At 56.9% G+C, this 48,625-nt stretch carries 51 protein-coding genes, 4 tRNA genes and 1 riboswitch (1 of these 56 only partly in view); of the genes, 25 read left to right on the top strand and 30 right to left on the bottom strand.

Annotation, left to right across the window (positions count from 1 at the left end):
• Window positions 1–545: 545 nt before the first annotated feature.
• The 14 genes from DQG13_RS11190 (at window position 546) to DQG13_RS11120 (ending at window position 14,646) form a co-directional block, all read left to right on the top strand.
• Complete coding sequence (locus DQG13_RS11190; protein WP_181592704.1) at window positions 546–1,424, top strand: transposase; 879 nt, start codon at window positions 546–548, stop codon at window positions 1,422–1,424.
• An 817-nt stretch (window positions 1,425–2,241) separates the two neighbouring features.
• A riboswitch (TPP riboswitch) is annotated at window positions 2,242–2,342 on the top strand.
• A gap of 174 nt (window positions 2,343–2,516) precedes the next feature.
• Window positions 2,517–3,149, top strand: coding sequence for a thiamine phosphate synthase (locus DQG13_RS11180; RefSeq protein WP_181592703.1), 633 nt, complete (start codon window positions 2,517–2,519; stop codon window positions 3,147–3,149).
• On the top strand, window positions 3,146–3,349 hold the full coding sequence (thiS, locus tag DQG13_RS11175; protein ID WP_113019832.1) for a sulfur carrier protein ThiS: 204 nt from the start codon (window positions 3,146–3,148) through the stop codon (window positions 3,347–3,349). The genes DQG13_RS11180 and thiS overlap by 4 nt, the downstream gene beginning before the upstream one ends.
• A gap of 37 nt (window positions 3,350–3,386) precedes the next feature.
• Window positions 3,387–4,157, top strand: a complete 771-nt coding sequence (locus tag DQG13_RS11170) for a thiazole synthase (protein WP_113019831.1) — start codon at window positions 3,387–3,389, stop codon at window positions 4,155–4,157.
• Between the two features lie 39 nt (window positions 4,158–4,196).
• Complete coding sequence (thiH, locus tag DQG13_RS11165) at window positions 4,197–5,336, top strand: 2-iminoacetate synthase ThiH (RefSeq protein ID WP_113019830.1); 1,140 nt, start codon at window positions 4,197–4,199, stop codon at window positions 5,334–5,336.
• Between the two features lie 141 nt (window positions 5,337–5,477).
• Window positions 5,478–5,843, top strand: coding sequence for a winged helix-turn-helix transcriptional regulator (locus DQG13_RS11160; protein ID WP_113019829.1), 366 nt, complete (start codon window positions 5,478–5,480; stop codon window positions 5,841–5,843).
• A gap of 75 nt (window positions 5,844–5,918) precedes the next feature.
• Window positions 5,919–7,019 carry a sporulation integral membrane protein YtvI gene (ytvI, locus tag DQG13_RS11155; protein WP_113019828.1) on the top strand — a complete coding sequence of 367 codons (1,101 nt, stop codon included), beginning with the start codon at window positions 5,919–5,921 and terminating at the stop codon, window positions 7,017–7,019.
• A gap of 27 nt (window positions 7,020–7,046) precedes the next feature.
• Window positions 7,047–7,511 carry a GNAT family N-acetyltransferase gene (locus DQG13_RS11150; protein WP_113019827.1) on the top strand — a complete coding sequence of 155 codons (465 nt, stop codon included), beginning with the start codon at window positions 7,047–7,049 and terminating at the stop codon, window positions 7,509–7,511.
• Window positions 7,512–7,714: 203 nt separating this feature from the next.
• On the top strand, window positions 7,715–8,170 hold the full coding sequence (locus tag DQG13_RS11145) for a MarR family winged helix-turn-helix transcriptional regulator (protein WP_113019826.1): 456 nt from the start codon (window positions 7,715–7,717) through the stop codon (window positions 8,168–8,170).
• Window positions 8,167–11,298, top strand: a complete 3,132-nt coding sequence (locus tag DQG13_RS11140; protein WP_113019825.1) for an MMPL family transporter — start codon at window positions 8,167–8,169, stop codon at window positions 11,296–11,298. The genes DQG13_RS11145 and DQG13_RS11140 overlap by 4 nt, the downstream gene beginning before the upstream one ends.
• Window positions 11,299–11,416: 118 nt before the next feature.
• Window positions 11,417–12,055: a hypothetical protein gene (locus tag DQG13_RS11135; RefSeq protein ID WP_113019824.1), complete on the top strand. Its 639-nt coding sequence runs from the start codon at window positions 11,417–11,419 to the stop codon at window positions 12,053–12,055.
• Window positions 12,056–12,143: 88 nt separating this feature from the next.
• Window positions 12,144–12,824, top strand: coding sequence for a response regulator transcription factor (locus tag DQG13_RS11130; RefSeq protein WP_113019823.1), 681 nt, complete (start codon window positions 12,144–12,146; stop codon window positions 12,822–12,824).
• Complete coding sequence (locus tag DQG13_RS11125) at window positions 12,821–14,155, top strand: sensor histidine kinase (RefSeq protein WP_113019822.1); 1,335 nt, start codon at window positions 12,821–12,823, stop codon at window positions 14,153–14,155. The genes DQG13_RS11130 and DQG13_RS11125 overlap by 4 nt, the downstream gene beginning before the upstream one ends.
• An 86-nt stretch (window positions 14,156–14,241) precedes the next feature.
• Window positions 14,242–14,646 (top strand): DUF3054 domain-containing protein, encoded by a 405-nt coding sequence (locus DQG13_RS11120; RefSeq protein ID WP_113019821.1) that lies wholly within the window; start codon window positions 14,242–14,244, stop codon window positions 14,644–14,646.
• Between the two features lie 102 nt (window positions 14,647–14,748).
• On the opposite strand, the gene DQG13_RS11115 is transcribed toward DQG13_RS11120, so the two are convergent.
• Both DQG13_RS11115 and DQG13_RS11110 read right to left on the bottom strand, forming a co-directional pair.
• Window positions 14,749–15,981: a glycosyltransferase family 4 protein gene (locus tag DQG13_RS11115; RefSeq protein ID WP_113019820.1), complete on the bottom strand. Its 1,233-nt coding sequence runs from the start codon at window positions 15,979–15,981 to the stop codon at window positions 14,749–14,751.
• A 227-nt stretch (window positions 15,982–16,208) separates the two neighbouring features.
• Window positions 16,209–17,114, bottom strand: coding sequence for a M14 family metallopeptidase (locus DQG13_RS11110; RefSeq protein ID WP_113019819.1), 906 nt, complete (start codon window positions 17,112–17,114; stop codon window positions 16,209–16,211).
• 159 nt (window positions 17,115–17,273) lie between these two features.
• On the opposite strand from DQG13_RS11110, the gene DQG13_RS11105 reads away from it, so the two are divergent.
• Both DQG13_RS11105 and DQG13_RS11100 read left to right on the top strand, forming a co-directional pair.
• Window positions 17,274–17,657, top strand: a complete 384-nt coding sequence (locus tag DQG13_RS11105) for a BlaI/MecI/CopY family transcriptional regulator (RefSeq protein WP_113019818.1) — start codon at window positions 17,274–17,276, stop codon at window positions 17,655–17,657.
• Entirely contained in the window at window positions 17,650–19,707 is a 2,058-nt protein-coding gene (locus DQG13_RS11100; RefSeq protein ID WP_113019817.1) for a M56 family metallopeptidase, read from the top strand. Before DQG13_RS11105 ends, DQG13_RS11100 begins: the two co-directional genes overlap by 8 nt.
• A gap of 83 nt (window positions 19,708–19,790) precedes the next feature.
• Here DQG13_RS11100 and racE read toward each other — a convergent pair whose 3' ends face one another.
• The 3 genes from racE to DQG13_RS11085 all read right to left on the bottom strand — a co-directional run bounded on the left by racE (window position 19,791) and on the right by DQG13_RS11085 (window position 22,390).
• Window positions 19,791–20,606, bottom strand: a complete 816-nt coding sequence (racE, locus tag DQG13_RS11095) for a glutamate racemase (RefSeq protein ID WP_113019816.1) — start codon at window positions 20,604–20,606, stop codon at window positions 19,791–19,793.
• Window positions 20,607–20,721: 115 nt separating this feature from the next.
• Window positions 20,722–21,729 (bottom strand): polysaccharide deacetylase family protein, encoded by a 1,008-nt coding sequence (locus tag DQG13_RS11090; protein ID WP_113019815.1) that lies wholly within the window; start codon window positions 21,727–21,729, stop codon window positions 20,722–20,724.
• Window positions 21,730–21,811: 82 nt separating this feature from the next.
• Complete coding sequence (locus DQG13_RS11085; protein ID WP_258525625.1) at window positions 21,812–22,390, bottom strand: CGNR zinc finger domain-containing protein; 579 nt, start codon at window positions 22,388–22,390, stop codon at window positions 21,812–21,814.
• A gap of 172 nt (window positions 22,391–22,562) precedes the next feature.
• Between DQG13_RS11085 and DQG13_RS11080 the strand changes: the two genes are divergently transcribed.
• Window positions 22,563–23,054 (top strand): DinB family protein, encoded by a 492-nt coding sequence (locus tag DQG13_RS11080; protein ID WP_113019813.1) that lies wholly within the window; start codon window positions 22,563–22,565, stop codon window positions 23,052–23,054.
• A 78-nt stretch (window positions 23,055–23,132) separates the two neighbouring features.
• Here the strand turns inward: DQG13_RS11080 and melA are convergent, their stop codons facing one another.
• Both melA and DQG13_RS11070 read right to left on the bottom strand, forming a co-directional pair.
• Window positions 23,133–24,431, bottom strand: a complete 1,299-nt coding sequence (gene melA / locus DQG13_RS11075) for an alpha-glucosidase/alpha-galactosidase (RefSeq protein ID WP_113019812.1) — start codon at window positions 24,429–24,431, stop codon at window positions 23,133–23,135.
• Between the two features lie 103 nt (window positions 24,432–24,534).
• A complete protein-coding gene (locus DQG13_RS11070) occupies window positions 24,535–24,987 on the bottom strand; it encodes a disulfide oxidoreductase (protein WP_113019846.1) in 453 nt (150 codons plus the stop codon).
• Between the two features lie 134 nt (window positions 24,988–25,121).
• Between DQG13_RS11070 and DQG13_RS11065 the strand changes: the two genes are divergently transcribed.
• Window positions 25,122–25,982 (top strand): AraC family transcriptional regulator, encoded by an 861-nt coding sequence (locus DQG13_RS11065; protein WP_113019811.1) that lies wholly within the window; start codon window positions 25,122–25,124, stop codon window positions 25,980–25,982.
• A gap of 113 nt (window positions 25,983–26,095) precedes the next feature.
• Window positions 26,096–27,244: a phosphodiester glycosidase family protein gene (locus tag DQG13_RS11060; RefSeq protein ID WP_397333961.1), complete on the top strand. Its 1,149-nt coding sequence runs from the start codon at window positions 26,096–26,098 to the stop codon at window positions 27,242–27,244.
• A 1-nt stretch (window position 27,245) separates the two neighbouring features.
• Here DQG13_RS11060 and DQG13_RS11055 read toward each other — a convergent pair whose 3' ends face one another.
• From DQG13_RS11055 to DQG13_RS11045, 3 genes are all read right to left on the bottom strand, one after another.
• Window positions 27,246–27,830: a YueI family protein gene (locus tag DQG13_RS11055; protein ID WP_181592700.1), complete on the bottom strand. Its 585-nt coding sequence runs from the start codon at window positions 27,828–27,830 to the stop codon at window positions 27,246–27,248.
• Between the two features lie 86 nt (window positions 27,831–27,916).
• A complete protein-coding gene (locus DQG13_RS11050) occupies window positions 27,917–28,339 on the bottom strand; it encodes a YtxH domain-containing protein (RefSeq protein ID WP_113019808.1) in 423 nt (140 codons plus the stop codon).
• A 6-nt stretch (window positions 28,340–28,345) separates the two neighbouring features.
• The gene (locus DQG13_RS11045) at window positions 28,346–28,810 is read right to left on the bottom strand and encodes a DUF948 domain-containing protein (protein WP_113019807.1); all 465 of its coding nucleotides are present in this window, start codon (window positions 28,808–28,810) and stop codon (window positions 28,346–28,348) included.
• A 209-nt stretch (window positions 28,811–29,019) separates the two neighbouring features.
• Between DQG13_RS11045 and DQG13_RS11040 the strand changes: the two genes are divergently transcribed.
• Complete coding sequence (locus DQG13_RS11040; RefSeq protein WP_181592699.1) at window positions 29,020–29,682, top strand: bifunctional 4-hydroxy-2-oxoglutarate aldolase/2-dehydro-3-deoxy-phosphogluconate aldolase; 663 nt, start codon at window positions 29,020–29,022, stop codon at window positions 29,680–29,682.
• A gap of 376 nt (window positions 29,683–30,058) precedes the next feature.
• Here DQG13_RS11040 and DQG13_RS11035 read toward each other — a convergent pair whose 3' ends face one another.
• The 5 genes from DQG13_RS11035 to DQG13_RS11015 all read right to left on the bottom strand — a co-directional run bounded on the left by DQG13_RS11035 (window position 30,059) and on the right by DQG13_RS11015 (window position 33,584).
• Window positions 30,059–30,745 (bottom strand): helix-turn-helix transcriptional regulator, encoded by a 687-nt coding sequence (locus DQG13_RS11035; RefSeq protein ID WP_113019805.1) that lies wholly within the window; start codon window positions 30,743–30,745, stop codon window positions 30,059–30,061.
• Between the two features lie 154 nt (window positions 30,746–30,899).
• The gene (locus tag DQG13_RS11030; protein ID WP_113019804.1) at window positions 30,900–31,337 is read right to left on the bottom strand and encodes a DUF86 domain-containing protein; all 438 of its coding nucleotides are present in this window, start codon (window positions 31,335–31,337) and stop codon (window positions 30,900–30,902) included.
• Between the two features lie 3 nt (window positions 31,338–31,340).
• A complete protein-coding gene (gene thiD / locus DQG13_RS11025) occupies window positions 31,341–32,141 on the bottom strand; it encodes a bifunctional hydroxymethylpyrimidine kinase/phosphomethylpyrimidine kinase (protein WP_113019803.1) in 801 nt (266 codons plus the stop codon).
• A 205-nt stretch (window positions 32,142–32,346) separates the two neighbouring features.
• On the bottom strand, window positions 32,347–33,021 hold the full coding sequence (locus DQG13_RS11020; protein ID WP_113019802.1) for a tetratricopeptide repeat protein: 675 nt from the start codon (window positions 33,019–33,021) through the stop codon (window positions 32,347–32,349).
• A gap of 128 nt (window positions 33,022–33,149) precedes the next feature.
• On the bottom strand, window positions 33,150–33,584 hold the full coding sequence (locus DQG13_RS11015) for a hypothetical protein (RefSeq protein WP_113019801.1): 435 nt from the start codon (window positions 33,582–33,584) through the stop codon (window positions 33,150–33,152).
• Window positions 33,585–33,793: 209 nt separating this feature from the next.
• Here DQG13_RS11015 and DQG13_RS11010 point away from each other — a divergent pair, with 209 nt between their 5' ends.
• The gene (locus tag DQG13_RS11010; RefSeq protein ID WP_146767144.1) at window positions 33,794–34,048 is read left to right on the top strand and encodes a helix-turn-helix domain-containing protein; all 255 of its coding nucleotides are present in this window, start codon (window positions 33,794–33,796) and stop codon (window positions 34,046–34,048) included.
• A 283-nt stretch (window positions 34,049–34,331) separates the two neighbouring features.
• Here DQG13_RS11010 and DQG13_RS11005 read toward each other — a convergent pair whose 3' ends face one another.
• From DQG13_RS11005 to DQG13_RS10985, 5 genes are all read right to left on the bottom strand, one after another.
• Window positions 34,332–34,751 carry a hypothetical protein gene (locus DQG13_RS11005; protein WP_146767143.1) on the bottom strand — a complete coding sequence of 140 codons (420 nt, stop codon included), beginning with the start codon at window positions 34,749–34,751 and terminating at the stop codon, window positions 34,332–34,334.
• Between the two features lie 247 nt (window positions 34,752–34,998).
• A tRNA-Lys gene (locus tag DQG13_RS11000) sits at window positions 34,999–35,070 on the bottom strand.
• A gap of 40 nt (window positions 35,071–35,110) precedes the next feature.
• A tRNA-Lys gene (locus DQG13_RS10995) sits at window positions 35,111–35,182 on the bottom strand.
• 40 nt (window positions 35,183–35,222) lie between these two features.
• Window positions 35,223–35,294: transfer RNA gene (locus DQG13_RS10990), tRNA-Lys, on the bottom strand.
• A gap of 40 nt (window positions 35,295–35,334) precedes the next feature.
• Window positions 35,335–35,406 (bottom strand) — tRNA-Lys (locus DQG13_RS10985).
• Window positions 35,407–35,647: 241 nt separating this feature from the next.
• On the opposite strand from DQG13_RS10985, the gene DQG13_RS10980 reads away from it, so the two are divergent.
• Window positions 35,648–36,955: a putative DNA modification/repair radical SAM protein gene (locus tag DQG13_RS10980; protein WP_113019798.1), complete on the top strand. Its 1,308-nt coding sequence runs from the start codon at window positions 35,648–35,650 to the stop codon at window positions 36,953–36,955.
• Window positions 36,934–37,803: a TIGR03915 family putative DNA repair protein gene (locus tag DQG13_RS10975; protein ID WP_113019797.1), complete on the top strand. Its 870-nt coding sequence runs from the start codon at window positions 36,934–36,936 to the stop codon at window positions 37,801–37,803. The genes DQG13_RS10980 and DQG13_RS10975 overlap by 22 nt, the downstream gene beginning before the upstream one ends.
• 9 nt (window positions 37,804–37,812) lie before the next feature.
• Here DQG13_RS10975 and DQG13_RS10970 read toward each other — a convergent pair whose 3' ends face one another.
• The 10 genes from DQG13_RS10970 to DQG13_RS10920 all read right to left on the bottom strand — a co-directional run bounded on the left by DQG13_RS10970 (window position 37,813) and on the right by DQG13_RS10920 (window position 46,333).
• A complete protein-coding gene (locus DQG13_RS10970; protein WP_309472229.1) occupies window positions 37,813–38,244 on the bottom strand; it encodes a hypothetical protein in 432 nt (143 codons plus the stop codon).
• Window positions 38,245–38,451: 207 nt separating this feature from the next.
• The gene (locus DQG13_RS10965) at window positions 38,452–39,405 is read right to left on the bottom strand and encodes a radical SAM protein (RefSeq protein ID WP_113019795.1); all 954 of its coding nucleotides are present in this window, start codon (window positions 39,403–39,405) and stop codon (window positions 38,452–38,454) included.
• Between the two features lie 215 nt (window positions 39,406–39,620).
• Entirely contained in the window at window positions 39,621–40,592 is a 972-nt protein-coding gene (gene msrA / locus DQG13_RS10960) for a peptide-methionine (S)-S-oxide reductase MsrA (RefSeq protein ID WP_113019845.1), read from the bottom strand.
• Between the two features lie 197 nt (window positions 40,593–40,789).
• Window positions 40,790–41,254: a chemotaxis protein CheX gene (locus DQG13_RS10955; RefSeq protein WP_113019794.1), complete on the bottom strand. Its 465-nt coding sequence runs from the start codon at window positions 41,252–41,254 to the stop codon at window positions 40,790–40,792.
• The gene (locus DQG13_RS10950; protein ID WP_113019793.1) at window positions 41,244–41,675 is read right to left on the bottom strand and encodes a bacteriohemerythrin; all 432 of its coding nucleotides are present in this window, start codon (window positions 41,673–41,675) and stop codon (window positions 41,244–41,246) included. The genes DQG13_RS10955 and DQG13_RS10950 overlap by 11 nt, the downstream gene beginning before the upstream one ends.
• Before the next feature lie 110 nt (window positions 41,676–41,785).
• Entirely contained in the window at window positions 41,786–42,358 is a 573-nt protein-coding gene (locus DQG13_RS10945; RefSeq protein WP_113019792.1) for a PadR family transcriptional regulator, read from the bottom strand.
• Window positions 42,359–42,490: 132 nt separating this feature from the next.
• The gene (locus DQG13_RS10940) at window positions 42,491–44,428 is read right to left on the bottom strand and encodes an oxidoreductase (RefSeq protein WP_181592698.1); all 1,938 of its coding nucleotides are present in this window, start codon (window positions 44,426–44,428) and stop codon (window positions 42,491–42,493) included.
• 305 nt (window positions 44,429–44,733) lie between these two features.
• Window positions 44,734–45,489: a zinc ribbon domain-containing protein gene (locus DQG13_RS10930; RefSeq protein WP_113019789.1), complete on the bottom strand. Its 756-nt coding sequence runs from the start codon at window positions 45,487–45,489 to the stop codon at window positions 44,734–44,736.
• A complete protein-coding gene (locus DQG13_RS10925) occupies window positions 45,483–45,809 on the bottom strand; it encodes a hypothetical protein (RefSeq protein WP_113019788.1) in 327 nt (108 codons plus the stop codon). Before DQG13_RS10925 ends, DQG13_RS10930 begins: the two co-directional genes overlap by 7 nt.
• The gene (locus DQG13_RS10920; RefSeq protein WP_181592697.1) at window positions 45,806–46,333 is read right to left on the bottom strand and encodes an RNA polymerase sigma factor; all 528 of its coding nucleotides are present in this window, start codon (window positions 46,331–46,333) and stop codon (window positions 45,806–45,808) included. The genes DQG13_RS10925 and DQG13_RS10920 overlap by 4 nt, the downstream gene beginning before the upstream one ends.
• Before the next feature lie 415 nt (window positions 46,334–46,748).
• On the opposite strand from DQG13_RS10920, the gene DQG13_RS10915 reads away from it, so the two are divergent.
• Both DQG13_RS10915 and DQG13_RS10910 read left to right on the top strand, forming a co-directional pair.
• The gene (locus DQG13_RS10915; RefSeq protein ID WP_113019786.1) at window positions 46,749–48,044 is read left to right on the top strand and encodes an SPFH domain-containing protein; all 1,296 of its coding nucleotides are present in this window, start codon (window positions 46,749–46,751) and stop codon (window positions 48,042–48,044) included.
• A gap of 14 nt (window positions 48,045–48,058) precedes the next feature.
• Window positions 48,059–48,625: the 5' portion of a hypothetical protein gene (locus DQG13_RS10910; RefSeq protein WP_113019785.1), read on the top strand. It continues 174 nt past the right edge of the window; 567 of the gene's 741 nt are visible here — the first part of the coding sequence; its start codon is at window positions 48,059–48,061; the stop codon falls past the right edge of the window.

The raw sequence follows: 48,625 nt of genomic DNA, 5'->3' as shown, positions 1-48,625 counted from the left end.
ACACTCCCTCAGCCTTTCTTCCGCTTGCTTTTCTCCCCTGTTCTTCTATTCAGCCGCGTGGAACCTGGAGGGTTCCTTGACTTGACGGTTCCCTTTCCCTGCCCCGGACATCGTGAATTTACCCATTTTTTTACAGGGCGATATTGCCTGGTATCCATCCTGCTTCGCATATGCACACTATCCCATTGACTCAGGCTGTAGGTCCGTTTATCAAATAAGGTCCCGCTCTGACAAGTTGCAATCTGACAAGTTTCCAAATAGAGGGTTTGCAGGGAGGCCACAGCAAATTTTTATATGAAAATGCTGTGTACGGCGCACTTTCATTCGAGGGCTCCCCCAAAAGTACCCGGATTCCGCTTCGGAGCTTTTGTTCACTTTTGGGGGCTTGGTTTTGTTACACATCTGAAAACGGAACTCACGCTATTGAAAAGAGAACAAATGTTTGCTATAATAAAAATGAGAGCATACGTTCCCTTTATTCGTATTGTAGCCAGATAGCAGCTTTTGAGTCGGGGCGCCATTTATTCCGGATTGGAGCGGGTACAGTGATACAAGCGACGGAGTATTTTTCTGACGAAACAGATCTTTCAACGGAAGCAGCATGCGCTTCCTGCCTATATAGCTTGAAGTGGCCCAACGGGTTTGTCTGTCCCCAATGCCGCCATTCCCGGGCCTATACTATTACCAGCCGCAGGCTGCCTTTGTTCGAATGCGCCAACTGCCGCCTTCAGGTTTCTCTGACCACAGGCACCATTATGGAGGGCTCACGAACCTCATTGGTCAAATGGTTCGCCGCCATCCGCCTCATGTCCCGGCAGGACAGGGGAATCAGTGCTGCAGCTTTGTCCGGTTTGCTGAAGGTTACATATAAGACTGCTTGGACTATGCTGCACAGGATTCGTACAGTCATGGCCGAGGAGGAGCTGGCCGTTCCCCTGGAAGGGCGCGTGGCAATTCATGATGATTCCTACGCCCGTCCTTTGTACAACCCGTCCGTCATTCCCCATGCCCGGGAAACCCGGCTGATCGTAGGCGCTACCCTGTCAGAGGCGGGTGAGCCGGAGCGGATGACGGTCCAGACGATCAAACAAGAGCATCTCTACTATCAGCGCGTTACGCGAGAGGCAATCGAGTGGTTTAAAGAGTCACGCATGGACTGTAACGCCCGTCTGGTCTATTGCCCCATCAACTTCTATGTCTCTCCCCGCCACAAAAAAATCCTGCCCGTGATGAAGGATGCCCGGCAATGGCTGAACACCACCTTCCATGGCATTGGGAAGAAGTACCTGCAGACCTATTTGCTTGAATTCTGCTGCCGCGCCAACCTGGCTTTGGCCAGTATTCCGGCGTTTCCGGCCATTTGCCGAATTTGTGCCTCCTCCCCTGTTCCACACCGTTTCCCCCCCTTGCATTGGGCATCCTAAGGCAAGGCCATCTTCCTGCTATAAATCGGGCACTATAAAACTCCCCATGCCTCAATCGGTCCCCACTTCGTATTTGACCTGCGTTCTTGACCTTCGTGTTTGACCTTCGCGTTTGACCTTCTTGCTTGACTTGCGTTCTTCATCATGCCCGTTCCTCATAACCTTATTTTCCATTGCATGGACTGTTGCCGGATTGAACGGACTGTTCCTGAATTGTATGGATTGTTTCTGAATTGTATGGATTGTTTCTGAATTGTATGGATTGTTTCTGAAATTGCATCGATTGTTGCCGGTTGTTAAAGAAACGGCCTTCCTTGGTTCATGCGCCTTTCCTGAGCTGTTGGGATAGTGCCCACACACATGGACTGGTGGAGGGTCAGGGGCTGGCTGGTTCAAGGGCGATGTTGGCTGGTGTGGGGGCCGGGGGCTGACTGGTTCAAGGTCAGATGTTGGCTGGTGCGGGGTCGGGGGCTGGTGGTTCAAGGGCGATGTTGGTTGGAGCAGGGTCGGGGGATGGTTGGTTCAAGGGCGATGTTGGCTGGTAGAGGGTCGGAGGCTGGCTGGTTCAAGGGCGATGTTGGTTGGAGCAGGGCCGGGGGCTGGTTGGTTCAAGGGCGATTTTGACTGGTGGTGGGCTTGGTGTTGGCTGGTGGAGGGCCGGTGGGAGCGGGGAGGTTCGGCACTAAGGGGCCGCTCCTTGGGCCTAGCGTCTTCCCTGAGTTGTTGGGATAGTGTTCATATGGGGGCAAAAGGGGAACTTCCCCTTCCCTGCCGCGGAGCCATGTGTTATGATGAGTGCAGCAAAAGTGCATAACGCTATTCACACTAGGGGGGCCGCAAGGCTGAGACGGATGATACTCCGGACCCTTTGAACCTGATCTGGGCAATTCCAGCGTAGGGAAGTGGGAACGAGATTGGCCTATACCCGATACGTCACAGCGGCGGCAACGACAGCAGATGATGAATATGCTGCCCGGTTGCACCGCCCGCCGTCGGCAAGCCGATTCCACCGATTCCAAACTGTCCCTTTTCAGGGGACAGTTTTTTTATTTCCCGTTTTTTTATTTCCCGCAACAAAGAGAGGTGGCGGACATGATGGTTACACCGAAGCTGCATATGATCACTGGAGGAGACGGGGACAGTTTCGAGGCTTCTATTCACGCGGCTATACAGGCGGCTCCTTGGGTGGACTATATCCATCTTCGGAACAAAAGCGCCTCCGCCCGGCAACTGGAGGCTTGGGCGCAGCGCCTGCTGCAAGGGGCTGTTCCCCCGTCCAAGCTTATTATCAATGACCGGGTGGATGTGGCTCTGGCGGTGGGAGCCTGCGGCGTACAGCTTGCCTGGCACAGCCTGCGCCCTCAGACGGTGAAGCAGCGGTGGCCCCACCTTCTCGCAGGTGTATCGGTCCATTCTCCCCGGGAGGCGGCGGATGCCTTTGCAGCGGGGGCGGATTATGTACTTTTTGGCCATGTGTACGAATCCGCCAGCAAACCCGGATTGCCTGCCCGCGGCCTTCGTCTGTTGGAGGAAACCGTCCGGTTGGCCGGAGAGGGGCGGCCGGTTATTGCCTTGGGCGGGATTCTGCCCGTCCATGTCCCCGAGCTGCTCCGCAGCGGGGCCGCCGGTTTGGCAGTGCTCTCCGGTATCGGAGCTGCCGCTGACCCGGCCGAGGCCGCCCAGGAATACCGCGCGGCGGCTTTAAAAGGAGGTGATCCAACATGATGCTCACGATTAATGGCCGGGTCTTCAGCGCTCCCGAGGACTGCCGCTATATGGCCGATTTGCTTGCTTTGCCGGAATGGCGGCGGGCGATGGTGATTGTGGAGTTTAATGGAACGGTGCTGAACAGCCGGCAGTATGCCGAAACGGCGCTGACTGAAGGCGACCGCATTGAGATGATTCATGTTGTAGGCGGAGGATAACCCCTTCCCCAAATCCAAACAATGGGAGGAATTATACATGGAGGATTTATTTCATCTAGGCGGCCATGTTCTGTCCAGCCGTCTGTTCATCGGCACCGGCAAATACAGCCGCAATGCCCTTATTCCGGAGGTAGTAGCCAACTCCGGCGCCCAAGTGATTACCGTTGCCTTAAGACGGGTTGATCCCTCTTCGCCGGAAGAGAATATTCTCACCCATATTCCCAAGGACATGGTGCTATTGCCCAATACCTCCGGCGCCCGCACAGCGGAGGAAGCGGTGCGTATCGCCCGTTTGGCCAAGGCGGCGGGGATGGGCAACTGGATCAAGATTGAAGTGATTAATGATCAGAAGCATCTGCTCCCGGACAATGCGGAGACGGTGCGCGCCACGGAGATTCTGGCGGCGGAAGGGTTTGTGGTGCTCCCGTATATGAGCCCCGATCTGTCCGCGGCCGTGCGGATGCGCGATGCCGGAGCGGCCGCCGTGATGCCTCTGGGCTCTCCCATCGGGACCAACCGGGGAATCCGGACCAAGGAGCTCATCGGCATTTTGATCGAAGAGATGGATATTCCCGTTATTGTAGATGCCGGCATTGGCAGACCCTCCGAAGCGGCGGAAGCCATGGAGATGGGCGCCTCCGCTGTTCTGCTTAACACGGCCATTGCCACTGCCCGCGATCCCATGGTCATGGCGGCGGCTTTCCGCGACGCCGTCAGAGCCGGCCGCCAGGCTTATTTGGCTGGGCTTGGACCGGTGGCTGAAGCCGCCTCCGCCTCTTCACCGCTTACCGGCTTTCTGGGCGCCTGACGGCTGCCCTGCCGCAAACAATTCAAGGAGGTGCAGGCTATGAGCTTTACCCAAACGCTGGAACGTCTTGAACGCTATCCCTATGAAGAGCTATGGAAGGAGTTCGGCCCGCAGGATGTCCGCCGGGCTTTAGCCCGTGACCGGCTGGAGGAGCATGATCTTCTGGCGCTGCTGTCCCCTGCTGCTGGGCCTTTTTTGGAGCAAATGGCGCAAAAGGCTGAGCGGCTGACCCGGACTCATTTCGGATATGCCATGCAGTTGTTTACCCCTATGTATGTCTCGGACTTCTGCATCAATAAATGTACCTATTGCAGCTTCAGCGCTGACTTTGATTTTCCCCGCAAACGGCTTTCCATGGACCAGCTGCGCAAGGAAGCCGAAACCATCGCCGCCACAGGGCTGAAGCATGTGCTGATGCTGACCGGCGAATCCCGCCAGGCCACGCCGATGGACTATCTGGTGGATTGCGTCCATGTTCTGCGGGAGTTTTTCCCGTCGGTCAGCATCGAAATCTTCCCTCTCCGGACAGAGGAATACCGCCAGCTGGTGGAGGCGGGAGCCGACGGGCTGACCCTGTACCAGGAGGTCTACCACCGGGAGACGTACAGCCAAATCCACGTCAAGGGCCCCAAACGGGTATACCGCAACCGGCTGGAGGCGCCGGAGCGGGCCTGCCAAGCGGGCTTCCGGAATGTGAATATCGGAGCGCTGCTGGGGATGTATGAATGGCGGAGGGAGGCTTTTCATACCTGCGTACATGCCCGGTATCTCCAGGACAAATACCGGGAGTGCGAAATCAGCCTATCCGCTCCCCGGTTCCGTCCTTATTTGGGGGAATACGATCCCCAGTCCCTGGTTTCCGACAGTCATCTGGTGCAGATTCTGCTGGCCTACCGGCTGTTTATGCCCCGGGCCGGCATTACCCTGTCCACCCGTGAAAACGGGAAGCTGCGCGATCATCTGGTCCATCTGGGCATCACCAAAATGTCGGCGGGCGTCTCCACTGAGGTAGGCGGCCATACTGGAGGCGGTACGCCGCAATTTGAAATTTCCGATGACCGCAGCGTGGAGGACATCCGCAGTATGCTGTATCGGGCCGGCCTGCAGCCGGTATTCAAGGACTGGGATTGTCTGGCGGAGCCTGCCGCCCAAACCCAGGCACAGGCAGTCCGGCTGTAAGTAAGCTTCCGCCGAAAGCGCCCCTCCTTATAAGGAGGGGCGCCCTTTTTTTGGGAAAGGGACAAGGAAGTATTGCTTCTGCACTCTTCATTGTGTAAGGTGTAAATAGCCAAATACTTTTCGGACAAGGAGGGCCGTTATATGTGTCAACCCAAACTCGCGAAGGTTGCCCGCTCGAACATCAGCAATTATGTCCCGAAGCAGCCTGCGGTTATCGAATGCTCCATTGAGAAGACCTTGAACGTGATCGGCGGCAAATGGGCTTTTCTTGTGCTCCGGGAGCTGTTCTGCGGAACCAAACGCTTCGGCGAGCTGCAAAGAACCGTATCCGGCATCAGCCCCAAGGCGCTGACAGATACGCTGCGCCACCTGGAGGAGCAGGGTGTGCTGGAGCGCCACGCTTTTCCTACGGTACCGGTTACGGTAGAATACTGCCTTACCCCCAAGGGACATGACCTGCACCAAATTTTGAAGGAAATGAAGCTGTGGGCGGCCAAGTGGACCTAGCGAATGCGCTCTTGACCTTGCTGCGCGCGATTGTCCGGCTTGTCCATACTATCCGGGGAGGGGACCCGCCAAACCATGATGTCCTTTTATAAAAAATACTATAAAACGGCATTTGACATTGCCTTGATGATCTTCACCGTCTATCTGTTTATGCTGTTGTTCAGCTACCTGTACAAGATAGGCGCGCCTATTTTTTGGGCCCTCCTGATCTTCGCCGCCATCGAGCCGCTTGCGCGCTCCCTGAACCGGAAGGGCGTCAAAAAATCCCTGGCCACGGCCATCTCCCTGCTGCTGTTTATCATCATCATCCTGGCGATTCTCGTGGGGCTCAGCGCCATTCTGATTACCCAGCTGGACAATATTAAAGGCCTGATTCCCACCTTCAGCACCACCTTCCAGGATCAGGTGTACCAGAATATCAATGATCTGAAGCAGAGGTGGGATAATCTTCCTCCCGATTTGGCGGACCAGATCACCCAATATGCCTCCACTATGGCGAGATACATTTCCACCTTTACCACTGTTGTCCTGGGATGGCTGATGAGCAAGTTTACTTCGTTCACCAGCTTTCTGGCGAATTTCTTCATCGGTACCATTCTCGCCTATTTCCTGAGTGTGGAGATTGAAACCTGGAAGCGGATGGCCAGGGAGCATACGCCGGGTACCTTTAAGGTTGCTTTTAATTTTTTGCGGGAAAATGTCCTCCGGGGCATTGTTACCTATATCAAGTCCACCCTGAAGCTGGTGTCCATTACAGGGGTGCTGGTGTTTATCGGGCTTCTGCTGTTTAATGTGCGCAATGCGTTTTCGGTGGCCCTCTTGTGCGCCTTCTTCGATGTGCTGCCGCTGTTGGGCGTCTCCACCTTCTTCCTGCCGTGGATCGCGTATCTGCTCATCGTCGGCGAGACGGTTCTGGCCATCAAGATCTCCATTCTGACCGCCATTGTGCTGTTGGTCAGACAGATTCTGGAGCCCAAAATCACCGGAGACTCTCTGGGGGTTTCCGCTTTTACCATGCTGGCCTTCATGATCATCTCCCTCTCCCTGTTCGGGGTGGCCGGACTGATTCTGTCGCCGGTGCTGATTATTACCATTAAAGCCCTGAATGAGCAGGGATATTTGAAGCGCTGGATACGCAAGCCGGAGGATGAGTACCAGCCGGAATATATCGATTGACCATTTTGGCCAAAAGGAGCTTCTGCCATGCAAATCCGTCCCTTCCTGATGGAGGACTACCACCGGACTTATGAATTATGGAGCCGTACCCCAGGCATGGGGCTGAGCGACTCCGACAGTGAGGATGGCATCCGCCGCTTCCTGGAGCGGAATCCAGGCTTAAGCTTTGTGGCCGAGGACGAAGCCGGCGGGGTGCAAGGAACTGTGCTGGCCGGCCATGACGGCCGCCGCGGCTTTCTCTATCATCTTGCGGTGGGCCCCGCCTTCCGGGGGCAAGGGCTCGGAGGCAGGCTGGTCCGGTCGGCGCTGGAGGCTCTGCGCAGCCAGAATATTGTGAAGTGCCACATCATGGTGCTGGATCACAATGAGCTGGGACAGGCTTTCTGGAGCGGGCAGGGCTGGCTCAGGCGGGATAATATTCTGCTATATTCCCAAGACCTGGCTGATGACGGAGCCAACGGCTGTTCTCCCGCTTCCGCCTGCACCTGCTGAATTGACCGACAAGACGGACCACCTGGGGTGGCCCGTTTTTTTGTTCGGCAAAAGCGCGTCCGGGCATACTGTTCTTGCAGCCCGTTGACAGCAGCACAGCAGTTTTTTATAATTACTCAAGTGAATAGTTCATGCGTTGAATTATATGGTCAAGCTGCGGCCGCCGTCAGAAAGTGGTTCGCAACTTTTTAAGGAGGTTCGATATGGAGTCCAATAAACTTGATGCCCTTATTTCCCGGTACGAGGATGTTTACCTGTTTGCCACCCGGATGATTGCGTCCATTGTGGCCGAGCTGGTTCAGGAAATGACCATGGAGCAATATTTCGCCGTCCGTTTCCTGACGAAGCACGGCCCTTGTCCGGCCTCACGGCTGGCTGAAGCCTGCGGGGTGAACCGGAGCGCGGTTACCGCTATGGTAGACCGTCTGGTCATCAAGGGATATGTGGCCCGAATCCGGGACGAAGGGGACCGGAGAGTGGTCTATCTGCAAACCACGGAAGCCGGCCAGGCGGTCTATCATGCCACTCAGGAAAAAATCCGGCAGTTTGTGGAATTCTACCTGCAGCAGCTGGAGGAGGAGGAAGCAGAGGCGTTCATCCGGATATATGAAAAAATCAGCACAATTATTTCCAAGACCACTGGAGGGGAACAGGCATGAGGATGATTTTGAAGAGCCGTTGGCTCATTATTGTGATTTGGATCGCAGGCCTCGCGGCCCTGATGATGACAGCTCCCAACATGGCCAATCTGGTGCGTGAAAAAGGCGGCATTGCCCTTCCCGACGGCTACCCTTCCGTCTTGGCTGCGGAGATGCAGGAGCGCCATCAGACCAAGGACCCCAATGAGCTGTCCATTATCGCTGTGTTCCATAATGCCGCAGGACTGACTTCGGCCGACAAGGAAGCCATCGGCGCCACTCTCCGCCAGCTTAAGGATTCGGCCCAGAGCTTAGGCATAACCGGCGTCATGTCGGCTTTCGACAGCAAAGAGTTGGAGTCCCAAATGGCGGCCAAGGACAACAAAACCATGATCGCCATGGTGGATGTGAAACAGAACGGCCGGGACATGGCCGAAATCCGCGAGGCTTTGCAAAAGCCCATGGAAAATCTGACGGTGGAGCATTATTTGACCGGCTCCCAGCTGATTGACGAGGATGTGGTGATCAGCTCGGAAAAAGGCTTGCAGCGCACGGAGCTGATCACGGTATTTTTCATTCTGATCGTACTGGTGCTGGTGTTCCGCTCGGTGGTGGCTCCCCTGATCCCCCTGGTTACGGTGGGCATGACCTATCTGGCCAGCCAGTCCATCGTCGCCTTCCTGGTGGATCAGCTGAACTTCCCCATCTCCAACTTTACGCAAATTTTTCTGGTGGCGGTGCTGTTCGGCATCGGCACGGATTACTGCATCCTCCTGCTCAGCCGGTTTAAGGAGGAGCTGACCCATAACCCGGGGCAGGTCCATGAAGCCATCATCAAAACCTATTCCACTGCCGGGCGGACCGTAATCTTCAGCGGCTTGGCCGCATTGGTGGGCTTCTCCACCATCGGTCTGGCCAGCTTCAAGCTTTATCAATCCGCTACTGCCGTAGCCATCGGCGTTGCCGTGCTGCTGGCGGCCCTGTTTACCATCGTGCCCTTCTTTATGGCTCTGTTGGGCTCGCGGCTGTTCTGGCCGTCCAAGCGCACCAACGAGCATCCGGAAAGCCGGATGTGGGCGGCCACCGGCAGCTTTTCCCTGCGCAAGCCCTGGGCAGCGCTGCTGCTGGCGGCAGTCATCGTTGTGCCTCTTCTGCTCAGCTACAAGGGCACCCTGTCCTTTAATTCCCTGAACGAAATCGGCAACAACTATGACTCCGTCAAGGGCTTTAACCTAGTCTCCGACAGCTTCGGCCCCGGCGAGGCCATGACCACCAAGGTAGTGCTGGAGAGCGATAAGGCCCTGGACAATGAAGAAGCCTTCGGCGTCATCGAAAAGATTTCCCGGGAGCTGCTCCGGGCTCCTGGCGTAGCCAAGGTACGCAGTCTCACCCGCCCTCTTGGGGAGGAAATGTCCGAATTCGCCGTAGCCAGCCAGGCCAAAACCGTCAGCGACGGACTGGGCCAGGGCAGCGCAGGGCTGGAGACCATCAAGAACGGATTGGCGGAGGCCTCCAAATCCCTAAGCGGGTCTGCGCCTCAGATGGCCCAGGCCACCGACGGCATCAACCAGCTGGTGGACGGCACCGGCAAGCTGAAAACCGGTGTGGAGGAGCTGCAAAGCGGGCTCACTCAGATTGAGCAGGGCGTCCGCAGCGGCGCCGTTGGCGCAGGGGATCTGGCGAAAGGGATTGCCGCCCTGGAGACAAGCGCCCAGCAGCTGGCCGACAGCGGCAAACAATTGCTGGCGGGTTATGAAACCGCCAAAACCGGGCTGGGCCAGCTTACCGGCATGTACAATGCCGCGCAGGCCAGCCTGAAGGATTCGGCTGCGGCACTGGCCGCCCTGGAGACCCGCTTTGCCGCGCTGGACGGCAAATTCCCGGGACTGGCCGAGGATGGCGACTTCACCGCCATCCGCCAAACCGTGGCCCAAGCCGCCAAGGGGATCGGCGAGCTGGAGGCCGGGCTGGGCCAGCTCACCGCCCAGCTGAACAATGTCCAGACCGGCCTGGTGACGGCCAATACCGGTCTGTCGCAGCTTGTTGCCGGCCAATCCGGCGTCGCCGGCGGCATCAAGCAGCTGGGCCAAGGGGCTGCCAGCTTGGAGACCGGGCTGACCGCCGCCGCCAACGGCCAAAGCCAGGCGGTGGCTAACCTGCCGGCCATCCAAGCCGGGCTGACCCAGTTGGCCCAAGGCCAGGGCGAGCTGGCGGGCGGCTTCTCATCCGTAGGCGGGCAGCTGCAGCAGCTGGTCAGCGGCCTGGACCAAAGCGTCGGCGGCATCGGCCAGGTGCAAACCGGCCTTGCCGCCGCCCAGGCCTATCTGAACGAGCTGGCCGCCGCCCAGGACAGGGAAACCTCCGGCTGGTTCTTCCCCAAGGAAGCGGCGGAGAACCCGCAATTCCAGCAGGTGCTGGCCACCTACCTGTCTCCGGACAAGAAGCTTGCCAGCTTCGAGCTGGTGCTGGCCTCCAATCCGTATGAATCCGAGGCCATGGGCTCGGTGGACGGCATCCGCGAGGCCGCGGAAAAGGCCATTCAAGGCACCGCTCTGGAAGGCAGCCAAATCGGCATAAGCGGAGTCACATCGGTGTACCATGACCTGGACAACATGTCCAGCTCCGACTACAAGCGTACGGTGGTGCTCATGCTGTGCGGCATCACGCTGATTCTCATTATCCTGCTGCGCTCACTGGTGATGCCCATCTACCTGATCGCATCCCTGGCGGTTTGCTACTTCTCGTCCCTGGCGGTCAACGAGCTGATCTTCGTCCGCATTCTGGGCCATACGGGAACCAGCTGGGCCATTCCCTTCTTCGGCTTTGTGATGCTGATGGCGCTGGGCGTGGATTACAGCATCTTCCTCATGGACCGGTTCAATGAGCACAAGGATGATGAAACCGCCGAGTCCGCCATTCTCACCGCCATGAAAAAAATGGGCACCGTCATCGTCTCCGCCGTGATCATTCTGGCCGGCACCTTCGCCGCCATGTACCCGTCCGGCGTTATGTCCCTCTTGCAGATTGCCACAGTGGTGCTGGCCGGATTGTTCCTGTACGCCTTGCTGTTCCTGCAATTTGTGGTGCCGGTTATGGTGAAGCTGTTCGGCAGAGGCAACTGGTGGCCGTTTATGCCCAAGCGCAAGTAAGGGACGGAATGCCCTCCCACAATTTCACATCATTGGGCCATATTCATGCGGTTTTTCTCCGGTAAAGTAGTCCTTGCAAGGGGAGGCGTCCCCTCCCCCAAAACAAGGAGGGATTCACATGAAGCTCTGGAAGCAAGGTTTGATCGCGCTTGGCATCTCCGCATTGGCCCTGCCGGTGGCCGCATTCGCTGCGGACAGCAATCCCCCGGCAGCCTCCATCAATGCCAACAAGGCAATCCGGGAATCGGCCGGAATCGGCGTTCATAAAGAGATGTATTACACCCTGCTGTCCGAAAAATATTCCCCTGCCGACACGGAGCAATGGAAAGCCGCCTTAGCCGAGCGGGACCGCCTTCTGGAGGAACTGAAGGCGCTGAAGCCGACCCTTGAGCAAAAAGCCGCCATCAAGGAGAACCGCTCCGGCGAGCTGGGGCGGCTGCTTCAGGAGCGCAAAGCCGGTACTTTGGACAAGGAGGCGCTGCAGGCCAAAATCCAAGAGCTGAAGGACGGCTGGCAGGGGCTCAAGGCATTGAAGACCGAGGAGTGGGATAGCGCTTTGACCGCCCGGAAGGAGCTGCAAAAATCCTTCACCGAGGCTGTTGAATCAGGCGATGCCGCGGCCATCGGCGCCGCTCTGCCCAAGCTGCTGGCGCAGACGCAGCAGGAAAATGCGGCTTTGGCCGAATTGACGGCCAAGCTGCAGGCGGGGCTGCAAAAAGCGGCACCTGCCCCATCCCCTTCCGCCGCACAGCAATAACGGCTTGGCCCTCCGGCTTCCGATGGAAGCGGAGGGCTTTTTGCGGTATGATGAACCCAAACCATGGACAAAAACGGAGACGGATGAGATGAGCTATCTGATTTATCTGGCCGAGGACGAGCCCAGCCTGAACCAGGTGCTGGCTGCGTACCTGGCCCGGGAGGGCTGGCAGGTGGAGGCCTTCGCCGACGGGGAGGCGGCCAGGCAGGCTATCGGCGGGAAGCCCCATTTGTGGATTCTGGACATTATGCTGCCCGGTGTGGACGGATATCAGCTGATCAAGGAAATCAAGCAGGATGATCCCGCGGTTCCCGTTATCTTTATATCGGCCCGGGATGCGGATCTGGACCGGATTATGGGCCTGGAGATGGGCAGCGACGACTATTTGCCCAAGCCGTTTTTGCCCCGGGAGCTGGTCATCCGCACGAAGAAGCTGCTGGAGCGGGTTTACCGCACAAGCGGGAGCGGCCTTGCTTCTTCCCCTATTTACCGTCTGGCCCCCTACACTCTGGATTTGGCAGGCCGGGCGCTGCGCAATCAGGGGGAGCTGATTGACCTGACCTCCAAGGAATTCGACCTTCTGGCTCTGTTCTTCTCCCGCCCTGGACAGGCCTTCACCCGGGAGCAGCTGCTGCATCATATTTGGGGCAGCGATTATTTCGGCTCCGACCGGGTGGTGGACGACCTGATCCGGCGGGTCCGGCGGAAGCTGCCCGAGCTTAGGCTGGAGACCCTGTACGGCCATGGCTACAGGCTGGTGCGGCCATGAAAAACCGGCCGCTTGCCTTTCAGATCTGGGCGGGGCTGGTGGTCCTGACTACAGCCATTCTGCTCTTGGTGTTTCTCTTGATGCCTGTCATTTTGAACCGCTATGTGTCCCGGGAAATCTATGCCTCCATCGAGAGTGAGCAGGAGGTTGGCATCCGCAGAGGAGAAAGCGGCCTGGCCGATCCGAATTTGGCGGAACGGCAGATTGAGCAGCAGGACAAACGGACGGTGAAAACCTTTCTGCTTCTGGTCAATGGCCAGCAGGTTGTGTCGTTGCGGAATATCCCCGCCGTTCTTCTGGAGGATGCGCGCAAGCAGTCGGCTGCCCAAACCGCCGCTACAGGCCGGTACAAGGTGAATGTGGACGGGGAGCGGCTGTTCTATGTGATCCGCCAGATAAAGATTCTGAACCGGCAGATGACGGTGGTGTCCTACATGTGGGACACCTATTACCACAACCTGATGAAAGGCATGATGCGCCAGCTGGTATGGCTGTCGGCGGCGGTGCTCTGCTTGAGCCTGTTGCCTGCCGTCTGGCTGTCCCGCTCCCTTTCCCGGCCGCTGGTGGTGTTAAGCGAATTTGTGAAGGGCATCGCCAGACGCCAGTGGAATGAGCCTCTTGCCATGGAGCGCAGAGACGAGATTGGCCAGTTGGCCGACTCTATCGAGATTATGCGGGACCGGCTGAAGCGGCAGGACGATTACCAGCAGACCATGCTCCAGCATGTTTCCCATGAATTAAAAACGCCGGTGATGGTGATCCGCAGCTATGCCCAATCCATGGAGGACGGGATTTATCCCAAGGGCGATCTGGAGGGCTCGGTGCGTGTCATCGGCCAGGAGTCGGAGCGTCTGGAGAAGCTTGTCCGGAAGCTGCTTTATCTGACCAAGCTGGACTATGTGTCGGCTGAGCCTGCGCAGCATCAAACCTTCCGCCTGGACCAGACGGCCCGGAATGTGCTGGAGAAGCTCCGTTGGCAGCGCCCTGAGCTGACATATGAGACCGGCTTCGCCCCCGTTACTGTGGTTGGAGACGAGGAGCAGTGGATCATTGCAGTGGAGAATCTGCTGGATAACCAGATCCGTTATGCCAACAGCAGGGTCACTCTCCGGGTGGAGGCCCCTTCCTCGCTCCTGCTGGGCAATGACGGTCCTCCCCTGCCTGCCGGGCTGGCGGAGCAGGCCTTCAGCCCCTTCAGGAGCGGGCCGGGCGGACAGTTCGGTCTGGGCCTGACCATTGTCAAACGGATTGCCGAGCTTCACCAGGCCAAGCTGCACGCGGGCAATACGGCCGGAGGCGTGGAATTCCGGCTCGACTTTCCGGCTCCTTGATTTCAGGCTCAAGGTATTGGTCCTTGCGCAATTTATGGTATAATGGTTTGAAGTAAGTCGTACTAACGCGTAGGAGACGTAGAACCATGACGAAACGTTTTGAAAACCAGTATTTCATCTTCGGCGCCCTGCTGCTGGGTGTGGGAGACATACTGGCGCTGCTTTTGTTTACCTTCTTCGGCACCATGGAGCATCAGATGGATTCGGGCTTTGCGGAAATTTGGATGATCACTCTGCCATTCATCGTAGCCTGGATTCTGGCGGGACTCGTGACAGGGGCTTACCGCAGCAAAGCGTACTCCACCATGCCGCAGGCTGTTTGCCACACCCTGAAAAATGCCGTTCTTGCCGTACCCGCAGCCCTTCTTTTGCGCTGGCTGGCTGCGGACAAGCCTCCCGGCTGGACCTTCGGGCTGGTGGCCTTCTTTTTCGTGCTGCTGTTTATGACGCTGTGGCGTTGGGCATACACCTGGCTGGTCCGCAACATTTAAACCGTTCCCCCAAAAAGAAGGCATCTACCCTATTTTTTGAGGGGGATGTCTTCTTTTTCGTTCTTATTGGGGGTGGCTTGACTATCAGGGCACCCTGACTTTTCACACAGTTCGCTGATGTTCGCATATTGGTTGTAAGCAATGCGCTTCCTCCTTGCCAAACGCAAACGCATAGCTGTTTTTTTGCAGCAGCGTTTCTTCATAAAGCGCCGCTGCCCTCCGCGCAAAGGTCTCAGCGGAAAAAGGCACTGTGGAACGCACGGCTGCCGTGGACATGCCCTGCAGGAGGGTATCGCTGGACAAGGCTACCTCCAAGGCGCTGAGGAAACCGGCCTGATCCGCAAATGCAAAACCGTTCACGCCTTCAGACAGCACATGGTCCAGGCAGGGGTCCGTTTTCGCGATCAGGGGCAGTCCCGCGGCAAGAGCTTCAATGAAGGTTAACCCCTGCGTTTCGCTCTGCGAGGCGCTGACAAACACATCCCCCAGCTGATAATAAAGGCCGATCTGATCCCACGGCTTCTCTCCCGCAAAAATAACCTGGCTTCCAATCCCAAGGGATTGGGTCAGGGATTGCAGATTTTTTCTGTCCGGGCCGTCTCCGACCAGAAGAAATTTGACGTTGGGATGCCGGGGCAAATACTCCTTAAGGCCGTGAAGGACCTCCGCAATGTTCTTTTCCTGGGAGACTCTCCCGATATAGAGAAGAACCTTGTCCGTATCCGCGAGCCCATATTCCGCTCTTAACGCCGTTACTTCATCGGTGCCGTATCTGGCAGTGGCGAATTTGCCCAGCTCAATGCCGGTGGGAATCACTGCGATTCTGTTCCTCACGCCGTATACCCGAAGCATTTCTTCCACCTTTTCCGTGGGAGCGATTACCGTATCCGCCGTATTGCAAACGTGGCGGCTCAATTTCCGGGCAAGGGTTTTGGCGGCGGAATCAAGAGTGCCGATCTTTGCGATGTAGTGGGTGAAGTGCTCATAAATGGTGTGCATGGTATGGACGGTTGGGATACCCAGTTCATTTGCTATCGTCCGCCCAAAAATCCCGAGGGAAAACTCCGTGTGGGTGTGAATCAAATCAAGCTGCAGCGTTCTGATTTCCCTTGCGATTCCCGGATGATAGAACAATCCAAGCCGTCTTACGCCGGCAAAGGGAATGCTGGGCAGCCGGTATACATTGCGTTCATCTGCTGGCGCCTCCGGGTCGGTGGTGGTAAATATATAGATGGTATGCCCCAGCTTCTCCAGGTTTTCCTTCAGCATCAAAACGGAGGTCGCCACTCCATTGATCTGCGGATAGTAGGTGTCGGTGAAAAGCCCTATGTTCATCGTTTGCTCCTCCTCACTTCTCTTCGTATTGCTCCTCCACCCGTTCATCAAAATTTCTATAGTTCAAGCATACAGGCAGAATGGCGACTGCAAAACCATCCCGGGATGTGTTGTTGATTCCGGCTTAAGGCGGACTTCGAAACTGGACCCAGGTCGGAATAACTTGCCAAAAAGAAAAAGAACAGTTTTACCGTAACAGGTAAAATTGTTCTTTTTGCGGTGCGTCCTTATCCCCGCTCCTTCATGCCCTCTACCATAATCGCCGACACCTCTTGGTACATGGAGCCGAACTGGCTTAGGGGAAGCGGATTCACTCCGAAGCCTGCCTCCACTGTAAAGCCCGGCTTGCCGAACTCCTGGATGAACCAGTCCTTGTAGCCGGCGTCGCTGCCCTCCAGCTTTACCGGAATATAGCCGCTGGCTTTGCGGAAGCGCTCCGCCCAAACAATGGATTCCGCCGGCTCCAGATCCCGGTAGTTCCAATAAATTTCCCTGCCCTGGGTGTGAAAAGCAATGAGAAGCTGAAAGCTGCGGCCGGCCGTAAACCGGGCCAATGCAATCGCCTCCGGCTCCGTTAGCGGCGCTTCCCCGGTATAATCCCGCGGCCCCGGTCCGGCTGCATCCCGGCGGGCTTTTTCCTTTTCCCAGTAGGCCGGAAACTGGTCGTTTAAGTCGATGCCGTTGGCATTGGCTTTCCAGCTTTGAAAATCGGTCCTGCCCCCGTTCCACTCCAGAAGCCGCTCCGCCACGGACGGCTCTGCGGGCAGCCCCCGGATCACCAGCTCCGCACCGTCCGGGTTCATCTGCGGCGTAATCCACAGGCTGACCTTATCCAGAAGTCCTCTCACCTGGACCCCCTGGATCTTCCCATCCTGCACCTCCGCCTCCGCTAGCTCCTCCAAAAAGACCATCAAAAAAAGCGACGTAATCCATTCATTGGCATGCATGCCGCCGCTGTAATGGATTTCTCTGGAGCCGCGTCCGATCTGGAAAGCCCCCAGCTCCCGGTCCAGCACACTGCGCCCGATCTTCTCGTATTGAATAAACGGATACCGCTCCAACAGACTGGCGGCGGCGGCTTCATACTCTTTCCACCCGAACGGCTCCCCCGGATTTACTGCGCGAGGCGCCATGGGACCATCCCCTCTCCATATGCTGTGTGGTAAGAGGTATATGGGGACATCCTGCAAAACATTCCCCCAATTGAAAAACTCCCTGGGGTTGACGCAACCGGTCTACAAATGTAAACTAAAGTAATCTACAGTTGTAAACCGATTATTGGAGGTGATCCCATGTCATTATCCGAAAAAATTTCGCCCGCCGAGCTGGAGGTGATGCAGATTCTCTGGGAGCACAGCTCTCCGGTTTCGTCCACTGAAATCCGCCGCAGGCTGCAAAGCGCCAAGGGCTGGGAGAAGTCCACCATTCTGACCCTGATCAGACGGCTGTTGGAAAAAGGGGTGATTTCCGCGGAAAAGCGGGAGGTGCTGTATTACTCCGCCAATGTGGCCGAGAAGGCATACGCCGACGCCCAAACGGAGGAAATCGTAAAAAGGCTGTATCAGGGCAGCGCCAAAAATATGGTGGCCTCCCTTTACCAAGGGGGACACTTGACAGAGAAGGACATCCGGGAGCTGAAGGAGCTGTTCCAGGTGGAGGGCGGGATGAATGAATAATCTCTTTCTGAACTGGCTCTCCCTGTCCGTTTCCGGAACAATCCTGGCTCTTGCCCTTCTGGCGGCTTCCCCCTGGTTCCGCGGGCGAATCTCCTATTCATGGCAGCATGGGATATGGCTGATGGTCATCCTGCGCCTCCTGCTCCCGGCAGCCCCGCAGCTCAATGGAATGACCGCCTTGGCCAATGGCGTCTCCGCCGTCTGGCAGGCGGCTGCGCCTGGGCTGAAGGAGCATCCATCCCTTCCCGTTGTCCCTGCTCCGGGCCCGGCGGCCCCGCCGATTGCAGTTGGGGATGCGGAGCCCGCCGCTCCCCGCGGAGAAGCGGGACAACCGGCAAGCCAGCCGGCTGCTGAAGCTGCACCGGATAAAGCCGCAGCAGCCGGCTCATGGGATTGGTCCGCGCTTTTGGGCATCCTTCAGACATGCTGGCTTGCCGGAGCAGCAGGTTTGCTGGCCTGGAAAATCTTCGGCTATCTCCGGTTCAGACGGTTCATCCTGCAAGACAGCCGGCTTGAAACAGACCCAGCCGTGTCGGAGGTACTGAACCTATGCCGGGAGGAGTTGGGCATCCGCGAGTCCATTCCCGTTTACCGCAGCCCCGCTGTCCTTACGCCAATGCTGATGGGTCTTCGCCGTCCTGCTGTGCTGCTTCCCGAGGGAACATTGGACAGCCGGGAGCTAAGATATATGTTCCTGCATGAGCTGACCCATTGCCAAAGGATGGATCTGCCCGTCAAATGGCTGGTGCAGCTTGCCGTTTGCCTGCATTGGTTCAATCCGGCCGTGTACAGGATTGCACGGCGCATGGACCGCCTTTGCGAGCTTGCCTGCGACGAATCGGTGATCCGCCGCATGAGCCCGGCAGATAAACAGAGGTACGGCGAAACCCTTATCGCCCTGGCCGCCTCCCCCGGCCGCCAGCCCTCCGCCATGCTGGGAAGCTTGAGCCGGGAGGGCCGGGAGCTGAAGGAGCGCCTGGTCTCCATCATGAAATCGGGAGCGCGGAAAAACTCCGCGCGGCTGGGAGCCCTGCTGCTGGTTGCGGCGGCTGCCGTAGCTTTTTTTGCCGGGTATCTGAAGCAGCCGGAAATCAGCTCCTACACTTACGACTTTGCCCAGTTCAAGATCCATGAGGTGCAGCTGGGGGAGCGGTTTGCAGATATCGATACTTCCCAGTTCTTCGAGGCGGATGAGGCCACAAAGCAAAGCCTAAGCGAAAAATACCAGTACATGGCAGAGCAAATTATGCTGCAAATCCGGTCCGACGGCAGGATAACCGGCATCCATGGAAATGTGTATGAGAGCGGATTTGTCCTGCCCTATTTCATTATGGAGGGGGCCGAAATCAGTCCGGGCCGCGTCATGACCTCCATGTCCCAGGTGGCGGATCTTCTCGGCGATCCCCGCCGGACCTGGTATGACCGGGGGCAGCAGTTGAAATCGGCCCGTTATGAGGATGCAGCCAACGGCATCGCTGTTACCTTCGTATATTCCGCCGCCGATGACCGGCTGGTTTGGGTGCTGAGCGAATATACCGCCGCCTCTGCCCCCGAGGGAATCCGCTCCATCTATCCGCTGGAGAAAATAGCCGGCAACCGGACGGCTTATGTGGGCGACGCCAGCCGGGTCTCCCAGATTGCAGGGCGACTCCCCACGCCCCACCGGAATTTCGCGCAGCGGTTTATGGCGCTGGAAACCTCTCAAGAGCCCTACGGGCTGACCCTTTATTATGAAGCGGCCAATCCCGCCTCCAGCGGGCCCGCAGGCAATCACGGTATCCCGTTGAATGATCCTGCAGCCCGGTTTGGCAAGGTGATGCGCAGCAATGCGCTGGTGCTGTTCGGCATGATCGGCAATCTGGACCATGCCACCTTCTCCTTCCGCCCGGATATGTCCGGCAATGAGCTGGATCAGAAGGCCTATCCCGTCTCCTACACCTTCTACAGAGCGGACTTTGCCCGTTATGGCGACCTGACGGAGCTGTCCTACGATTTGGACCGGCTGGAGGAGCTTTTGCTGGATGGGATCGAAGGGAGCCCCGGACCTTAAGCAACAAAAAAATGCAAAGGCTTAAACGCCCTTGCATTTTTTTTGTGTTTGCGGAGCGGCTTACGCCCGCCCTCCGGCAGGCGTTAGGGGCTGGCCATTTGAATGACCGGCATATCCACCTGGACCACCGGAACGGGAAAGCCCAGCCACGCTTCGGCGATTCTGCGGAACAGAGCGGGAGAGCCGCTGCAAAAAAAACGGTGCCGGGGCTTGATCCGGCTGCGGTTCTCCAGATTGTGCGAATACAGGAGTGTGCTGATTTCCCGCGCCGTCTCGTCTGCGGAATTGATCAGGGTCACGGATTGGCCCATACATTCGGCGATGAAGGGGCGCAAAAACGGATAATGGGTGCAGCCCAGAATCAGGCAGTCCAGCGCCAAACCCCGCAGAGGCGTCAGCGCTTCACACACGGCCAGACGCGCCTCCTCCGTCTGGTAGCGGCCTTCCTCCACCAGCGGGACAAAGGTGGGACAAGCCAGGCTGACTACGTCGATATCCGGGGCAATTCGCCGGAGAGCTTCTTCATACGCGCCGCTGCGGATGGTTCCCGTAGTGCCGATAACGCCGACGGACCGGGTTCTGGAGTGTTTGATAGCCGCTCTTGCTCCCGGCTGGATGACGCCCACAACCGGTACGGCGATGGAGGACTGAAGCGGCGCAAGAGCTGCCGCAGTTGCCGTGTTGCAGGCCAGCACGATCATTTTCGGACGGTAAAGCAGCAGAAAATCAACGATTTGCCTGGTGAACATCAATACCTCACCGGGTGTTCGGGGGCCGTACGGGGCACGGGCCGTATCGCCGAAGTACAGGATTTCCTCCTTGGGCAATTGGCGCATGATCTCGCTGGCCACCGTCAATCCCCCTACACCCGAATCCAATACCGCTATGGCCTGCTGCACGGATACACGCATCCTTTGCCTATAAGGTGAGTTTACAGCGTTATAACCCTTCTTCAGGATATGAACGCACCCGCCAAAAGGTACCGTATAAACGCATAGACAAGCTCCACAGGGATCACTGCGCCAGCTCGTCCAGAGTGGCAAAGGTATACCCGGCTTCTTTCACACCCTTGATGATCCGGTCCAGCGCCTCGATGTTCTCCTCGGAGCCCTGGTGCATCAGAATAATGTTGCCGTCATGCAGTCCGTTCATAATGTCGTTGTAGGGCTCCTCCGCTCCGCCTGCCCGGGGCTCCCAGTCCCGCATGGCAGTGGACCAGAACACGGAGGTGTAGCCTTTTTCACTCACCAGATCCAAGAGTCTCATGTTGTACTTGCCGTATGGGAAGCGGAAAAACTGCGCCACCGGCTGGCCGGTTGTCTCCTTCACCAGCGCGGCGAAGTCATCGATCTCCTTCATGGCCGCCTCTTCGGAAATCTCCGTCATATCCTTGTGTGTCATGGTATGATTGCCGATGGTATGCCCCTCCTCCACCACTTTTTTGGCGAAATCGGGATAGGCCTTCACATTGTAGCCCACCAGGAAGAAGGTGACCTTGACCTCGTTGTCCTTGAGGATTTGCAGCAGCTTGTCCGGCTCGCCCATGGGGCCGCCGGTGTCAAAGGTCAGATACACCTTCTTGCCGCTTCCCACCCATACGGCTTTTTTGTTGGGGGACAAATCCTTGACTTCGACCGGGAAGCCGGGAACCTGGTGGTCCTTCTTCTTCATGTAATACCAGGAATAGGCCTTGGTGTCGCTGCCGGCTTTGGCCGCAGGGGCGGAGGCAGCGGACTTGGCCGTTGCGGACGGCGAAGGCGCCTGGGTGGCGGCCGCGCTGGGCGAAGGCGAAGCAGCGGGAGCCGAAGGCGAAACTGTGGCCGCCTCAGTTGGCGCCGCCGATGGCGAAGCGGAAGCGGCTGTGGCGGTTGCGGCGGTCGCAGCTGACGCCGCTGCCGTGGGCAGGGTCGAGGCCGCTATGGAGGCCTGCGGGGCCGCCTGATCCTCCGAGCAGGCGGCCAGTGCGAAAGCGGCCAGCAATAATGCAGTTGCGGTAAGGACCGTATAGCGGGCCTTGGTCATAAAAGGGCTTCCTCCTGTCTCTTGGGGTTATATCCTACCCATTCGACATGCTCCGAGGAAATTCCTGTTTATCGGACCCATTTCATGGTGCATCCGGCTTCCGCTTGGCCCGGAAACGGCGGACCTTCATCAGATTGCCGCACATGGTATCGTCGCAGAAGCGTTTGGTTCTGCTGCGGGTTTCATCATAGAACACCCATAAGCAGTCGGGATTATCGCAAATCCGGATGCGGCCGGGTTCATTCCGGGCCAGCATCCTGGCGAAGGAAGCCGCCACGGCCCCCTTCACCTCCGCCCAGCCCTGCCCCGGCCGCTCCTCCTCCAGCCGGTAACGGCCGCGGGATTCATTGCCGCTTCCGCCGTCGGGAGCTTCCAACTGAAGCCGGAAGACCACTGGGGACGCGGCCATATAGCCGTTGAGCTTGTCCAGCTCCCCCGGCGTAAGGGCTTCCCCGCGGATCAGCCGCTCCGTTAGCAGCCTGAGCCAGCTCCGCAGCTCCCGCAGCTCCTCCAGTTCTTGAGCTGACGGGGGGACGGGAGCGGACAGCTTCCACGTGCCCAGCAGACGGTTGACCATATCTGCCCGCTCCAGACGGTCCTCGTCCTTCCCCGTTCCTCTCCAGTCATGATAATCCGTATTGAGAAAATCCAGCCATAGCATATCCAAACCCCTTCATCCTCTCTATCTTTCGGGCTTGCAGGAATGTTTTCCCTGTGGTACAGTAAAAGAGCCCAAGTAACCACCTTATTTAAATTAGGGGGTTACAAACAAATATCAGTTGACCTCTTTATTTTCCACTATACCAATTCAAAAGCCGAGGAGGAAATGATTTATGTCCACAAACCGGATGTCCATTTTTCTTGCCTTACGGGATCAAAGCTGGAACGCGGAGGGCGGCTGGTGCGTTACGCTGGAATCCGCTCTGAAGGGGACGACGGCGGCGCAGTCCGTATGGAAGCCGCCTTCAGGCGGGAACAGCATCCGCCAGCTGGCCAACCACCTGAATTTTTACAATGAGCGGCTGGCCGTCAAGCTGGAGGGGGCCCCTTTTGAGACCTCCGTCAAAACCAATCTGGATACCTTCGGGAACAATCCGGAGGCCGACGAGGCGGATTGGCAGGCATGTCTGAAGCGTACGGAGGAGATTGCCGCCAGACTGCGCAAGGCTCTGGGGACCCTGACGGATGAGGATTTGAGCCGTCCCTTCGATGGCCAGCCTCTGGAGGATCATCTTGTCGGGTGGATTCCCCATGATCTGTTCCATACCGGCCAGATTGTCCAGCTGCGGAGAATGCAGGAGGCCTGGACCATCCAGTTCGATTAATCCCAAAAACCCCTGATCCGCTCCAACGGGCGGTCAGGGGTTTTTACGTTCCCGCCGCAGACGCGGCGTTCATATTCTTTACTTGAAGGCAGGCAGCCAGTCGCCGTGGGCGGCGATCAGGTCATCGCACATGGCGACGATATCATCGATGGACAGCTCGGCGGAGGTGTGCGGGTCCAGGAGAGCCGCATGATAGATATGCTCCTTTTTGAGGGTCCGGGCCGCCTCAAGGGTCAGCAGTTGGGTATTGATGTTGGTCCGGTTCAGAGCAGCCAGCTGCGGCGGCAGATCGCCTACATAGGTAGGTGTGATGCCGCTTTTGTCCACCAGGCAGGGAACCTCTACGCAGGCTTCCTTGGGCAGGTTGGGAATCAGCCCCGTGTTGATCACATTGCCGCCGATTTTGTAGGGCTGGTCGGTTTCCATGGCTTCCAGGATGAAGGAGGCATATTCCCGGGAACGGCAATGCTCCAGATTCTTGTTGTTGACCATTTCCGCCCGCATGGTTTTCCACTTCTCAATCTGGTTGACGCACCGGCGCGGGTACTCATCCAGCGGAATGTTGAATCGTTCGATCAGCTCCGGATAGTTGCGCTTGATGAAATACGGATGGTACTCCGCATTATGCTCGGAGGATTCGGTAATATAATAGCCGAAGCGCAGCATCATTTCGTAACGGACCATATCCTTGTGGCTTGTTTTCTGCTTCTCGCGGGCCCGGGCCTTGATCTCGGGATACAGATCCTTGCCGTCCTTCGTTACCTCCAGCAGCCACGCCATGTGGTTGATGCCGGCAATTTTCCACTGCACGCCCGCATCGTCCATCTCCAGATCGCGGAACAGGTGGGGCACGCACACCTGCACGCTATGGCACAGGCCAACCGATTTGATGCCGCCCATGGTAATCATCGCATTGGTAAGCACCGCCATGGGGTTGGTGTAGTTCAGGAACCACGCGTCCGGACAAACCTCCCGCATATCCGCGGCAAAATCCATCATCACCGGAATGGTGCGCAGGTTGCGGAAAATCCCCCCGATGCCCAGCGTATCGGCAATGGTCTGGCGCAGGCCGTACTTTTTGGGAATCTCGAAGTCGGTCACCGTACAGGGCTCATAGCCGCCCACCTGAATGGCGTTGACCACATACTTGGCTCCCCGGAGGGCTTCCTTGCGGTCGGTATACGCTTTCACCCGGCAGCCGCTGTTCACCGTCTTTTTCAGATTCAGCAGCATGTTCTCCGAATCCTTCAGTCTTTCCAGATCGATATCGAACAAAGCCAGCTCAAAATCCTGCAAAGCCGGGGTCAGCATACAATCCCCCAGTACATTCTTGGCAAATACTGTGCTGCCTGCACCCAGAAACGTAATTTTGGACATGTGAATAAACACCCTCCAGATGGAAAAATAGGCTCCGGCCGGTAGCCTTTACAGGTCTACTATACCGCAGCCGAAGCCTTTTCACTATGGAAGGAAGCCACTTCTACATGGAGAAATGTAGTCCATCGCTGTTGCGCACAGCCCGGCGCAGAAGGAAGCAAATAACGGTAATGAGCACAAAAGCCGTCAGCGCCATGAACGGAATGGTAATAAAGCCGAACCAGTTGATGTAATCGAAGTCGCAGGGATTCTCCTGGCAGAAGCTGGAGGCGGCCTTGAACCAGTCGGTTTTGATATACAGGTAGTGGTAGAGGGAGACCAAGCCCCCCGGGATGCTCAGCGCCAGCACATAGGTGGTGATCTTGTTGTCCCGCTTGAGGGCGGCGATGCCCAGCAGAATAACCAGCGGGTACATAAAAATCCGCTGAATCCAGCAGAGCTTGCACGGATTGTACCCCAGAATTTCCGATAAATAGAGACTGCCCAGAGTGGCCACCAGCGCGACTACCCATGCCAGCTGAAGCCCGTTATTTTTCCAGAAGCGATTCACAGGTATTCCTCCTTCAATGTCAATCGAGTCTTGATTTCTGGCTTCTGTTCCTGCATCATGAAGGAAGAAGTCCGATCGGGCAAGCTGTGCGGCGGCAGGCCGCTGCAAGCCCTCCCGATGCTGAAGAAAGGCGGTTTTGTATGGATCTGAATTATGGTGCATCCATTAACCCGTATCCGTCCAGAGACGAGCTGTCCGTTCTGTTTAGCGGGCACTCCCAAACCTCCGCCGACCACAAGGTGGGACCATTGGTGCACAGCCATCACCTGCTCCATTATGTCCTGTCCGGGAGCGGAGTGTTCCATTGCCTGGGCAAGGAATACCGGCTGGAGGCGGGGGCGGCGTTCTTTATTTATCCGGGAGAGCTGGTCCGCTATGACGCCGACCCGGAATCCCCTTGGGCATACCGTTGGATCGGCTACAAGGGTGGCCATGTGGACGAGCTGCTGGCGCGGCTCTGCATCTCTCCCCAATCGCCGGTGATCCAGAATCCCTACAGCCCCAAAACAAGCTCCCTGTTCCGCCGGATCGAGCGGGTGCTGGGCAAGGGCGAGCCCTCCTGCGATCTGCAGGCCTCCGGATGGCTGCGCCTGATTCTGGCGGAGCTGGTTGGCAGCAGACAGCGTTCCGAAGCCAGCGCCCCTGAACCGGAGGCGCAGATTACCCGGCAGGTGGAGCAGGCCATCCGCTGGCTGACTCTGCAGTATTCCCAGCAGATTTCCATTGAGCATATGGCGCAAACCCTGGGCTACCACCGCACCCACTTGTCCAAAATGTTCAAGCGGCATACGGGCATGTCCCCCATGCAATTCCTGCTGAAAATCCGCATGGAGCGGGCGCGGCTGCTGTTGGGCGAGCCCCTTACGGTAGAGCAGGTGGCGGCTTCGGTAGGCTTCCCGGACGCCCTGTATTTCTCGAAGCAATTCAAGAAGTGGTACGGCCTGGCTCCCACGGACTACCGCCAGGACCGGCTGCATATGGGCCACTCCTGCCGGGTGTAGCCAAATGCAACCTTTGGCATGCCTATGCCGTATAGTAGTTGAATATGCAACGCTGTCCACAGCCTTGTCCGGCTTCGGCTTGGGACTTGGTTTTGCAGGATAGATCGGAGGAAATGTACCCTATGCCAACCCCTTCACAACCGCAGACGGCCCCAAGCGCCCGTACTCAGGCCCGCAAGGCCCCCCGCAAGAAAAAGCGCCATCCCTTTGTGCGCATCCTGACACGCACAGCCTTGACAGGATTCGTCCTGGCCGGCGGATTCGCCATATGGTTCTATCTGACGCCATGGGGGACCCAATACCGCAATATTATGGTGGATACCCTGATTACTACCCAGCACCGCCACTGGGGCAAGTACCTGGTTGGCGAGGCGGAATTAAAGAAACGGGTGGACGCGTACTGGAAACGTTTCGACGAATACGCCGAAACTCCGATTGTGCAGGAGCCCGTTATTCCGGCCGCCGCAGACGTTCAGCCCGAGCAAGTGAAGAAAGAGCTTCTCGAGGTGGAGGAGGTGGAGGGCAAAGGCGCTTACGGCTATTATAAAGGATACATCCTCCACGTCCGTGATCCGAAGAAGCTGCGCATCGTGGTTCCGGGCAAGGTGGACAAAGGCGAAAAGGTATCCGCCATGGTGAAGCGGACCGGCGCTTTGGCCGGCGTCAACGGCGGCGGCTTTGCAGACCCGGAATGGAAGGGCAACGGCTTCCAGCCTGCCGGTATTGTCATGTCCGGAGGAAAAATCTTCTACCTGGATGCGGATAAAACCACCAAGCTGCACGTGGTGGGCATCGACGCCGACGGAAAAATGATTGCGGGCAAATATTCGGCGGAAGAGCTGCTGAAAATGAACATGTCCGAGGCGGTGACCTTCTCTCCCCGCTTCATCGTCAACGGCGAAGGCCAGATCAAGAACGCCGCGGACGGCTGGGGCGTCGCCCCCCGCACTGCCATGGCCCAAACCGCCGACGGCACCATCATGTTCGCCATCATCGACGGCAGGCAAACCCACAGCATCGGCGTTACCCTGTATGAGATCCAGCAGCTGTTCCTGGAGCGGGGGGCGATTATTGCAGCCAATCTGGACGGCGGCTCCTCCACCGTGCTGGTCAAGGATAATCAGATCATCAACAAACCCTCCAGCGAATACGGCGAACGGTATCTGCCTACTGCATGGCTGGCCTTTGACGACCCTGCCATCACCATCAAAAATATTTGGGAAGGGATCGACATCAGCACCATCGACCCCTCCAAATGGTAAGCTATTCGTGGCCCGGGCACTTCTCCCCGAAGAGCCGGCTTAATGAATTCATCTGCCGGTAGTGCTTCAGCTCCTCCGGCGCGGCCTCGCGGATGCGGGCATAACAGTCCTTGCATACCGCCTGGCCGGCAGCCCGGATCAGCTGCTCCGGCAGCCCTTTTTTGGCCAGCCGCTCCTGCCTGGATTCCACATCCACCTCTTCTGCGTCCACCGCTTCCCCCGATGCCACCACCAAACCGATCTCTCCCGTAAATTCCTCATCCCGGCGGTATGTAACAACAATGCCGTTCGCCTCCGCCAGCTTTTGATACTTGGAGACGGCCTGCTCCATTTGCCCGCCTTGCAGCACCATAAGCTTGGCCTTCGGATGATGCAGCGCCTCCTCTATCTCCGGGTAGATGATGGACTCTCCCACCTGGCTCCTGGTCAGAACCCGCAGCACCCGCTCCCGGAACTCTCCCAGATAATGCGAGGTTTCCTCCGGCTTCAACCTCGGGGCGCCTTGGATGCCTGTCTGAAGGGTGCGCTCCAGCTCGCTTTTTCCGGAATAGCCCGAAAACGGCGTCTGCGTTTTTTCCTCCGCCATGCTCGTCCTCCTTCGTGATGTAGGTCGGCGGCCTTCAGCCCTTCTTGGCATAAAAGCCGCCGCGGATCACCCGGCAAGGCCGGGGATTACTTTTCTTCAGTCGGCTCTGCAGCCGGGAGGGCCGGTTCGGACTCTTCCACAGCAACAGCCTCCGCTTCTTCAGCGGCAGTGGCTGTCTCCGGCAGGGAGGCATGGGATTCCTTCCACGCTCTGACCTCATCGGCCACAACCTCTGTCACCGCATCTGCAATCACGGTAGCCACTTCCCTGGCTTTGCCCGCCAGCTCCACGCTTTGGGCGCCGACTACCTTGGCCAGCTCCGTGGTTTTGTCGCCGACGATTCCGGCCAGCTCCACGGTTTTGCCGCTGATTTTGTCCACCTGCTGGGAGATGTCCTCCCGCAATTCCTTGCCCGGCTTGGGCGCCAGCACCAGAGCAGTAATGGCTCCCAACACGCCTCCTACAACAGCGCCGATAAGAAAATTCTTGCCCGAAGTCTTCTCAGCCATAACCAATCATCCTTTCGTTTCCGTTTTGGATTCATGTTTTGCTTGTCTGGCACTTCTCGCTTCCTGCCACTTCTGCCACAGCTGCAGTCCCGTAGAGACCAGCTCCAGGGCTTCGCCCAGCCGCTGCTGGGTTTTGGCCTTGGCCGCGCCGGAGGCGGTCCGGGAAACGGCTGCGGACACCTCCTTCACCGATGCCGAAACCTGCTCCACTGCCTCGCCGGCGGTTTTCACCGAACGGGCTACAGGGTCCAGCGCATGGAGCTTCTCGTCGGCATTCTCCACAAGCTGCCGGCTGGCCGCGATCAGATCGGTGCTTTGGCGGCTGACTGCCGTCAGCTCGCCCTGGATGGCGGACAGGGTTTTGTTGGCCTCCGCCATCAGCCGTTTGGCCGACAAAATGAAGCTGATAAGATAAATGACGAGCGCTGTAAATGCGGCTGCCGCAACTGCCGCGCTGATTTGGACGATCATTGCCTACTCCCCCGTTTCTCTACGCGTCAGATGTGGGCCGCCTCCAGCATCTGGTCATACGCCTAATGTACTTCCATTATAAGTGGAATCTTTTATTTTGACACACAAAAACGGAAGAATTTCTCCATGAATGTGAAAAATTCCTGCCGGAATGGTATCATGGGCTCATCCGGGACATAAATCCGGCGCAAAATGGGAGGATGGGGACGATGGAACGTGGAGAAGCCGCGGAATTGCTGAAAAAAACGGGAATGATCGCCTCCCTGCGGGGGGCGGACAGGGACAGGCTGGCGGCCGCCGCACAATGGCTGTACGAAGGCGGCATCCACGCTTTGGAGATTCCTTTGAATACAGTGGGCGCGTATTATCTGATCAAGGACCTGCGCAAGCAGCTCCCCAAAAAAGCGCTGATCGGCGCAGGCGCCGTCCTGGACGCGGCCGATGCCAAGGCTGCGCTGGAGGCAGGCGCATCGTTTCTGTTTACGCCGGGGATCGACAAGAAGGTGATCCGGTTCGGCCAGGATGTGAAGGTGCCGGTTTATGCCGGAGCGGCAACTCCCACGGAAGTGATAAAAGCATGGAAGTACGGCGCAGGCGGCGTCAGGCTGTTTCCGGCCGTTTCCCTGGGGCCTGGGTATGCCGCGGAGCTCAGGCATGAGCTGGGCCACATTCCGCTCATCGCCGCAGGAGGCATCGGAAGAGCCCAGGCGGCGGAATATATCCGGGCGGGCTGCGCTGCCGTTTGCCTGGATTGCGCTGCGGTTACCCTCGGCTTTAGCGGCGCGGATGCGGTGAAACTGGCGGCCGGGCTGGCAGAGGAGATCCGCGAAGCGTTGCGGCCGGCGGAAGAGGAAGCGCCGGTGGGGCGCTGAGCAGCTTACGGGGGCGGTCTTTAGCTTGCGGGGAAGATGTAAAGTCTGCGCGGGAGTGCGTTCCGCCCTGCATGGGCGGCGCTTAGGTATGCGAGGGTAACACTCAGCTTACGGGAGACCCGCCTGCACGAGCAGGATGCCTGGGCCTTGCCGGACAGAGGTTCCGTTATTTTGCGAAAAATCGGTCTATTTCCTGCTGAGCGGACAGAGAATCCGTTATGCAGCGGAAAACCGCCCTTTTGGAGGCTGCAAGCGACCAATAAAGGATCGTCGGTCCGCGAAATGCTCAAAAAGGTCCGAAAATGAAAAATAGCGGATCATGAGTCCGGCCAGCGTCTGCGATAGCCCCTCAAGAAAAAAAACGACAGCCACCGCCTCAGGAAGAGGAGGAGCTGTCGTTCTTTGTTTCGGCAGTTTCGCCAGGCGCGCCGCCTTCATGCGGCTTGATCCGGTAGGAGCAGCGGCAGGCGCCTTTGGTCATGCAATCCGTCCGTTCCACGTCGGCCTGGAGCAAGGTCCGGAAGAGGTTCAGCTCGCATTTGCAGGCTTCCTCATATCGGATGGCCACCTGTGCAATCGGACAGTTGTATTCGTTCAGGATATATTCGCCGTCATCGCTCTTTTCCCAACTGGCCATATAACCGCCGGCATTCTGGATCTCCGTCAGCTCGGATACCCGTTCCTCCAGCGTCTGGCCCTTCATCTGATCGGCGTATTTATCCAGCATCTTTTCCTTGCGCCCCTCGAACAGCCGGTTCACCTGCTCCTCTCCGGCATGGGTCAGCAATTCATCCAGAAGATCCAGGGTCAGCAGATGATAATTCTTCGGAAACAGATCATCCGCCAAAACTGTGAGGGAATATAAATGCGAAGGCCGTCCCATCGCCTGCCGGGAGATTGTGGCTTCAATCAGACCGTCCCGTTCCATGGTGTTCAGATGCCGTCTCACCGCCATTTCCGTCACACCAAGCCGCTTTGCCATCTCGCTGACGGACAAAGGGCCCTTGGTTTTCATCATGGTCAGGAGAACCTTCCGAGTCGACGAATCCTGATCCTTGCTCAACCCTTCACCTCCCTCACCTGTTTTGACTTTATTTTATCTTATAGTCGTTATTAAGTAAAATTTTTATACACAAAAGTATCATAATCCTTAAACGCGTATTGGACAGCTCATACAGACCAAGCCGCGCACAGGAAGACACTCACGGCCCGGAGGTTTACAGTCCCGCTCCGCCTGTCTCCCTCCCGGCAAATTGCCGCACATCGCCGGCAAACCCGGCAAGCTCTTCAGGAAGACTGCGGGCAAGGTCCAAAAGCAGCTGATGATCCGGGGCAAGGTATTCCTGAACCAGCATTTTGCGGGTTTCCACCAGCCGGGTCAAATAGCTGTGCCGCGGGGAGCCAATCGCCCCCTCATCCAGCAAAATATCCATCATATCGCTGTAGCTTCCCGGATCGCGCAGAATAAAACCGTCAATGAGGAGGCCGCCGATGTCTGTCACCGTTTCCAGCGCCACATGGACAATCCTCTCCAACGCCGCTTCCAGCAAAATATCGCCGGGCTCCCAGCGGGAAACCAGCTCCCCCGCCGCAGCGCCAAGCTCCGGCAGATAGGCCAACAGACGGTTCAGTTTGTCCGAATCGGCATAGAACATGGTTCAGCCCCTCCTGGAGTACGCCCAATGGTTGGTAGGCCCATGCCCCTGCCCAATGCCCAGCTCATCGCGGATAGCGCAGGTAATGAACGCCTTGGCCGTTTTCACCGCCTGCTCCAGGCTGTCTCCCTTGGCCAGTCCCGCTGCCGCCGCCGCAGAGAAGGTGCAGCCCGTCCCGTGGGTATGCCGGGTTTCATAGCGAATCCCCTCCAGCAGGAGAAAATCCGTTCCGTCATACAATACATCCACCGGCGGCCCTTCCATATGACCGCCTTTGACTACGGCGGCGCGGGCCCCGTATTCCTCCACAATCTGCCGGGCGGCAAGCTTCATATCCTCCAGGCTGCGGATTTCCCTCCCGGTGAGCACCTCCGCCTCCGGCACATTGGGAGTAACCAGCGCCGCTACAGGAAGCAGCACCCGGCGGATCACGGATTTGGCCTCCTCCGCCAGCAGGGACGCCCCGCCTTTGGCGATCATCACCGGGTCCACCACCAGCTTGTCGATGCCGTGCTGCTTCACCTTGGCGGCAACCAGCTCAATTACGGCAGGCTGGGACAGCATGCCGGTTTTGACGGCATCCGCGCCGATATCTGTCATGACGGCATCAATCTGGCCGGCAATGCCTTCCAGAGGCACGTCGTAAATGCCGGTGACGCCCAATGTATTTTGCACCGTGATGGCGGTAATTGCTGTTGTTCCATACACATCCAGCATCTGGAAGGTCTTCAGGTCTGCTTGTATGCCTGCGCCTCCGCCGCTGTCCGAGCCGGCAATGGTCAGTGCTTTGGGAATAAAGGACATGACATCTCAACCTTTCTTTTTGGCGTTGCTCTCGTGAATCCGATTATTAGTGTATCGGCGGTCCCGGCCAATCGTCAAGCCGTGCCGGAGGTCTTCCCTCCCCTGGATAAGACAAAACCGCCAAGGCTTATCCTCGACGGTTGTCGGAACTGCTGCGAATCATATGCCCGCCCTCCGACAGCGGCGGGAGCCGGAACGTTCCGGGTCAGCCCGCATTTCTTTTCAGCCTGGCCAGAAGAGCCCACTTCCGTTCGGATTTGCGCTTGTACTTGGGCAGACTCCGGTAGATGCGGAGCGCTTCGCTATACGCCTCTTTGGCCTCGTCCTTGCGCCCCATGGACCTGTACAGCTCGCCCATCCGGTAAAAGGCTTCCGCCGAGGAGGAATTCAGCTGCCGCAGCTCCTCCAGATAGGAGAGCGCCTTGGCCGGCTCCCGCTGGAGATATGCTTCGCTCAGCCACAGATACGGCTCGCCGTACCGGACCCGGGGATTGCGCTCCAGCCCCTGCTGCACAAGGGCCTCCCCTTCCTTCAGCTGCCCCAGCTTCAGCTTCGTCCACCCCAGCTCCGCCAGAACCTCTGCGGAATCGTCCATAACCGGCAGCACCTGCTCCAGATAGTCATGGGCTTCTTTGAAGCGTTTTTTCTCCAAATACAGCCTGGCCGCCTCCAGCTTGCTCCGGGTATCATGGGGACGGCTCTCCAGCTCCCGGCGCAGCACGGACAGCCGGCGGTTCCGTTTGAAAGGTTTGCCGATGCTGGGGATAAGACCGATAAAACGACGCTCCAGGAAATAGCCGATTACCAGAATCACCACAATGGCAATGAACGGATTGCCCAACAGCCGCCACAGCAATACAAAAAGAATAAACTTGCCCATACGCCACTCCTTAGCAAAAAAAGGTATCTTCCCCCATCATACCACGATAACTGCAAGCGGGGAACCTTGGTTTGCCTGCGAAAAGCTTGCGGAGAGCCTGTGCCGGATCGGCGGAGGATGACGGGCGGCTAGCGCAGCGTTGTTTCGTCTGCCTTCGGGTTGGGGTCTGCGGCATCCGGGCGGGCGAATGTCCCAAACACCGCACCTTTGGACAGCTCCCGTTCAGCGTTCCACAAATGCTCCTCCAGCTCTGCGGCCACATCCTCGTAATCCAGCACCTCCCGCTCAAACTCCGTCCGGTTGCAGACGTCCGCGGCTTGCGGCTCCGTGAACCACTCTGAGGTTAAATCCTGGAAGGCCTGCCGCAGATTATTGTCGTACCAATCCAGATCCAGCTCCTCCCGCTTGCGGATCAGCTTTTGCAAGGACAGGCATCCGTCCCTCTCCCGCACAAACCAGGCCAGCATCGGCGCCTCCTCCTTAACCGGCCACACCTTTACCTCCCCGATCAGCTGCCCGCCGTTGGGGATCACTCTGGAGAATGCCGCTTTTTTGATGTGCACGGCCAACCGCTCCTTTTCTATAAAAATGTGGTATATCCGCGTTCCGAACTATGATTGCATTCCAAACTACGGTTAGGTTGTCCCGGAGCGGCCGGAACTATCAGATAGCGGCATTGCTGTGGCAGACAAGCTTGCCCATCCCGCGGCAATGGCATAGAATGAAGGAACGGGCATTGCCAGGTGGTTCAAAAATGAAAGGATGTCAGATCATGAACGTGTTAACACAGATCATGGGAGTGCGGGAGGCCGCGGCCAAGTGGGGTTTGGCGGCGGAGGAAGTGGAGCGGCTGTGCCGGGAGGGCGGCGTCCGGGCAATCCGCTTGGATGGGGACGAGGGACCGTGGGTCTTGGCGAAGGACCAGCCCAATCCGGTAACCGGCGAGGGACTGCCCCGGCAGCAGCGGGCAAGCGCGGACAAGTCGTCCTACATGTCGTCCAAGCTGTTGGACGCTTTGTATGAGTAGGGAACCGGGGATTGGAAGAATAGCGGAGGGCAATTTCCGCTATTTAAGGCCCGAAGGGGGAGTTTGCCGGGATAGCGGAACCCATTTCCCCCTATTGAACCCCGACCTAAAGATCGCAACGCCAAAAAGGGGCGATAGCGGAAAAAACCTTCCGTTATTGCCCCTTTTCCCTGCGTAAGCAAAGGATAGCGGAAAATAAACTCCGCTATTCCTGCACAGTTACCCCAGCTCGATTGCTAGGCTCTTCCTTCACAATCCCCGCAAACACACACTCAAAAATCCGCTACAAGCCGTGGACACTCCTGGCGACAATATCGTAGAGCTCCTCCCGTTGCGCGGCATATATGTCTTCCGAGATGCTGCCTGCGGCAAGCCGTTCATCCAGCTGCGCGGCCAACTGGGCCACTTGATGGCGGATCAGGCTGTCCACATCGGCTCCGTGCTCATTGGCCACCTCAGCCAAGGTTTTGCCTTCCAGAAGCGCATCGTAAATAACCGAGTCGGCGTCTTCCCCAATGGCTTGGGCAAGCGGATCGCTGCTCTCGGCAAAATTGGCGGCATCTTCACGATCAGTCTGGCTGGAGGTACCCAGTATGGTCAAGGATGCGGCATCAGCAGTTCTCACCCCGTCTCTCCCAGGGCCTCCGTTCAATGTAATCATAATGACAATGGTTCCGATCATAATCCACTGTTTCGTCGTCATCTTAAAATCCCCATTTCCTAATCCATAGTGGCGGCGCTGATCTCCAAAATCCCATCCGTCTGGCGGCGGCGCGTCGCAATTCAAGCTCACAATATGCTAATACGCAAATAAAGCGCTTACGTTTCATTTCATATCTATACTATACATGACGTACCTTAATGCCACATGAAGAAACTCTGAACGATTTCTGAAGAAAAAAAGCCCCCTCCGTCTGCTGGGACGAAGAGAACTTCTTGGAATGGTTATATAGACCCGGTGGGGGTCGAACCCACAACCTACCGATTAAGAGTCGGTTGCTCTGCCATTGAGCTACGGATCTGCATACGCGGCACTGCCGCGGTCAAAAAAAGATGGTGCTATAGACCCGGTGGGGGTCGAACCCACAACCTACCGATTAAGAGTCGGTTGCTCTGCCATTGAGCTACGGATCTGCATACGCGGCACTGCCGCGGTCAAAAAAAGATGGTGCTATAGACCCGGTGGGGGTCGAACCCACAACCTACCGATTAAGAGTCGGTTGCTCTGCCATTGAGCTACGGATCTGCATACGCGGCACTGCCGCGGTCAAAAAAAGATGGTGCTATAGACCCGGTGGGGGTCGAACCCACAACCTACCGATTAAGAGTCGGTTGCTCTGCCATTGAGCTACGGATCTGCGTGATTTGTTAGCCTTTCTTGTTGGGCGCAAGAAGTAATATACCACGGTCAAAAAACAATGTCAAACATTTTTTGCTAAAGTTTTTTTCAGGACCTCAAGTCCCCTCTCTTCCTGTCGAAATATGAAAGAACTTCAGCCCCATCAGAGCTCCCCTTCAAAATCCGAAAAAATGCTTCAACAGGCGTGACAAGAACATATGTTCTATGTTATGATAAGACCATGCAAGGAGGAAACCGGCATGGAACTTATCGACAAGCTTACCATCCTGTCCGACTCGGCCAAGTACGATGTCGCCTGCACCTCCAGCGGCTCCAACAGAAGCTCTAAGGCAGGGATGACGGGCAATACGGTCAACATGGGCATCTGCCACAGCTTTTCCGCAGACGGCCGCTGCATCTCCCTTCTGAAGGTGCTGATGACCAACAGCTGCATGTACGACTGCGCCTACTGCGTCAACAGACGCTCCAACGATACGCGCCGCGCGGCGTTTACCCCCAGGGAGCTGGCGGATCTCACCATTCAGTTTTACCGGCGCAATTACATTGAGGGCCTCTTCCTAAGCTCCGGCATTATGCGCAGTCCGGACTATACAACCGAGCAGATGATTGCGGCATTGGAGCTCTTGAGGGGCGAATACGGCTTTAACGGCTACATCCATGTGAAGGCCATACCGGGAGCGGACAGCGCGCTGATTTCCCGGCTGGGCATGCTGGCCGACAGGATGAGCGTCAACATAGAGCTTCCCTCCCGGGAAAGCCTGCAGATGCTGGCTCCGGACAAGAGCAAGGAAGCTATCCTGAGGCCCATGGGTCTCATCCGGGAGAAGATTACCGAGAATGCATACGACGTGGTCAAGTACCGCCACTCCCCCAAGTTCGCCCCGGCCGGCCAAAGCACCCAGCTTATTGTGGGAGCGACGCCGGAGACGGATCACAAGATTCTGACCCTTACGGAGGGGCTGTACAAGAAGTATAAGCTGAAGCGGGTTTTTTACTCCGCCTACATGCCTGTGACCCAGCATTCCCTCTTGCCCTCCACGGAAACCAAACCTCCCCTCCTGCGGGAGCACAGGCTGTACCAGGCGGATTGGCTGCTGCGGTTTTACGGCTTCCAGGCCAGGGAGCTGCTGGATGAGCGGAATCCCAATTTCAACCCGCTGATCGATCCCAAGTGCAACTGGGCCATCCATCATATGGAGCTGTTCCCTATGGAGGTGAACCGGGCTTCCTACGAGGAGCTGCTGCGGGTTCCCGGCATCGGCGTCCAGAGCGCCAAGCGCATCATAGCCGCCCGGAGAACGGCCACCCTGGACTTTGCTTCCTTGAAGAAGCTGGGAGTAGTGCTGAAGCGGGCCCAATATTTCATTACGTGCAAAGGCAAGGCCCTGGAGGGGCTCCGGGTAAGCGAAAGCAGCATCCTGCGGGGACTGATTTCCGAAAGCGGCCTGAAGAACATTCTGCAGCCCGAATACGAGCAGCTATCCTTTTTTGACGAATCCGCCGTGACAAAGGAGAGTGTGATGCAATGTCTTACCGGACAGATGTAGCCTACAGCTATGACGGCAGCTTTAACGGGTTTCTATGCTGCGTATATGAAAGTTACAACCGCCGGGAGCTTCCCTACGAGATTGTCTCCCAGGAGGAAGAGCAGGGCTTCCTGCTGCCTGCCCGGCCCATTGCTACCGATCTGGAGAAGGCCAAGCGGGTATACGGCACCATTGCCCTGAAGATTTCCCGGGAGGCGCGGGAAATGGTGCGCTTGGGATGGCTGACCAGCCATTCCCACAAGGAGCTGCTCCTTCTCCGTTTCCTGCGGCTGGGATTTTCCTGCGGCGCCGCTGTCATTGATATGCTGGCTGACGATACAGTGAGAACCCTGGATGAGGCTGTTCTTCAGCTTAGGCGGGAAGCCCATAAGTTTACGGGCTTCGTCCGGTTTTCCGTGCATCAGGGCGCGCTGGTATCCATCATTGAGCCGCGGAACCAGGTGCTGCCCGAGATCCGCAGCCACTTCTGCGACCGCTTCGCCAGCGAAACCTTTATGATCTATGACAAAACCCACCGGCAAGCGCTGATTCATGAGCCTGGCCGGGATGCCATTGTCGCTGTGGATGAATTGGACATGCCCGAGCTGGATCACAAGGAAGTGGAATTCCGCCGCCTCTGGAAACGGTTCTACAATACCATCGCCATCCGCGAGCGGATCAATCCCCGCCGGCGTATGAATTTCATGCCCAAGCGCTATTGGGGCCAGCTGCCGGAAATGCAGCCGGACTCGGGACATACGGCGCCCGCACGCAAAAAGCCCGTCTCCCGGGCATCGGAGCTTCCCATCCAGGCGGCAAGCCTGACGGTCGCTGATTCCCTAAGGGACGGACGGAAACATTCTGTATAAGCCGCAAGCTTAGAAGCGCTCGCGTTTTTTGCCCAGCATCAGGAACAGTCCCGCTGCAATCAGCACAATGGCTGCCGCCGACTGACCCATAATACGGAAGCTGGACAGGCTGCCCAAGGCGAAAATGGCGAAGAACAGAACGGATATGCTGGTTAGTATGAAAATGGGGATCAGAAGCCAGCGGTTGCGTCCGGCAAACCAATAAAATTCCAGCAGGCCAAACGCTGCAGCCAGCAGAAAGCCGGGCCAGGTGTACTGCCAAATATCAAACAGCATGGAGATTTGGCAGACAACGCCCGCTACCAGCAGAATACCGCCAGGGATGAGAAGTCCGACTCCCCTGCGCCCCGTTGCGAAGAAATATAGCCAATGAAAGAACAATCCCAATGGGATAACGAATAAGCTGGCCCAGAAATTCCCGAAGACGAATCCCGGGTTCACAGGATTTCCTTTCCCTGCAAAAAGCAATATCCCAGCGACAATCAACAAAATACCGCCTAACGCTCTCCTGTCCATAACATCCTCCCGTTTCGTTCCTGCGCTTTTTTAGGATCTTGTAGTGTATGCTCCTATTGTAAGCAACCTGTCTTCCGGGAACAACACACCACAGGCGGATTTATGCCTCCGTCCCGGGACGGAGAGGGAAGGCTACGCTTTACTTTCGCCGGGAAACATGGCTTCACGGGCCGGACAGGGCTCCCGCTGCAGATAATCCTGCAACGCCGGGGGCATGTTGCTGAAAATATCCGCCAGCTTGGTGCCTTTATAGATGTTGCCGATGACCACGGGATAACACAGCTCGGAGATCAGCACATCCCCGTTTCCATGCAGATGAAGCTGGGTTTTGCCTTCAATGCATTGGGACAAATAAACCCCCGGCTGCTCGCGGATGCCCAGCTCTTCGGCGAAGCGGTCCATACAGGTCAAATACAGCACGGAATCCTCCCGCTTGACGGCGATCAGCTCATCCACCGCCCGCTTCAGCTGCTCGCGCGCGGCAATGGCTTTCCAGCCGGTATGATTCATGACAATGCTGTTCTGAATTTCATGAGTGCGGACGCCCAGATCATAAACCATTTCGCTGATATCCTTCAGACAATGCTGGGTCTCCTCAAAAAGCAGTGTCTCCAGCACCGTATCCACCTTGGTCCGGGCAAACAGGCGGATGTTCTCCAGAATCCGGTCATAGACAGCCGGGGGCAGCTTGTAATACCTGGAAAACCCTTCTGCCGTCGTAAAGTTAAAGCTGATATGAATGGTGGTCAGCCCTGCTTGCACCAATTCCTCTACCTTGGCCTCATTCAGCAGGCTGGCGTTGGAGTTCAACTGGGTCTGGATGCCCCGGGAAGCACAGTATGCCACCACCTCCACGCAATCCCGGTATTTCATGGTGACCTCTCCGCCGGACAGGCGCACCCGCTTTAAGGCCGGCAGCTCCTCCAGAATCCGGATGACCTCGCGGCCGTCCAGGCTTTCTCCGTCATTGCGCTGATACGCGCAGCAATAATCGCATTTGAAGTTGCAGGATGAGGTGAGCCCCACCTCCAGCCCCTCCAGTGTATAGAGTTCAGGTTTTACCAGTTCAAGCGACTTGTAAGCCATGGATTTTGGTTCCTCCTTACCGATCTTGTCCAAGCGTTCACTGCAGGCAGCAGCCAGCTCTATCCGGTGAAGGGAACTCCCTCCTCCCAGAATAATGGGGAACAGCGAACCTGTAAATTATAGCCTGTCCGCCTATCGGATAGTGTGACATATGTTACACTTGGTTGTAACCTAAAAATCCCCGGCCTGATGACCGGGGTTTGGAAGCCGTGCATTTATTCACCGAACAGCTTGCGGAATTCGCCGTACCCTTCCTTTTCCAGACCCTGCTTGGGAATAAAACGGAGGGCAGCGGAGTTGATGCAGTAGCGCAAGCCCCCCTGATCCTGCGGCCCATCATCAAAAACATGGCCCAGATGGGAGTCGGCCTCGCTGCTGCGGACCTCGGTGCGGATCATAAAATGGCTGAAATCCGACTTTTCCTTCACCGCATGTTCTGCTAAGGGTTTGGTAAAGCTGGGCCAGCCGCAGCCGGAATCAAATTTATCCAGAGAGCTGAACAAGGGCTCCCCCGAGACAATATCCACATAGATGCCCTCTTCCTTATGGTCGAAGAACTCATTGCGGAAAGGCGGCTCCGTCGCGCTGTTTTGGGTCACTTCGTACTGCAGAGGCGTCAGATGGCTGGTATCGCGGGTTTTGCGGGACCAGTGACGGGCAATAAAATCATCCCGGCCGGAGCCCATCCGGTAGCGCTTGTAGTGCATCGGATTCTTCCTATGAAAATCCTGGTGATATTCCTCCGCCGGATAAAAGGGTTCGGCAGGCACAATCGGAACCACAATGGGCTTATCAAACCTTCCGCTTTCCGCAAGCTTGCGCTTGGACTCCTCGGCAATCCTTTTTTGCTCCTGCGAATGATAGAAAATGGCGGTCCGGTAAGAATCTCCCCTGTCATGAAACTGGCCGCCGGAATCGGTGGGATCGATTTGCTGCCAGAACAGCTCCACCAGCTTGGCATACGGGAAACGTTCGGGATCAAACTCAATCTGGACTGCCTCCGTATGTCCGGTGGTATGGGAGCACACCTCTTCGTAGGTGGGATTGGGCTTATGGCCGCCTGTATAACCGGAAACCACCCGAAGGATTCCCGGAAGCTCATCAAAGGGCTTGACCATACACCAAAAGCAGCCTCCTGCAAAGGTGGCCAGCTCCTTTGGCGGGTTCTTTTCGTCCTGATGGTCCATGTAGCGATCCTCTCCTTTCCCCAGGTACTTGCGCTGAAGCCGCGGCATTGGACCGCACTTCCAGTCTATTATACCACCTGGTCCGGAAGCTAATCATGCGAAACGGGCTCATCCCGCCATCCATTTGCTTATTGAGCCGCATCTTTTGCACACAAAAAAAGCCAGCTTCCCGAGGGAACTGGCGAAGGGTATGGATGTTACGCCCCTTTTTTACGCAAATCCACTTCCACCCGAAGAGGGCCAATGATAGTCTCCAGAGGCAGGGAAATCACGTTATTCGAATGAGGCTCCATCATCTCTTCAGTGAGCTCAAGAGTCGGCGGAAGAATATCGCAGGTGTAGTCGCTTTCGAACAAGCCGGTCATGGCGTTGCCGCTGATAATATTAACGATTTCGTTGAGGGCGGAGGCCACAAAATCATCTACAACCTCCATTTCCATACCGGACATGATCCGCACCATTTCCAGCGTCATGCTTTCCGGAAAATTATACTGGATGGTCCCCTCCAGATCGCCAATGATGCCGATGCTGACACAGGCTTTTTTGTTGGCCAGGCCGTCCAGCTTCAGTTGATCCGCTCCACGCTGGACCTCCAGATCCAGCATCAGGCGGAAAACCTCCCGAGTTGCCACATAAAAAGGATTCGCAATCTCAGGATTCATAAGCGGGGTCCCCTTTCAGGCTGTCCAGATAGTCGGCGATTTTCTGGTCGGAGGCGGCTACATGGTTAATCAGCCAAGCCAGCAGCTTGCCGGCGAATCTCTGAACCAGCGGCTCCTGATAGCCCTGCTCCTCAAACAGCCTTACGAATTCCCCCACTTCCGCCGTAAACTGGGCATGGACCTCGCAGTGCTTGGCGCAGTCGGGGTAACAAACCTCCCGCTGATACTGCTCCTCGTCGTGGAAATGCTGGACTACGTACAGCTTCATAAACTCCAGTGTTTCCTTCACTTTTTCCACCTTGGCGTCCCAATCTTCCTTGGAACGCAGAACCAGCAAAAAGCTCTCTACGCGCTTAAACAATTCCAGGTGCTGTTCGTCGATCAGCTCCACACCGATCTTGTATTTTTCTTTCCACATCATCGTAAGAAGAACAGCTCCTTTCACGCGATGGCTCCATCCATCGTCGTACATTACACTCATTATATGACAGATTTCATCGCGATTCTATTTTAATTTTCGTTAAATTTCGATCATTTTTTGTGCAAATTCAAGTTTGCTTCGCTTTCCGGTTCCAGATCCTTCGGGGTTGAAAAACGCGCCTTCAGCCTCATGAAAAAATCCAGCTCCGCCTTCATTTGCAGTCTGGAATATTCATGCAGAATGGGCGACATGGGTAAAAACCGGTTATCCTCCACACTGTGGACCAATCCATCCAAATGAGCCAAGTTTTCCTCAATATACCGGAGACGGCCGGAAATCACCTGCTCTCTGGTCTCCGGCTCCAGCAGCTCAAAAAAAGCCAGCCGGTTGAAAATTTCATCCTGGTTCCGAGCATATTCCGGGGGAAATTCGTTGAGCAGGCTGTGAAAAATTTCCTTTCCCATCTCTGTGATGGAATAAATATGCCGGTTGGGCCGGTTCTCCTGAAGCTCCAATTGTTTGGTGATGGCCCCCATTTCCTCAAAGCGCTTGAGGGTCGGATACAAATAGTTGTTATTGATGGTATTGGATTTGCCCAATAAAAACGCCACATTCTTCTTTATTTCGTAACCGTGTTTGGGGCTGTGCATCAATTGGGACAAAATGAGAATGTCAATATACATGCTATTTCACGCTTCCTTTGCTGTTCTTCCGCTTGGCTTCTGCCTCCAGCATACCAAAACCGCCGCCGGAGCAAAAGAGGCCGCCAGGCAGGAGCATTCTGTCTCCTCCCCGGCAGCCTCCGGCCGAATCCGTTAAATCAGCTGAGCCACTTCCGCTCCTTCATAAATCGCCTCCAGCGCCTTGCGGGGCTTCAACGCATCACCGATCACATGGTACGGAATACCTGAATCCTTCACCGCTTCCGTCAATTGATTCAGGGACTTGGAGCCGGTAGCCAGCACCACAGTGTCAATGTGCTCCAGCTTGAACTCCGCCCCTTCCTTCTCCAGGGTGATTGCCCCTTCGCCAATGGACACACAGCGGGTGTTCACATAGACCGGAATTTCGTGCCGGGCAATAAAATCAACGGCGAAAATCTTCCGGGTATGCACCAGTTCCTTGGCTACCTCATCCTGCATTTCCACGATAACCACTTCCTTGCCCTGGGAAACGAGCAGCTCCGCTACCTCAATGCCCACCAAACCGCCGCCGATAATCGCCGCGCGGCAGCCGGCAGTTGCTTCCTTGCGCAGCACAGCGTGAGCAGTGACCACATGCTTGCCTTCCACTCCGGGAATGTTGGGCACAAACGGAACCGAGCCTGTAGCAATGATGATTTCATCCGGCCGGATTGTCTCGATGACTTCGGCGGTGACAGGTGTATTCAGCCGTACGTCTACCCCTTTCCGCACGACTGTCCGGCCCATCTGGAGCGCCGATTCCGCCATTTCTCCCTTGGAGGGGGATTGCCCCGCCAAGAACAATTGACCGCCGAGAGCGCCGGAGCTTTCGCATAACACAACCTGATGGCCCCGGTTTTGCAGATGGATGGCCGCCGTCATTCCCGCAGCGCCGCCCCCTGCCACCAGAACCTTCTTGGGCTTCTCAGCGGGCTTGTCTCCAAAGCGGTCCTCCCGCCCGGTAACCGGGTTGCGCAGGCATACCGGTCCGTTGTGACCCGCCAGCTCCCGGTCTGGCCGCTGCCCGCCGACACAGGCTTGGTTGCAGCCGATGCACTTGATAATCTCATCCACCCGGCCTTGCTCCGCCTTGATGCAGAATTCCGGATCGGCGATGAGTGTCCGTCCCAGAGCTATGAAATCAGCCTGGCCTTCGGCAATGATCTTTTCGGCCACAGCGGGATCATTGATCCGTCCCACTACCATAACCGGGATGTGGAGAAGCTTCTTCAACTGCGCCGTGTAGCCCGCATTAAAGCCGGGAGCCACCTCCAAGGGGGCAATGGTTCTGTGTACGGTCTCGAACAGGCCGCTGGTCACGTGAATCACGTCGGCTCCCGCCGCTTCCAGAATCGGCGCGATCTCCATAATGTCCCCGGGAACCAGTCCGCCGGGCACAAATTCCTCAATGGTCAACCGGTAGGAAACCGGAAAATCCTCCCCAACCTGCCGCTTGATGCTCTTGATGACTTCTGTACAAAAACGGGTCCGCTTCACCAGATCGCCGCCGTATTCATCCTCCCGCTTGTTGCTGTACGGGCTCATAAACTGGTTCAGCAGATAGCCGCTGGCGCCATGCAGCTCGACCATATCGAATCCGGCCTGCTTGGCCCGCAGAGCCGCGGCGCCGAATGCCTCCACAATCTCGTCGATCATGGCCTGATCCATCTCCACCGGCATCTCCCGGTACGCCACATTGGGGATCGGAGAAGGGGCGATAATGGGCTGCCCGGTAATCTGGCTGGAGGTCTGTCTGCCCGCATGCCACAGCTGGGTGCTGATTTTGCCTCCTGCCGCGTGTACGGCGTCAGTCAAGCGGCGCATGCCGGGAATAAAACGATCCTCATACAAGGAAGGGATGGACGGATTGCGGGTGGTGGAATGAACCGCCGTATATTCGATGGTGTTCATGCCGACGCCGCCTTTGGCCCGGGCTACATGATACCGGATGAATTCATCCGTAATCATCTCGTTGTCTGCCATGCCGGAGCCCATGGGAGCAAGCACAAAGCGGTTTTTCAAGGTTAATTGGCCGATGGCGCCCGGTGTAAATACATGTTTGAACTCCATTATCCATTCCTCCATAGTCTATGTGTTATTTGTACCTAGGTATTTTTAACCTATATATATATTACTTCGATTCACCCTCAGAGAAAGTGATAAATTTCACAAGCTTAAAATTTTCTCCCCCTGCCTCCGGCTTGCCGCCACACCAAAAAGCGGCACTCAGGCGGAATCCGTCCAAGTGCCGCTTAATTGGGTTAGCCGTGCATCGTCCGACCAATCCGGCGCCAACAGCCAATTTGGGGGCCGGTTTAGGCCCGGTTTGGGTTCGTCGCCACATCTTCGCGCCGAATAGCCCATCTCCTCCTGCCCTACTGCTCCCACTTCAAATCAAACTTGCCTTTGGCCTTTTCCGCATAGATCCGCAGAGTCAGCTTGGCATTGGCGGGAAACTCGCTTAAATCCCAGGTATAGGGGGAATCCGGACTGTTCAGCTCATTCAGCGAAAGCCGCTTCTCCACCCCGCTCTCTTTGGAAACCACCTGCGCTTCCGCTGTCCCCGATTCAATGAAGGCATTGATGGTCATCGTCTTGGAGCCCTCCTGCTTCAGCTTGATGGAGCGGAACTTCTCCCCGTCCAAATACCAGAAGGAGAGCTTCCATCTGCCGGGCAGGGAGGTTTGGGTTTGGCCAATGGAAATATTCCGTTGAATGAAGGACTCCGGGGAAGCGGCAAATTGGGCAATGAAAATGCCGATTACCAGAAGAAAAACCAGTACAATGATGCCAATCCCGGCGAACAGCAAAGGCTTCCCCTGCTTCCGCTCAACAGGCGCAAATACCGTTTCGCCCAGGCGGGTTCCGCAGCTGGAGCAGTATGCTTTTTCCGGCTCCGTCAAGCTTCCGCAGGCAGGACAGGGGATTCTCCGCTGCTTGCGCCCCACCAGGAAGTACAGCAGAATACCCAGCAAATTAGGCATCAGCACCACAATCGCCGTCCACAGTCCCGCCTCCAGCCCGCGGGCTTTGGCATCCCGATATGTCCAGACGCCGAAGCAGGCAACCGCAGCAGCAAACAACACAAACGCGGCAATCATAAATCCGATGACCCACGGCACACTCAGCATCCTTCTACCTCCTCCTTCCACTTTTTCCGGGCAACGCCCCACAGCACGCACCCGCTCAAGGAGCATACGCCGCCGCAGGCCGCAGCCAACACAGCCGCCATTGATCCGGGGAAAAGCACCTGAACCGCACCGGCCACAGCAGCCGTTTGCAGCATTCCGGCAAGCGCCGGCACCCACCAGGACAGGGTCCAGCGGCTTTTTCTGACAAGCAGCTCCTCCTGCAATGCGCCTTGTACCGATGAAGGCACCTCCATGGCCTCATCCCCCAGCGCAGAGAACAGCAGGGAATCCAGTTCCTCATCCGTTAACGGTTTTTTCATCGGGAATATCCCTCCAGTTCGGATTTCAATTGCTGCCTGGCCTGATAAAGCCGGGTTTTCACCGTGCCCTGGGGCAGGTGGAGAGCCTCCGCAACCTCACGTACCGACAGGCCGCCCATATAAAACAGCAGCACCGGCATACGCAGCATATCCGGCAGCTTTTGGACGGAATCCTGGACCTGGCGACGCAGCATGGCTTCCTCCACAATCTGCTCCGTCCTTCCGGCATCCGGGGCCTGTTCCACCCGGTCCGGCGACCGGTCCACCGGGGCAATCCGGTGTCTGCGGGCCCGCTTGGCCTGTTCGTCCCGCCAGATCCGGGCGGCTATGGCCATCAGGAACCCTGCCGGATTATGGTCCTCCTCCACCCGCCCCGCCATATCCAGCACCCGGAGAAAGGTTTGCTGGTACAAATCGTCGGCATCCGTCCGGGACGGGGAGAGCCTCCGGCAGAACGCATACAGCCGGCTGCCCCATAGCCGGGCCAGCGCATCCACGTCCCTTGCGCGCTCATCGCTCTGCAAGCTCTCACATCCTCTCACCTGTATATCCGCACGTGAATGAATTTGGTTTTGGCAGGAGGAACAACGCAAACCGGAGCCGCCCAGCAAGGCGAAACATGCTGCCTCCACCAAAGTGCCGATTCATAGAAACAACCGTTCCCCATTTCGAGATCATATGGTAACATCATACTATATCCCTACCTGGAAAACAGACAGACATCTGTACAGGAGGCCGGAGGTCGCAGCAGGCAAGCCGGATGAAACATGAATGCCTGTTTTCCGTAATACAAATAGTGGTAAGCGCGTTAGGCCTATTCGCTCCCAGATTTTGCTCCAACGGGCCCCATTTTCGGCAGGGATTTGGAGGGTTTTGTCGAATACCTTACCGCAACCAACATACATACTGCGTGCTGCCAGTTTTGAAAGGAGAACGAATATGGCCATCATCCGCGTGTTGAAATACGACGGCCCGCCAGACATCCTGGTCTGGAAATATCCCCATCAGGAGTTGGGCACATGGACCCAGCTTATCGTCAATGAGTCCCAGGAAGCCATCCTGTTCAAAGGAGGCCAGGCTCTGGATCTGTTCGGACCGGGCCGGCATACCCTGTCTACGGAGAATATTCCGGTGTTATCCTCCATTGTCAACATTCCCTTTGGCGGCAAATCCCCTTTTACCGCCGAGGTTTGGTATATCAACAAGCTCCGTTCCATGGATATTAAATGGGGAACCTCCGCACCTATCCAGCTTCAGGAGCCCAAGTATCAGCTGATGATGTCCATCCGGGCGTTCGGGCAGCTTGCCGTGGAAATTGCCGATTCCCGCATGTTTATGACCCGGCTCATCGGCACTCTGCCGGTATTTAATCAGGACGCGCTGTACAACTACTTCAGGGGCATCCTGATGATGAATATCAAGGAACTCATTTCTTCTTATTTGGTCCATAAAAAAATCAGCGTTCTGGATATTCACGCCTATATCTCGGACATCTCCCGACATATTGAGGAGCGGGTGGCACCCGCCTTTGCGGATTCCGGATTGCGGCTGGTGAATCTGAACTTTGAGTCCATCAATCTGCCGGACAATGATCCCACCACCAAACGCCTGAAGGAAGCCCTCACCAAAAAAGCGGAAATGGAGATTCTTGGATTTAATTACCAGCAAGCCCGGGCCTTCGACACGCTGGAGCAAGCCGCCAGGAATGAAGGCACCCAGTCTACTTTCATGAATGCCGGCATCGGTCTTGGCCTGGGATCGGGTCTGGGCGCAGCCGTAGGCAGCGTAATGCCCCAATTGGGCAGCCAGCTCCAGGCGGCCGGTGCGCACCGTGTCTGCCCCCAGTGCAAAGATGTGAATCCCGCGGATTTCAACTTTTGCAAATCCTGCGGCAGCTCCTTGAAGGAGACTGCACAGCCGCCCCAGGAGCAGCAGATCCTTTGCCAAAGCTGCGGAAAACCGGTGCTGCCGGGAACAAAATTTTGCGCCCATTGCGGCGATCCCTACCATCCCTGCCCTGTGTGCAAGGCGGACAATCTTCCCGATGCGGAAGTCTGCAGCAAATGCGGCGCGGATCTTGGAAAAACCTGCAAGCAATGCGGTACAACCGTTTCCAAGGATGTCAAGTTCTGTCCGGAATGCGGAACCAGCATGATTCTGACCTGCGGGCAATGCAAGCATGAGGTAAAGCCCGGACAAAAATTCTGCTTTGAGTGCGGCCATAAGCTGCTGTGAGGGAGGGCACACCCATGAACAAATACCGCCGCTTCGGCAGCTTGGCAATCCCATTGTTGTTTCTTCTAACCTTGCTGATGACCGCCCTTGTGTTTCTCTGGATCGGACTCCAGGCGTCCTTTGCGGGACAATGGTGGATTTCCTTATGCGCCTTCATCTTCGCTGAAGCAACCGCCTTCTTCTATGTGAATAAAGCAGCGCAAAACCGCCGCAGGACGCGGCAGGTTCCCGCCCTTTTGGCGCCCTTCACCTTGATTGTGGTGTATGCCGCGCTGCTTCTGGGCTATATGATCCTGTTTTGGGGATTGTTCAACATTTCCTTTGTCTCCTACCTGCTTCTGCACGGAATCACCACCGTTTTGTTGGCCGCGGGGCTGGTTCTGATGAACAGCTACAAGGGCTACGTGGAAAATCAGGATACAACAAACGGGGAAACCGCCTCCGTCTTCGCGCAAATCCAGCAGTCTCTTCAAACCCTCCGTATGGAATCGGCGGCCTGGTCCTCGGTGAAGGGGGAGCCTGTTCTGCGCCTTCTGGAGCAAGCCGCGGAAAAAGCGCGTTTCAGCGATCCCGTGACTCAC

This window comes from Paenibacillus sp. YN15 (genome assembly GCF_003285005.1).
In the GTDB taxonomy this organism is placed as follows: domain Bacteria; phylum Bacillota; class Bacilli; order Paenibacillales; family NBRC-103111; genus Paenibacillus_AR.
This window is presented reverse-complemented; position numbering and strand designations above follow the sequence as displayed.

Bases quoted from the DNA above. Each gene is read 5' to 3' on its own strand.
- DQG13_RS11150 (WP_113019827.1), top strand. From the start codon at position 7,047: ATGCAAATCCGTCCCTTCCTGATGGAGGACTACCACCGGACTTATGAA.
- DQG13_RS11130 (WP_113019823.1), top strand. From the start codon at position 12,144: ATGAGCTATCTGATTTATCTGGCCGAGGACGAGCCCAGCCTGAACCAG.
- DQG13_RS11120 (WP_113019821.1), top strand. From the start codon at position 14,242: ATGACGAAACGTTTTGAAAACCAGTATTTCATCTTCGGCGCCCTGCTG.
- DQG13_RS11045 (WP_113019807.1), bottom strand. From the start codon at position 28,810: ATGATCGTCCAAATCAGCGCGGCAGTTGCGGCAGCCGCATTTACAGCG.
- DQG13_RS11125 (WP_113019822.1), top strand. From the start codon at position 12,821: ATGAAAAACCGGCCGCTTGCCTTTCAGATCTGGGCGGGGCTGGTGGTC.
- thiH (WP_113019830.1), top strand. From the start codon at position 4,197: ATGAGCTTTACCCAAACGCTGGAACGTCTTGAACGCTATCCCTATGAA.
- DQG13_RS11005 (WP_146767143.1), bottom strand. From the start codon at position 34,751: ATGACGACGAAACAGTGGATTATGATCGGAACCATTGTCATTATGATT.
- DQG13_RS11170 (WP_113019831.1), top strand. From the start codon at position 3,387: ATGGAGGATTTATTTCATCTAGGCGGCCATGTTCTGTCCAGCCGTCTG.
- DQG13_RS11050 (WP_113019808.1), bottom strand. From the start codon at position 28,339: ATGGCTGAGAAGACTTCGGGCAAGAATTTTCTTATCGGCGCTGTTGTA.
- DQG13_RS11080 (WP_113019813.1), top strand. From the start codon at position 22,563: ATGTCCACAAACCGGATGTCCATTTTTCTTGCCTTACGGGATCAAAGC.
- DQG13_RS11115 (WP_113019820.1), bottom strand. From the start codon at position 15,981: ATGAACATAGGGCTTTTCACCGACACCTACTATCCGCAGATCAATGGA.
- DQG13_RS10965 (WP_113019795.1), bottom strand. From the start codon at position 39,405: ATGGCTTACAAGTCGCTTGAACTGGTAAAACCTGAACTCTATACACTG.
- DQG13_RS10945 (WP_113019792.1), bottom strand. From the start codon at position 42,358: ATGTATATTGACATTCTCATTTTGTCCCAATTGATGCACAGCCCCAAA.
- DQG13_RS11110 (WP_113019819.1), bottom strand. From the start codon at position 17,114: ATGGCGCCTCGCGCAGTAAATCCGGGGGAGCCGTTCGGGTGGAAAGAG.
- DQG13_RS10955 (WP_113019794.1), bottom strand. From the start codon at position 41,254: ATGAATCCTGAGATTGCGAATCCTTTTTATGTGGCAACTCGGGAGGTT.
- DQG13_RS11140 (WP_113019825.1), top strand. From the start codon at position 8,167: ATGAGGATGATTTTGAAGAGCCGTTGGCTCATTATTGTGATTTGGATC.
- DQG13_RS11100 (WP_113019817.1), top strand. From the start codon at position 17,650: ATGAATAATCTCTTTCTGAACTGGCTCTCCCTGTCCGTTTCCGGAACA.
- DQG13_RS11180 (WP_181592703.1), top strand. From the start codon at position 2,517: ATGATGGTTACACCGAAGCTGCATATGATCACTGGAGGAGACGGGGAC.
- ytvI (WP_113019828.1), top strand. From the start codon at position 5,919: ATGATGTCCTTTTATAAAAAATACTATAAAACGGCATTTGACATTGCC.
- DQG13_RS11105 (WP_113019818.1), top strand. From the start codon at position 17,274: ATGTCATTATCCGAAAAAATTTCGCCCGCCGAGCTGGAGGTGATGCAG.
- thiS (WP_113019832.1), top strand. From the start codon at position 3,146: ATGATGCTCACGATTAATGGCCGGGTCTTCAGCGCTCCCGAGGACTGC.
- DQG13_RS11010 (WP_146767144.1), top strand. From the start codon at position 33,794: ATGAACGTGTTAACACAGATCATGGGAGTGCGGGAGGCCGCGGCCAAG.
- DQG13_RS11135 (WP_113019824.1), top strand. From the start codon at position 11,417: ATGAAGCTCTGGAAGCAAGGTTTGATCGCGCTTGGCATCTCCGCATTG.
- DQG13_RS10950 (WP_113019793.1), bottom strand. From the start codon at position 41,675: ATGATGTGGAAAGAAAAATACAAGATCGGTGTGGAGCTGATCGACGAA.
- DQG13_RS11160 (WP_113019829.1), top strand. From the start codon at position 5,478: ATGTGTCAACCCAAACTCGCGAAGGTTGCCCGCTCGAACATCAGCAAT.
- DQG13_RS11090 (WP_113019815.1), bottom strand. From the start codon at position 21,729: ATGACCAAGGCCCGCTATACGGTCCTTACCGCAACTGCATTATTGCTG.
- DQG13_RS10940 (WP_181592698.1), bottom strand. From the start codon at position 44,428: ATGGAGTTCAAACATGTATTTACACCGGGCGCCATCGGCCAATTAACC.
- DQG13_RS11030 (WP_113019804.1), bottom strand. From the start codon at position 31,337: ATGTTCTATGCCGATTCGGACAAACTGAACCGTCTGTTGGCCTATCTG.
- DQG13_RS11055 (WP_181592700.1), bottom strand. From the start codon at position 27,830: ATGGCGGAGGAAAAAACGCAGACGCCGTTTTCGGGCTATTCCGGAAAA.
- DQG13_RS11060 (WP_397333961.1), top strand. From the start codon at position 26,096: ATGTACCCTATGCCAACCCCTTCACAACCGCAGACGGCCCCAAGCGCC.
- msrA (WP_113019845.1), bottom strand. From the start codon at position 40,592: ATGGACCATCAGGACGAAAAGAACCCGCCAAAGGAGCTGGCCACCTTT.
- DQG13_RS10975 (WP_113019797.1), top strand. From the start codon at position 36,934: ATGTCTTACCGGACAGATGTAGCCTACAGCTATGACGGCAGCTTTAAC.
- DQG13_RS10930 (WP_113019789.1), bottom strand. From the start codon at position 45,489: ATGCTGAGTGTGCCGTGGGTCATCGGATTTATGATTGCCGCGTTTGTG.
- thiD (WP_113019803.1), bottom strand. From the start codon at position 32,141: ATGTCCTTTATTCCCAAAGCACTGACCATTGCCGGCTCGGACAGCGGC.
- DQG13_RS10915 (WP_113019786.1), top strand. From the start codon at position 46,749: ATGGCCATCATCCGCGTGTTGAAATACGACGGCCCGCCAGACATCCTG.
- DQG13_RS11020 (WP_113019802.1), bottom strand. From the start codon at position 33,021: ATGGGCAAGTTTATTCTTTTTGTATTGCTGTGGCGGCTGTTGGGCAAT.
- DQG13_RS10925 (WP_113019788.1), bottom strand. From the start codon at position 45,809: ATGAAAAAACCGTTAACGGATGAGGAACTGGATTCCCTGCTGTTCTCT.
- DQG13_RS11065 (WP_113019811.1), top strand. From the start codon at position 25,122: ATGGATCTGAATTATGGTGCATCCATTAACCCGTATCCGTCCAGAGAC.
- DQG13_RS10980 (WP_113019798.1), top strand. From the start codon at position 35,648: ATGGAACTTATCGACAAGCTTACCATCCTGTCCGACTCGGCCAAGTAC.
- DQG13_RS11040 (WP_181592699.1), top strand. From the start codon at position 29,020: ATGGAACGTGGAGAAGCCGCGGAATTGCTGAAAAAAACGGGAATGATC.
- DQG13_RS11085 (WP_258525625.1), bottom strand. From the start codon at position 22,390: ATGCTATGGCTGGATTTTCTCAATACGGATTATCATGACTGGAGAGGA.
- DQG13_RS11145 (WP_113019826.1), top strand. From the start codon at position 7,715: ATGGAGTCCAATAAACTTGATGCCCTTATTTCCCGGTACGAGGATGTT.
- melA (WP_113019812.1), bottom strand. From the start codon at position 24,431: ATGTCCAAAATTACGTTTCTGGGTGCAGGCAGCACAGTATTTGCCAAG.